The organism is Yersinia artesiana, assembly GCF_902726545.1.
Classification (GTDB): domain Bacteria; phylum Pseudomonadota; class Gammaproteobacteria; order Enterobacterales; family Enterobacteriaceae; genus Yersinia; species Yersinia artesiana.
Genome location: NZ_CACVAD010000037.1, coordinates 1 through 46428 on the forward strand (window position 1 = coordinate 1; position 46428 = coordinate 46428).

Genomic DNA, 46428 nt, shown 5'->3' on the forward strand with positions numbered 1-46428 from the left:
CTTTTAGTATAAGGAAATTTAAAACGAAAATAGTTTATTTAAAACAAATAAGAGGATTAAAATAAACATGGAAAAATAAAGAAGAAATAACTAATGTACAATAAAAAAACCCTGACACCAGCGATACCAGTATCAGGGCTTATTTGCGTTCTATCGTTTACAACTTAAGGTAGGATTGAAGGCTGATCTGCGCCCTCTTTCTCTACTTTCTGCTGCAACATATGCTCACGTTTCATACCCAGTTTCAACGCCAGCGCGGACGCAACGTAGATGGATGAAACAGTACCGATGGAAACACCGATCAGCATCGTCAATGAGAAGCCTTGCAGCATCGCACCACCGAAGATAAACAGCATCAATACCACCATCAGCGTGGTTGCTGAGGTCATGATAGTACGGCTTAAGGTCTGAGTCAGGGACACGTTCATGATTTCGTAAGGTGTCCCGCGGCGAATCTTGCGGAAGTTCTCACGAATACGGTCTGATACCACAATACTGTCGTTAAGTGAGTAACCAATAACCGACATCAATGAAGCGATGATGGTCAGGTCAATCTCGATATGGAATAACGACAAGATCCCCATGGTAATAACCACGTCATGCGCCAGAGCAATAACCGCCCCCAGAGCCAGACGCCATTCAAAACGGAAACCGACATAAACCAGAATACACAGTAACGCGACTATCAACGCCATCCCGCCAGCCTGGGCTAAATCGCTGCCCACACTTGGCCCGACGAACTCGATACGTTTTACCGATGCATTCTTATCAACCGACTCATTAATAACAGAGATGACTTTGTTGCCCAATTCCTGCCCGGCAGTTCCGGTGGCGGGTGGCATACGTACCATCACATCACGGGTGCTACCAAAGTTTTGCAGAATTGGCGATTCAAAGCCCGCTGCTTCCAATGTGTCACGCAGTTGGTCCAAATCCGCAGGTTTTTCCAGGGAAATTTCAATCACCGTACCACCGGTGAAATCCAGCCCCCAGTTAAACCCTTTAGTGGACATCACCACGATGGATGCCACTAACAACAGCAATGAGACGCCGAAAGCAACATAATCCCAGCGCATAAAGTCATAGACTTTACGGCCATAGTTCAGTTGTTCAACAGTATAATCCTGTGCCACAACGTACTCCTCAAATAGACAGCTTGTTAATGCGCTTGCCGCCGTAAAGCAGGTTGACGATGGCACGAGTACCGACGATTGCGGTGAACATTGACGTTACAACACCGATTGCCGTTGTAATGGCAAAGCCTTTAATCGAACCGGTACCCACAGCATAAAGAATAATCGCTGTGATAAGTGTCGTTACGTTCGCATCGACGATACTTGAGAAGGCACCTTTGTACCCTTCATGAATCGCTTGCTGAATCGTCCGCCCGTTTCTGTACTCTTCTTTTATTCGCTCGTTAATCAGAACGTTAGCATCAACGGCTACCGCCAGGGTCAACACTATCCCGGCAATACCCGGCATGGTTAATGTCGCCCCCGGTAACAGAGACATCACGCCCACAATCAACACCAGGTTCGCCAACAGCGCAGTACTGGCAATCACACCAAATTTACGGTAGTAAACCACCATAAACAGGATAGAAACCGCCAAGCCCCACAAGCAAGCTTCCAAACCTTGAGTAATATTTTGAGAACCCAAAGTTGGCCCGATAGTGCGTTCTTCTACAATCTGGATGGGTGCAATCAATGCACCAGCGCGCAGCAATAGAGAAAGCTGACGAGCTTCAGCCGGATTATCAATGCCGGTAATGCGGAAGCTGTTACCCAAACGAGACTGGATGGTCGCGACGTTGATAACCTCTTCCTGCTTAACCAGAATCGCACGGCCATTAGCATCTTTTTTACCGCTGTCTTTATATTCTACAAACAAAGTCGCCATCGGCTTGCCGATATTGTCTTTGGTAAAATTAGACATAGCAGAACCACCCGCGCTATCGAGCGAGATATTAACCTGAGCCTGGTTATATTCGTCGGTGCTGGAAGTGGAGTCGGTAATATGGTCACCGGTCAGGATAACGCGCTTGTACAAGACAACCGGGCGGCCTTCACGCGTATTTTTGACTTCAGAATCGCCCGGTACACGACCGGAAGCAGCAACGGAGGCATCAACATTGCTGTTGACCAAACGGAATTCCAGCGTTGCCGTTGCACCAAGAATCTCTTTGGCACGTGCAGTATCCTGAATACCCGGTAACTCAACGACAATACGATCTGAACCCTGGCGCTGAACCAACGGCTCGGCTACACCTAATTGGTTAACCCGGTTACGCAGAATAGTAATGTTTTGCTGAACGGCGTATTCGCGCGCTTCCCGCAGACGGTCATCACTCATCACAGCTTTTAAGGTATTGCTGCCATTGGAGCCAATCACCAGATCACGATGGCGAGGAGAAAGGTAGCTGATAGCGTCATCGCGAGTTTTATCGTCGCGGAAACGCACTTCAACACCATAATTATCCAGTTTACGCACTGTCGCATACGGGATATTTTTCTCACGCAAATCACTGCGCAGAGTATCCATCGTTTGCTCTTGTAACTTGCCAAGCGCAGTGTCCATATCCACTTCCATCAAGAAGTGCACACCACCACGCAGGTCAAGACCAAGTTTCATCGGCTCTGCACCCAATTTTGCAAGCCACGAAGGGGTTGCAGGAGCCAGGTTCAGTGCGATTACGTATTTGTCCCCCATCGCAGCCATTAGTGCTTCACGAGCGCGCAGCTGGACGTCAGGATCTCTAAAGCGAGCCAGGATTGCACCATTTTCCAGTGCAATAGACTTGCTCGCTATGTTGTCTTTTTCTAAAACGTCACGGACTTGGACCAGCGTTGTTTCACTGGCGGCGATTCCTCGCGCACCAGTGATTTGAACAGCCGGATCCTCACCATAAAGGTTGGGAAGTGCGTATAGCAGACCGACGAAGATCACCACGATCAACATCAGATACTTCCACAAAGGATAACGGTTTAACACGGCAATTCCCTTCGGGAAAATCGAAAATTACAGAGCTTTCATTGTACCTTTCGGTAAAACGGCAGCAACGAAGTCACGTTTGATCATCACTTCAGTGGTGTCGTTCAGTGCGATAACGATATAACCTGTTTCCGCAACTTTAGTAACACGACCAAGTAAGCCACCAGTGGTCAACACTTCATCACCTTTACCAATAGAATCCATCAGTTTTTTGTGTTCTTTAGCACGTTTTTGCTGTGGACGCAGGATCATGAAGTAAAAAATCAGACCAAATACCACCAGCATAATCACCAGGGAGTACGGGCTGCTCTGAGCCGGAGCCCCGGCGGATGCGACAGCATCGGAAATGAAAAGACTCATTAAAATTCCCTCATTGTTATCAATATCAGTAGTGTGAAATCAGTGTGTTAAAATCAGCAACCGCAAAATCCTAACCGTTCAGTCCATAATTGCAAAGGCAATAATTTTAAAATCAATCGCTTAATTGTGGAGATAGTGGTGGAACAGGCTTTCCTATCCGACCATAGAAATCTTCAACGAAGCTCTCTAATTTACCCTCTTCAATAGCCTGACGTAAACCCGCCATTAAGCGTTGATAGTAACGCAGGTTATGAATGGTATTCAGGCGCGCACCCAGTATTTCGTTGCAACGATCGAGATGATGCAAGTAGGCACGGCTATAATTGCGACAAGTGTAGCAATCACAGTGTTCGTCGAGCGTTGCAGTATCACTTTTATGCTTGGCATTACGGATTTTCACCACGCCATCGGTAACAAACAAATGGCCGTTACGGGCATTACGCGTTGGCATAACACAGTCAAACATGTCGATACCGCGGCGGACACCTTCGACCAAATCCTCAGGTTTCCCCACGCCCATCAAATAGCGTGGTTTATCTGCTGGAATCTGTGGGCAGACATGTTCCAGAATACGGTGCATATCTTCTTTTGGCTCACCTACCGCCAGGCCGCCCACAGCGTAACCATCAAAACCGATATCTACCAGCCCTTTTACCGATACATCACGTAAATCTTCGTAAACGCCCCCCTGAATGATACCGAACAAGGCATTTTTATTGTTCAGTTCATCAAAGCGGTCACGACTACGTTTGGCCCAACGCAATGACATTTCCATCGAACGCTTCGCATAATCCCAATCAGCTGGGTAGGGAGTACATTCGTCGAAAATCATCACGATGTCAGAGCCGAGATCATACTGGATTTCCATCGACTTTTCTGGGCTGAGAAACACTTTATCGCCGTTGATTGGGTTTTGGAACGTCACCCCTTCTTCTTTGATTTTGCGCATCGCGCCAAGACTGAATACCTGAAAACCGCCGGAGTCAGTCAGGATTGGGCCGTGCCATTGCATAAAATCATGCAAGTCGCCGTGCAGCTTCATAATTTCCTGACCAGGGCGTAACCACAGATGGAAAGTGTTACCCAGCAGAATCTGCGCGCCGGTTTCTTTCACTTCTTCCGGCGTCATCCCCTTTACCGTACCGTAGGTGCCAACCGGCATAAATGCCGGGGTCTCTACGACACCGCGTTCAAATACCAGACGACCACGACGCGCGCGGCCATCAGTTTTTTGTAATTCGTACTTCACATAACCTCCAGCATCAGAGAAACAGTCTGGTGCGTGATTAAAAGGAGCGCATGATAGCAACTGACTCACCCGCGACACAAGCCAGACGGCTTAAGTAGCACTTATCGTTATATGCATTGTTCTATAATTTTGTATGCCACTTTATCGATAATACTTTGTCGTCTTGGTCGATGACATTAGCAGCACGACATAAGTCGATATTTCCATAAAAAGTTATGCCTGAACTATACTTTTCATGAATCTGTGACACCGCAGATATCAGCCTGTCCACTACCCTATTTTCATTATTATCCTTGCTGATAATACGGGGCATAAAATGACAAAAAAACCGAATATCCTATTAGTCCACGGCGCATGGGGCGACGGCTCTCACTGGCGTCATGTTATTCCTACGCTGCACAACAAAGATTATCCCGTCTACGCGGTACAAAACCCACTGACATCGTTGGCGGATGACGTGGAGCGTACAAGAAAGCTGGCGGCATCATTGGAAGGGCCAACCATTTTGGTTGGTCATTCCTATGGTGGTATGGTGATTTCCCAACTTGGTGACTTGCCTCATGTGGTTGGGCTGGTCTTTGTTGCTGCGTTTGCGCCGGATAAAGGCGAAAGCCTTGGCAGTATTTTCCAACTACGCGCCCCTCCTTCAGGAGCGGCCAATCTTGTTCCCGATCCGGATGGTTTTCTTTGGATTAAGCGGGAGAAATTCCACGAAAGTTTCTGTCACGATTTAGACAAAAACGAAGCCATCATTATGACTGCCGCGCAAAAACCAACCTCAGGCCGTTGCTTTGAAGACACCTCGGCAGAACCGGCGTGGAAAACCATACCTAGTTGGTATCAGATTTCCAATCAGGACCATATGATACCGCCAGAAACCCAGCAATGGTTTACAGAACGGATGAAACCGAAGAAAACCATTCGTCTGGACTCCAGCCACGCCTCTCTGGCTTCCCATCCCAATGAAATCATAGCGTTGATTGAAGAGGCGGCCAAAGGCCATTAATCAACGTTTATCCCGGAGACAGATACTGTCTCCGGCTGTTTCAGGGGGATCACCTAGAAAAATGAGCCGGCATAAAGAGAACATGCTCTACTGATTATCCGCTCCATCCAGGGATATCATTTCTGTGCTTGCCTGCGGATTACGGCTGATAAACATGGCATCACCGTAACTGAAAAAGCGATATTGCTCGGCAACCGCCTGCTGGTATGCATTCATGGTATTTTTATAACCAGCAAAAGCAGAAACCAACATTATCAATGTTGATTCAGGCAAATGGAAATTGGTTATTAATGCATCAACAACCTGATAGTGATAACCCGGATAAATAAAGATTCGGGTATCACCAAAGAAAGGAGCAATCAGGCCATTATCGCTCGCTTTGGCGGCACTTTCCAATGAACGTACTGAGGTCGTGCCCACCGCAACGACCCGATTACCACGGGCCTTACAGGCCAGAACTGCATCAACCACTTCTTGCGGCACTTCTGCGTACTCAGAATGCATGATGTGATCTTCAATTGTTTCGACTCGCACCGGCTGGAACGTTCCTGCGCCGACATGCAAGGTAACAAAAGCCATCTCAATGCCTTTTTCTCGCAATGCCGCCAGCATCGGCTCATCGAAATGTAAACCTGCGGTCGGCGCTGCCACTGCCCCCAGGCGTTGGCTGTATACCGTTTGGTATAGCTCGCGATCGGCATCTTCATCAGGTCGGTCTATATAAGGAGGCAAAGGCATATGGCCGACCGCATCCAAAATAGTGAAAACATCCCGCTCATCGTCAAAACGCAACTCAAATAGTGTGTCATGGCGTGCCAGCATAGTGGCACAAATGCTCTCATCGTCACCTAGCAGCAGCTCAGTACCGGGTTTAGGCGCTTTTGACGCTTTGACATGAGCCAGAACACGGTGATCATCCAAAACGCGCTCCACTAACACTTCAAGCTTGCCACCGCTGGCTTTGCGACCAAATAAACGCGCCGGAATAACCCGCGTATTATTGAATACCAGCAGATCACCGGGCACCAGTTTATCCAGCAAATCAGTGAAAATGCCGTGCGTTAGTGTTCCCGTTGGGCCATCCAGAGACAATAAGCGGCAACCGCTACGCTGGGGCTGAGGGTAATGGGCAATAAGTGATTCTGGCAGCTCAAAAGAAAAATCGGCAACGCGCATGGCTTTCCACTTTATATCAGAACAGACCCGGCCCACAGATATCAGGGGCAGGTTCACAAAAATAGGCGGCTAGTCTAGAACCCTGAAGGGCTGGCTGCAAGAAATAAGGAGAATTAGCGGCTATTTGCATTATACTCAACGCATGAATTTTCTTGCTCACCTCCATCTTGCAACACTGGCTGACAGCTCTTTATTGGGCAATTTGTTGGCCGACTTTGTACGCGGTAATCCGCAAGGGGAATACTCCCCTGAGATAGTCGCTGGCATCATGATGCATCGTCGCGTTGATGTGATGACTGATACATTGCCATTAGTGAAAGAGGCCCGTGGCTATTTCAGTGCAGACTATCGCCGCGTTGCACCTATTACTCTGGATGTATTATGGGATCATTTTCTGGCCCGCAATTGGGATAAACTGATGCCAGACTGCTCGCTGCCCGATTTTATCGCGCATGCGCAATGCCAAATCTTGCCGCATTTACCCCTGACACCGGCTCGCTTTCAGAATCTCAATGCCTATCTGTGGCCAGAGCGTTGGCTGGAACGCTACGCTGAACTACCCTTTATAGCTGATGTGTTACAAGGCATGGCTAACCGACGGCCAAAGCTGGCAGCACTTGCGGGGTCATTTCACGATATAGAGCAACACTATCAGCCATTAGAACAGTTGTTTTGGGATTTTTATCCTGCAATGATGTTACAGGCACAAGATAAACAAATTTAGATTAAAACATTCTTTATTGTATGGTTATTGATTCTAAGTCACTTGCGCTTTCTGTAAGAATGGGTATCTTAGCAAGACTAAGAAACTAAAATCGTTGTAACAATAGGTAAAAGCTATCACAACAATTGGTATTTATCCCTTTATTCATCGCGCTTAAATACCTATGCTGTGCCGATACTTTTAAGACAACTGGTTAATCCATCCCTAATTAACAGGAGTAATTTATGGTTCTGGTAACTCGTCAAGCCCCTGATTTTACAGCAGCTGCTGTTCTTGGTAGCGGCGAAATCGTTGAAAACTTCAACCTGAAAAAACACCTGAACGGCCGCCCTGCTGTCCTGTTCTTCTGGCCAATGGACTTCACTTTCGTTTGTCCTTCAGAGTTGATCGCTTTCGACCACCGTTACGAAGAATTCCAGAAACGTGGCGTTGAAGTTGTTGGTGTTTCTTTTGACTCCGAGTTCGTACACAACGCATGGCGTAAAACCCCGGTCGATAAAGGCGGTATTGGTGAAGTTAAATACCCAATGGTTGCTGATATCAAACGTGAAATTCAGAAAGCCTACGGTATTGAGCACCCAGATGCTGGCGTTGCACTGCGCGGTTCTTTCCTGATCGACAAAAACGGTGTTGTTCGTCACCAAGTGGTTAACGACCTGCCACTGGGCCGTAACGTTGACGAAATGCTGCGTATGGTTGATGCACTGCAATTCCACGAAGAACACGGCGAAGTTTGCCCTGCTCAGTGGGAGAAAGGTAAAGCAGGTATGGGCGCATCTCCAGACGGCGTAGCTAAATATCTGTCTGAAAACGCCTCTAAACTGTAATAACAGTTTATGCCACCCCTAATTTATTCGGGGGTATCAAGCCAGTCAGTTCACACTGACTGGCTTTTTTATTTTGTAAAATTTGCAAATGGGTGCTTGAAAACTGCTACCTGACAACGAAAGACGGGGATTGCTCCCCGCCCGATTGCCTTACCGTTCAGATTCGTAAGCTAAAATGGCCGCAACCTCTTTGTTTCCATCTTTTAAGCGTAATTCACACAGTGACTTATGCGTAATCAATGTAAATGCCAGCACTGTTATGCAAACAATTAACAGGCATAAAACAAGCGTATTCTTTGGCATATTCAGCCTCCTTGCCTTGCCTTTCGGCGGGTAAAAGGCTACCGTAATGTTGCTAGGCATTAGGGAGCCTCGTATTGATTAACTTCAGTACGGGGCTTTTTCCTATCTGCTTTATGACAACAACTGTTTTTACAAAAGCACTTACAGCACTGATTCAAACAATGCCCAAAGCAGACAGCTTCAAGCACCCGCCGCAGAGTCTATATAATAATCTTTTCGATTCCCAGCTTATGCAATTTAGGAATATTTACTTATTTTCAATAAGTTATTTCTATTTATCTTTACTCCACTCAAACAAAACACACCTCCCTGCCTGGTAATAACTGACTCATTTCCCTTGCGCTGCTAATTAATTAGCAGTCATAAACATTAATTCTGCTATTAATTATTACTGGCGTGTGTTTTTCACACTCCATAAGCAGCGATTATCAGCTGCCAGACAAAAATGACCGGGTCATCCCTGGCGGGCAGGAAATAACAGGAGTCAGAATGCATTTGCAAAAATGGAACAAACCCTTAGCTGTATTGGCTTTGCTCATCAGTGGTACGGTGCATGCGGCCTCAACACCTGCGGTGGAAGCAAAAAATGGCATGGTAGTAACATCCCAATATCTGGCTTCACAGGTTGGGACTGACATTCTAAAAATGGGGGGGAACGCGGTTGATGCAGCGGTAGCCGTGGGCTATGCGCAAGCAGTAGTGAATCCGTGCTGTGGCAATATTGGCGGTGGTGGCTTTATGACCATTCACCTTGCAGATGGAACGGACACATTTATAAATTTCCGTGAAACCGCTCCTGCCGCGGCCAGTGCCGATATGTATCTGGATAACGAGGGTAAAGTCACCAAAGACGCCAGTTTGTATGGTTATCTGGCTGCTGGTGTTCCCGGTACTGTATTGGGAATGGATAGTGCACAAAAGAAATACGGCAAATTAACCCGCCAGCAAGTCATGGCTCCGGCGATCAAACTGGCACGGGAAGGCTTTGTATTGACCCGCGCTGATACGGATATTCTTGATACAACCGTTAAACGCTTCCGCCAAGATCCTGAATCAGCTCGTATTTTCCTACGTAAAAATGGTGAAGCTCTGCAACCAGGTGACCGTCTGATTCAAGCTGATCTGGCTGATACTCTGACTGCTATCTCAGAGAAAGGGCCGGATGCTTTCTATCAAGGGAAGATACCGCAAGCAGTTGAAGCGGCAGCTAAAAAAGGCGGAGGTATTTTGACCGCTGCCGATTTTGCCAATTATAAAATCACGGAAACCGCCCCGATTACCTGTAGCTATCGTGGCTATAAATTCGTCTCCTCTCCGCCACCTAGCTCCGGCGGCGTAACCTTATGTGAGACGTTGAATGTCCTTGAGGGATATGACCTGAAGAGCATGGGCTTTAACTCTGCCGCTTATATTCATACACTGACAGAAGCGATGCGCCATGCTTATATGGATCGCAATACTTTCCTCGGCGATCCTGAATTTGTTAAAAATCCGATTGACCGCCTGCTGAGTAAAAGTTATGCCGCAGATATTCGCAAGCAAATTGTCGCCAACAAGGCCACGCCGTCGGTAGAAGTTCAGCCGGGTATGCAGCCGCATGAGAAACCTGAAACAACTCACTATTCTATCGTCGATCATGATGGCAACGCCGTTTCTACCACCTATACGGTGAATGGTCGCTTTGGTGCAGTCGTCATTGCACCTGGTACCGGCTTTTTCCTGAATGATGAAATGGATGATTTTACCGTCAAAGTCGGTGAGCAAAACCTGTATGGTTTGGTACAGGGAGCAACCAATTCCATCGCCCCCGGTAAGCGCCCACTATCGTCTATGAGCCCTACACTGGTGACCAAAGACGGTAAGACATTTATGGTATTAGGCTCACCCGGCGGTTCACGGATCATCACCATTACCTTGCAAACCGCATTGAATGTAATTGACCACGGTATGGCACCGCAAGAGGCCGTAGATGCGCCCCGCATCCATCATCAGTGGCTACCCGATGAAGTTTACTACGAGCAACGTGGGGTATCCGCAGACAGTCTTAATCTGCTGAAAACAATGGGATATAAAATGGTTGAGCAGAATCCTTGGGGAGCAGCCGAGTTAATTTTGGTCGGATTAGCGGGTGTTGAGGGTGTCAGCCCTGCCAATTCGGGCAATGATTCTGCCGTCTCAGGGAAAGTGAGAGAGGGTTACTTGTATGGAGCTAATGATGTTCGCCGCCCAGCAGGGGCCGCCATCGGTTACTGATAGTAATGGCTTACTAATGTAACTCATCCCCCATCAATATATCGATGGGGGTATTCATCTGTTTAGATTACCAGGGTAGTGAATGTCCTTGATAATCAATAAAGCCATGACCACCTTTGCCGGAAGCGTGCTCAATTTGATCCACCACCCCTTTCACACTGGTCGCTATTGTCAGTGGTGCGGCATCCCCGCCCATATCTGTTTTTACCCAACCCGGGTGAATAGATAACACCGTCAACGAGGGGTCCGCTACTTCGGCGACTAAATTGCGCGTCATCATATTCAATGCAGCTTTACTGGCTGAATACAAAGGCTTATGGCCTGAAGCATTATGTCCAAGACTCCCCAGTTGTGAGGACATAAAGGCTAATACACTATGAGTAGGATTGCGCTGTGCCAGCAAAAGCTGGGCAATTCGGATCGGGGAAATCGCATTGGTTTGGAACAATTCGAGGATCTCTTCCGGTTTGGCATCAAGCGCAGATTGATGTTCTGGCCCGGAGATACCGGCATTAATAAAAATCAGGTCAAACGTTTGACCCTGCACCTGTGGTAAGAATGCTTTAATACTGTCGGGTTGGTTAATATCCAATGTTAGCCAATGGGCCGCATGTGCAGCAGTATCTTTTGCTACACCGCGTGTGGTCGCGGTGACTGACCAGCCACGGCGGTTAAGCTCATCAACCAACCCCAGCCCCAATCCCCGAGAGGCGCCGATTATCAATGCCTGTCTTTTAGCTGTGCTCATCATATTTTCCCTTCGGTGAATTTACCTGACAACTATCTATACCCGTTATAGACATAGTATTTCAACCAAAGAAAAAGCGGCATTTCGCCGCTTTAATCTATAACACTGAATAACTAACTCTTAAGTTAGCACTCACTATGGCTAATAACTAAGATTGACCACGCCACAAAGTGATACTCTCGCCAGACAATTGCAGATTGACCCCAGAGTCAGTGAGATCCAGTTCTGATATCCCTTCTAAACGCTGCCACTGAGCAATATTCAGTAAAGGAGATACGGGTAAGAAGATATCACTCGCGCGATTGCGCTGGATGGCTACCATCACCCGCTCGCGCTGATAGCTGCGAATAAAGACCAGAGAATCGCCATCGGCATGGATAACCTGGCATCCACCGCGGCGCAGAGCCAAACTGTTGTGCCGCAAAGCTGCCATTCGCTGACACAATGTCAGCAAGTCGTCATCCCACAATGCTTCGTCCCACGGGAAAGGTTTGCGGCAGAAGGGATCATTGCCGCCATCGAGGCCAATTTCATCGCCATAAAATAAGCAGGGCACGCCAATCCAGCTAAATAGCCATATCAACGCCATTTGCATGCGCGTTTTATCGCCATTCAGCAAAGTGATAAAACGGGCAGTATCATGGCTATCCAATTGATTAAACATACGCAGTTGGTGCCCATGAGGTAATCCGGCACGATATTCATCCATCCAATAGGCACAATCCTCCGCGCTGAGTTTTATTGGATGATAGGCGACATCACAACCCGCCAGGAAGCTGCGTACCGGCAAAGCGAACCCCATATAATTCATGGCCGCATCTTCTACTCCGGCATGGAGCCAGTTTCGCGCATCGCCAAAATGCTCGCCCAAAATATAGGCCTGAGGATTTTCGTCTTTCGCCGCCTGATAAATCCCCGCCAGATGATGAAAATTCCCTTTTGCACCGCCTTCTTCACCCAACATATGCACCACATCCAGCCGCCAGCCATCAATACTGTAAGGCGGTTTTAACCAATGGCGCACCACACTGTCTTCGGCGCGATAAATTTGGTTAACCACATCTTCACTCGCGAAGTTGAGTTTCGGCAAGCTGGCATTGCCCTTCCAATCCAGCGCCCGACCATCGGGGAAGAAATTAAACCACCCCCGATAGGGTGAATCAGGGTGGTGACAAGCACCGTTTTCCCCCTGTTGATGACGGTCAAACCAATGATGGGAATCACCGGTGTGGTTAAACACACCATCGAGCACCAATTTCATGCCAACATCACGGGTAGCGCCGCGTAATTGCAAGAAAGCACTTTCGCCACCAAAGTAAGGATCAACCTGATAATAATCTTCTGTATCGTATTTATGCACACTGGGTGCGGTGAAAATCGGGTTAAGATAAAGCGCAGTCACACCCAACTTTTGTAGATAGGGGAGTTTTTGGCAAATACCGGCCAAATCGCCGCCATAGAATGTCGAGGCAGCATTCACATCATCCAATGGTTGTTGCCATTCACGACGCGATACCGCATGCCCCGCAGCGTGATGGAGATAACTGCCATTCTGCACCCCATGTTCACTTTGGCTACTGGCAAAACGGTCGGGGAAAATTTGATAAAAAATTTGATCGGCAACCCAGTCAGGGCCACTGTCTGGCAACTCAATAGCAAACTGAGCCAATTGCGCCGGAGGAACTACCGAAAAACCTAATGGCCCGAACCACAGTTGATCATCATTCCACAGTAACTTGAAGCAATAACGCCGTACTGGTTGACCTTCATGTAATGGCAATGTTGCGCGATAACGCCAGAAACCATCGTGCAGTTCACCCTTCATGGTGAGCAGCCACTCTTCATTATCCGGCTCACAGCGTAAGAAAACTTGTGCAGGTAAATTATCCCCCTGCAACCACTCTCCATGTAACCACAGTGTAATATGTAACGCATCGCCCCGTAGACGGACAAAAGGCGCGACCGGTAGATGCCAACCACTCAGCATAAAACTCTCCTGCTTTAACCAAAACGATTGCTGTTAAGGCTATCTGGTGCAGACATTAACGCCGCGACACATTCACCTGTATAAATAAGTCGATAGAAACAATGCCATGTTGCAGAGGAATACCCCTCATCTGTCAGCATAAATATTGAGGATGAGGTCGGGGGCGGAGAGAACTATTGAATGGCTAAATAAAGAGACAAAAAAACCGGGAGATCTCCCGGCCAGACTGCTGACAAAGCCAAATGAAGGGGAAGCGTGCCGTTGGGGTCGCTCTTAGTTTCAAATACAAGCGCGTAAGCGACCGAAGTGCCCCGAGGTGCGGTAAACCCTTCACTCACTAAGTTATCAACAGCTTTGTCATTACGCTCAAGCCGGGATATCTCCCGGCTTTATATTCAAAATTACTCTGCGATTTTCAGCTCATTCGCTTTCTTCTTCTGATGATTTACCTTGAAGTAATATCCCACCAGCAATAAAGCTATCCACACTAACCCGACATACAGAGAGACACGAGTCGTTGGGAACCAGCCAATCAGCCCAATGATAAACACCAGGAAAATGATCGCCAGCACGGAAGTAAAGGTGCCGCCACGCAGCGGGAAATCGAGCGCTTTCACTTGATCTTTACTTAACGAGCGGCGGAAACCAATTTGGGAGAATAGGATCATAATCCACACCCAGACGGTCGCAAAGGTCGCGAGTGAAGCGATAACCAGGAACACATTTTCCGGCATAATGTAGTTCAGATAAACCGCCGTCAGCATGGCTCCCATCATCACCAACACCGTCACCCACGGCACACCGCGTTTAGAAATCGCGGCAAAGGCTTTGGGGGCATGGCCCTGCTCCGCCATCCCGTTGAGCATACGGCCGACACCGAACACATCACTGTTAATGGCTGATAATGATGCGGTGATAACCACAAAGTTCAGAATCCCCGCAGCAACAGTAATTCCCATATGCTGGAAGGTCAGCACAAACGGGCTACCGTTAGTGCCCACTTGGTTCCATGGGTAAATAGACATGATGACAAACAGGGTACCGACGTAGAACATCAGGATACGCCATGGCACTGAGTTGATGGCTTTCGGAATAGACTTTTTCGGATCTTCTGCTTCACCGGCAGTAATCCCGATAATCTCAATCCCACCATAAGCAAACATCACCAGTTGCAATGACAGAATCATGCCAACAAAACCGTTACTGAAGAAGCCGCCGTTAGTCCATAAATTATGAATACCAGTCGGCTGCCCACCATTGCCGATACCCCAGACAATGATACCAATACCGGCCAAAATCATAACGATGATGGTGGCAACTTTGAAGAATGAGAACCAGAACTCCAGCTCACCGAACACCTTAACGCTCATCATATTGACGGCACCAATGATGAGGACAACACTCAGCACCCATATCCAATGCGGCACATCCGGGAACCAGACCCCCATATAGATACCGAACGCGGTCACATCGGCAATCGCAACAATCAGAATCTCAAAGCAATAAGTCCAACCGGTGATATAGCCCGCCATTGGCCCAAGATAATCTTGCGCATAACGAGAAAAAGAGCTGGCCTGTGGGTTATTGACGGACATTTCACCCAGAGCGCGCATGATGATAAATGCCACCACACCACCAATCAGGTACGCCAATAATACGCTTGGCCCCGCCATTCTTATTGCATCAGCCGAACCATAGAATAAGCCGGTACCTATTGCTGACCCCAATGCCATAAAGCGGATATGGCGTGTTGTTAGGCCGCGTTTCAGCTTATTTTTGACTGGTAATTCCATGAACTTTATCCCGTCTTTTTTCAGCAAAAAGCCACGGGGATGAGCCGTGGCTAAAAATACTCGATGACTGTGCAGTTATTGCTTGGCGGCAACAACCTGACGACAGCACAGGCGATCGTACAACCCTACGACGACGAATACCAGCAGGGATGGTGATAACCATGCCAGACCTTGCTCAGCTAATGGCAAATGCTGAGTCCATTCCGGCAGATATTCTGCAAAGGTCGAGGCCTTTACCGCATCGAGGATACCGAATAACAAACTGACCAACATGACCGGAGCCACGATACGTGGAGCATGGTGCCACCAGCGCAAAGTGAAACTCATCAGCACCAACACAATGCATGGCGGGTAAATTGCCGTCAGCACCGGAATGGAAATCTGAATCAGATGGCTCAGTCCTAAATTCGATACCATCATTGAGAAGATACCGAGGATAAATACCAATGTACGGTATGACAGCGGCAAATACTGGGCAAAGAATTCAGCGCAGGCACAAGTCAGGCCCACCGCGGTCACCATACAGGCGATGAAAATCAACGCCGCCAGGAACACGCTGCCTAAACCACCGAAGGTGTGCTGAACATAGGCATGCAATACCACGGCACCATTTTGTGCATCGGGCACCAAACCACCGCTACTTGAACCCAACTTAAACAAGCTCAGATAAACCAGCGTCAGACCGATACCGGCAATCAAGCCGGCCCAAATGGTATAGCGCGTCAGCAATCCAGCAGAAACCACACCACGTGAACGCGCTGCATTGACGATGACGATACCGAACACCAAAGCACCTAAGGTATCCATGGTCAAATAGCCATTGACGAAACCAGAAGAAAACGCGGCATTCTGATATGCATCAGTGGCCGGAATCAGCGGGCCAGCAGGCCAAATCAACGCTGCGATACCTAAAATAGCCAGTGCTAAAATTTTCAGTGGCGCGAGAATATGCCCGACCGTATCCAGCAAACGCCCCGGATACAGGGAAATCCCGATCACCAGTGCAAAGTAGACCACACTGTAAATAAACAGTGGCAGCGGGCCATCCCCCGTTAAAGGCGCAATACCGACTTCAAAGGAAACTGTCGCAGTACGCGGGGTGGCAAATAGAGGGCCAACGGCCAGATAACAAACAGTTGCCAGTACCAGGCCGGCACCGCGACCAATTGGGGTACTCAGGGCATCAATACCACCGCCCACGCGAGCCAGCGCGATAACAGTAATGACCGGTAATCCAACGGCGGTAATCAGGAAGCCCAAAGCGGCCCACCACACATGTTCACCCGATTGTAAACCAACCATCGGTGGGAAGATGATATTGCCGGCCCCAACGAATAAGGCAAAGGTCATAAAGCCCAATGCCATAATATCTTTAGACGATAAACGATGACTCATAGTGATGTGCGTTGCCTAGTTAAATGATCAAAAGAAAAAGTCCTAAGTTGTGGTCTTTCCGACGTGATCGAAACGATACAAAGCTCTGATAAACGCAAACTCCGGCGGTTAATAAGCAATCTATTTCGTCAGTATGCAGTGTTTTTGAAGTTATTTGCAGGTGGAATAGGCCAACAACGGCGGTAAGTAGACCGTTTATAGCGGAGAAAGGCAAGTCGGGATCACAAAAGCAGAGTCTTCATCCATACAATATTTAAAAAGCAGTTAATCATGCCAGATTTTGAGAAATACACATCATATGATTTGTATCATTTATATCCAATCATTAACAATTTACAGCTAATACTCTCTAACAATCCAGCCACATTAATAGGCAAAACCCAACTCTTGCCGAGTGCGATTCAGGATCTCTGGGGGCAAGGGCAAATAGCCGTCATGAGTCACGCGCTGTTGCCCTTCTGGTGATAAAACGCGTTCAAGAAAGGCCGCAGTCAACGGCTCTAGCGGCTGGCCCGGCGCTTTATTGATATCAATATCATGGTAGCGAGCCAGGGGGTAGCGGCCATCTTTAACATTCTCAGCCGTTGGCATCACATAATCCTGTCCGTTCGTCGACAAGGACAATGGCTTAACACCACTGTTTCGAAAACCAATACTGGCGTAACCCATACCATTCAGTGAACCGGCCACAGCTTGCACCACGGAAGCAGACCCAGGCAATTCATTGATATTATTTGAAAAATCGCCACCACACAGTACTAGTTGTTTGAAAAAGCCATAGGTGCCGGAGGCAGAATTTCGGCTATAACGTTGTATCGAGCGTTCAGCCCAGCGCCCTTTTAGCCCAAGTTCGCCAAAACGTTGGATGCGATGGGATTCCCCACAACGGCGGTTTTGTGAAAAGACAGCATCAAGCTGAGATAAGGTGAGTTTATCCAGTGGATTATCCTGATGGACAAAAACCACCAATGCATCCACTGCGACAGGGACAGCAAGTGGTGGATAGCCATAGCGCTCAGTAAATGCCGTGATTTCAGCCGCTTTCATTGGCCGGCTCATTGGGCCGAGTTGAGCGGCCCCCGCCGCCAGTGCTGCTGGGGCAGTTGAGGAACCTGCCGCCTGTATTTGCAAATTAACGCCGGGGTAATGATGATTGAAATCATCAGCCCATAAAGACATCAAGTTAGCTAAAGTGTCAGAACCGACACTGGAAAGATTACCAGACAGAGTATCTGGCTTTGGCACATCAACCACTGTGCCCGACGATACCGCGACAGGGAGCGCCAGGGTGCCGCAGCTAAACCCTAGCAGAGCATGCAACAGCACCAGTTTTCCCCATCTCATCAGTTTGATATCCATACAGTCTTAGGATTTGACTGCATTCTCGGTTAAAACCGTCGGAACAATCAACCGATTCGGCAAGGTAAAGATAAATCTCGTCCCCAGACCGATTTCACTCATCACATCCAAACGTGCATCGTGATGGCTCAAAGCATGTTTCACTATTGCCAACCCCAAACCACTACCACCAGTTTGTCTTGAGCGGGCTTTATCCACCCGATAGAAGCGCTCAGTCAGGCGCGGCACATGTTCAGGGCCAATACCCGGGCCATTGTCACTCACCTGAAATTGCGCCCCTTGTGGGGTTCGCTGCCAGCACACCTCAATTTTGGTGCCATCAGGGGTGTGATTGACCGCATTGTAAACCAGATTGGAAACCGCACTGCGCAGTTGATCTTCGTTACCGAATACCTTCAGTTGATCATTAATGCGGAAGGTGATCTCATGACGCCCATTACTCAGCGCTTGCACTTCGTGTTGCAGCATTTTCAGCATGCGCGGAATATCGACCTGCTCATTCATATCCACATTAGGTGCAGCTTCAATTCGCGATAACGTCAATAATTGTTTTACCAGCCCATCCATGCGCTTGGTCTGTTCTTGCATCGTCCCCAGCGCTTTATCTCGTAATGGCCCGACCAACTCTTGGTCGTGCATCATTTCCAGATATCCCTGCAACACCGTCAAGGGAGTGCGCAGCTCGTGGCTCACATTGGCAAAGAAATTACGCCGCGCCCCTTCCAACTGGCGCATTTGAGTAACATCACGAGCCACCATAAGCAATTGCCCTTCTGAATAAGGCATCACGCGGAACTCAACGTAATAACCATTATTGAGTTGCAGGGTCAACGGGCGGGAGAACTCTTGCTGTTGCAAATACTGACTGAATTCGGGATAACGCAGCAAGTTGAGAATATGTTGACCATTATCCTCCGGCCAACGGAAGCCGAGCAATTGCTGAGCCAACCCATTACACCAAAAAATATTGCCATCAATGGTCGTCATAACCACCGCATCGGGTAAAGACTCAGCACCACTGCGGAAGCGTTTGATAAGTAAAGCCAACTCACGACGCCGACGGCGATTTCGCAGTTGCATCTGGTACAAGCCGTAAAATAACGGCTCCCAACTCCAACGCCCTGAAGGTGGTGTCATGCTGCGGTCTAACCACAGCCAGTGAGATAATTTGAGTTGGTTATAGAAATTCCACACCAGCGCCGCAATAACCGAGACTAATAATAGCCAGGGAAGGTACCCGATAAAGGCACCTAACAGTAATGCGGGCAGACAAAAAAGAGCCAGCTCTAAAGCCAGCGTTTTCCATGATAAACGTTCTAACACAACGAATTCTCCGGCACTGAAAACTCAGTAGCGCGTTGAGAAACGGTATCCGGTTCCCCGGACAGTTTGTACCATTCGGTCATGGCCATCAATTTCCAGCGCCTTACGTAGTCGACGGATATGCACGTCAACGGTGCGATCTTCTACATAAACGTTAGTGCCCCAAACATAATTAAGCAACTGTTCACGGCTGTAAACGCGCTCCGGATGAGTCATGAAAAAGTGCAATAATTTAAATTCGGTCGGCCCCATATCCAACGCTTGTTCATTCGCCATAACCCGATGCGAGGAGGGATCAAGGCTCAACCCTTGCATTTCAATCACTTCTTCAACCGCCATTGGCGATATCCGGCGCATAACCGCTTTGATACGCGCCACCAGCTCTTTGGGTGAAAAAGGCTTGGTAATATAGTCATCCGCACCCACTTCCAAACCACGCACTCTGTCTTCTTCTTCGCCACGCGCTGTCAGCATCATCACCGGAATATCTCGGGTCAGCGCTTCACGTTTCATATGTTTAATAAACTGAATACCCGAGCCGCCAGGTAACATCCAGTCCAACAACACTAAATCAGGGTAAGGCTCGGACAAACGAGTTACTGCACTGTCGTAATCCTCGGCTTCTAACGGTTGGTAGCCATTCTGTTCCAACACAAAACACACCATCTCGCGGATGGGTGCTTCATCTTCAACTACCAGTATGCGTCTTGCCATCATCAACCCTGCCAGTAAGTTAGTGGTCACTATTTGATTTCGGAAGCCATTATGCGTCAGTTTTGTGACATTTTTATGAAAAACATCACCCTCTTGCAAGCAATAAGCATAGTGATAAATTTCATGATAAATGCAAAATGCAGCACTCAAGTTTGCGAAGCGTCTCGGAGATTTTCTTCACAACCTTTTTTTAGCCGCGACATCCAGCAGGCAGCGTTTATAATCAGCGCCATTATCTTTAAAGGCAACCTGCCCAAGCGGGAGACTTATGCGCATTATTCATACCTCTGACTGGCATTTGGGCCAGCATTTCTTTACCAAAAGCCGTGCGGCTGAACATCAAGCATTCCTGCACTGGCTCATAGAACAGATCAAAGAAAATCAGGTAGATGCGCTGATTGTGGCAGGTGATATTTTTGATACCGGCTCCCCCCCCAGCTATGCACGTGAGCTGTATAACCGCTTCGTGGTTGAACTGCAACCGACGAACTGCCAGTTGGTTGTTCTGGGGGGCAACCATGATTCAGTATCAACGCTGAATGAATCTCGCGGCTTGCTTTCTTATTTGAATACCACGGTCATTTCCTGTGCCAGCAGCAATCTGGAGCAACAGGTTGTTATGTTAAAAGATCGCCAAAATCAACCTGCAGCGCTGCTGTGCGCGATTCCCTTTTTACGTCCACGGGATTTAGTGACCAGTCAGGCGGGTGAATCCGGAGGTCAGAAGCAACTGGCGTTGCAAGAAGCGATTGCTGCTCACTATCAGGCGCTCTATCAGCGAGCCGTCGAGCTGCGTGCCGAGTTAGGCCTGCCCTTGCCGATTATTGCTACCGGGCATTTAACTACGGTGGGTGTCACTACCTCGGACTCGGTTCGTGATATTTACATCGGCACATTGGATGCTTTCCCAGCCCAGGCTTTCCCCCCGGCAGATTATATTGCTCTGGGCCATATTCACCGTGCCCAGCAAGTAGCAAAAACCGAACATATCCGTTATAGCGGCTCGCCAATTGCACTGAGTTTTGATGAGTTGAGCAAAGAGAAAAGTGTTTATCTGGTGGAGTTTGTCCAACAAGCACTCGCCTCAGTGACCCCGCTCTTCATCCCACAATTTCAGCCAATGCAATTAATCAAAGGCGACTTAGCGCAAATAGAGCAACAGTTGGCTAAATTTGCCGACCACCAGGGGTTACCGGTGTGGCTGGATATCGAAGTTGCCACACAAGATTATCTCACTGATATTCAAAGGCGAATTCAGGCACTAGCCGCAGAACTCCCCGTTGAGGTGGTGCTCTTACGCCGCAGCAAAGAGCAGCGTAATAACAGTATTGAGCGGCAGGAAAAAGAAACACTCAATGAACTGAGTGTCACTGATGTATTTGAACGCCGGCTGGCGCTAGAGACGGATTTAGCCGAACCACGTCAAGAGCGCATGCGACAGATGTTTAATCTGGTAGTTGAAGATATCACGCAAGGTAAAGATGCCGCCGAGGAGCAATCTGCATGAGAATTTTAAGTCTACGGCTGAAAAACATTAATTCTCTACAGGGTGAATGGAAGATAGATTTCACCGCCGAACCGTTTGCCAGCAACGGGTTATTCGCGATAACCGGCCCGACCGGGGCAGGGAAAACCACCCTGCTCGATGCCATTTGTCTCGCGTTATACCACCAAACCCCGCGGTTGAATGTCACTCCCAGCCACAACGAACTGATGACTCGCCACACGGCGGAGTCACTGGCTGAAGTCGAGTTTGAGGTAAAAGGAGCGCGTTACCGTGCTTTCTGGAGCCAGCGGCGCGCTAAAAATAGCCCGGAAGGAAATCTGCAAGCACCTAAAGTTGAGCTGGCGCTATGCGAAAACGGCAAGATCCTGGCCGATAAAGTGCGCGATAAGCTTGATATGGTTGCGGCAATCACCGGGCTGGATTTTGGCCGTTTTACCAAATCCATGATGCTGTCACAGGGGCAATTTGCTGCTTTTCTCAATGCTGATGCCAATGACCGCGCGGAATTATTGGAAGAATTAACTGGCACTGACATCTATGGCCGGCTGTCTGAACATGTATTTGAGCAACATAAGCAAGCCAAGATCGCACTTGATGCATTGCATCAACGCGCCAGCGGTATTGAGCTGCTAAATGAAGAGCAGCGTGCAGCTCTGGTACAACAATTAGATGAGCTCAGTGTACAAGAAAAGCAACTTGCCTCAGAACAACGGGTCAATCAAAACCAAATAAACTGGCTCATCGGTTGGCAGCAACAGCAAAAAAATGTGTTGGAATATCAACAGCAGCAGAAAATCATTGAGCAAGAATATCTGCAAGCACAGCCCGAGCTGCAACGCTTGGCCCGTAGTGAACCAGCAGAAAAGTTACGCCCCCTATTACGTGAGTGTTCCCGTAGCCTACAGGATTTGCAGCAGATACAACTGCGTATCACCACACTGACGCAGCAGCAACAGCAACTTCAGACACAACTGACGCCACTAGCTCAGGCGCTGGAGCAAGCCAATCTTGCCCGCCAGCAACACGCTGCTAATCAGCATGAGCAAGAAACACTGATCGAGCAAAAAGTTGTTCCGCTAGATAACCTTATTGCTCAGCAGCAGCACTCATTAATGCTACTTGGTACGCAACTGGAACAGTTACGCACCAAAGAACAGCAAAGTAAACAACAGCTTGAACTGAATGAACAACAGTTCAAGCAAGCTCGCCAGCGCCTGCAACAACTGACTGAGTACACCCAGCAGTATGCCCACCATCAACACTGGGAAAAAAACCTGCCTTTGTGGCGTGAACAGTTCCGTCAGCTACAAATACAGCAACAACAATCAGTTGAAAGCGAACAGCAGTTGCAGCAGCAGGCCACGTTACTGGCAACTTTACAACAGCAAATTGACACGCTGAATGAACAAGATAAACAGCAACAAGCGGCATTAATACAAGCCCACTCGCAGACCGGTAGTATTCAGCAACAATTGTCAGCACTTGAGCAACAACAACCCTCCGCGCAGTTACGCCAACAACTCATCGAACTACAGCAACAACGGCCTGTGCGCCAGCAGTTAGCGGCATTATCGCCATTGGCGCAGCAAGTTCAGGCGTTGCATGATAAACAGCAACAGCAGTTTGTTAGCCAGCAGCAACAGCTAAAACTGCTTGAGCAGCAATTGGCCGAAAAACGTCAGTTATATAAACAACAAAAACAGCATCTAACTGATCTGGAAACTTTGCTTGAGCGCGAAAAGCAAATCGTCCGGTTAGAATCGGAAAGAGCCAAACTACAGCCCGGAAAGGCATGCCCATTATGTGGTGCATTGGATCACCCGGCTATTACCGAGTATCAAGCCGTAAAACCCTCAGAAACGGCGGTGCGAGTAGAAGAACTGCGACTTCAGGTTGAGCAACTTTTCACTGCGGGAACTGAATTACGCACTCAGGTCGCAAGCATGCAGCAGCAACAGTTGCGTCTGGAGCAAGAGTTACAGCACAGCCAGCAACAACTGACAGATTATCACCAGCAATGGCATGTACTAACACAACCACTGGCGCTAACATTTGCGTTGAATGAACCTGTGGCCTTAATAACCTGGTTGGAACAACAAGAACAATCAGAGCAAGCCTGTCAGCTAAAACTGGCAGAATATGAAAAGCTTAATCAGCAATATCAACAAGCCAAAGATATTCTGACTCAAGCAGAACAACAGCAGCAAAAACATCAGCAGCAATTGGCCTTAATCAGCCAGCGGCAACAAGATGCCGGGCAAGCGCACCAAAAGTTACTTGCACAGCATCAGCATCAACTGGTTGAATTGGCAAAAACACGTCAAGACTTTAGCCATGCTCTGGCTGAGCTATCGCTATCAATGCCGGAGGCAGACCAACAACAGCGCTGGCTGGCACTGCGGGAAGAGGAAAATCAGCGCTGGCACCAGTATCAGCAGGAACAACAACAGTTGGCGCTGGGGCAAAAAGCACTGGAAACACAGATTGAAAATGAATGTCGCCACTTGCAAGAATGCATTGATCAGCTATCTATACTCACACAGCAACATCAGCAGGCCGAAACACTGTTGCAGCAACAAAAGCAACAACGCCAGGCGCTGTTTGGTGACCGCAGTGTGGTTGAAGCCCGCCAGTTATTACGCCAACAACAGCAACACGCAGAGCTGGCTCAACAAAACGCAGCGCAAGCCCTGCAACAGGCGCAATCTCAACTTAACTTGCTCTCCGGCGAGCTGGCGGGGTTAGAACAGCAGTGCAATCAAAATCAACAACGAGCCACCGCTGCCCAAGCTGAATTACAACAAGCACTGGCAAGCAGTGAATTTGATGATGAGGCTGCATTAACCGCCGCACTCTTGAGTGAGGAAGAAAGGCAGCGTTTGCAGCAATTGCAACAGCAACTGAGTGAGCGCCAGCAACAGGCCAATATCCGTCACCAACAAGCCAGTGAAGCATTGGCTCAACTGATACAATCTTGCCCTGATGGTGTCGATCAAGCATCTGAATTGGCAGTATTACAGCGGCAATCAGAACAATTATTGGCCCAACTGAAGGCCAATACCTTACGGCAAGGCGAATTACGCAATCAGCTAGAAAGCGACATAGTTCGCCGTCGCAACCAACATGCACTGTTTGAGCAAATTGAACTTAGCCAGCAACAATATGATGATTGGAGCTATCTCAATCACTTAATTGGATCGAAAGAAGGTGATAAATTCCGCAAGTTTGCACAAGGTCTGACACTCGACCATTTAGTCTATCTGGCAAACAACCAACTCAGCCGTCTACATGGGCGCTATCAGTTACAGCGTAAAACCAATGACGCGCTAGAACTGCAAGTGGTGGATACCTGGCAAGCGGATGCTATCCGTGACACTCGCACCTTGTCAGGGGGAGAAAGCTTCCTGGTCAGCTTAGCGCTGGCTTTGGCGCTATCAGATCTCGTCAGCCATAAAACCAGTATTGATTCGCTGTTCCTCGATGAAGGTTTTGGCACATTGGATGCGGAGACACTGGATACTGCACTGGATGCCCTTGATAGCCTGAATGCATCGGGTAAAACTATTGGCGTTATCAGTCATGTCGAGGCGATGAAAGAGAGAATCCCCGTGCAAATTAAAGTGAAAAAAGTCAACGGATTGGGCGTTAGCCGTTTAGATAACATCTTCCGGGTCAATCAAGACTAAGCATTTAGCGTTACAGCCAGGCAGCAAGTGAGCAAATCCCGATGAACTTATTTATATCAGGTCAATGACAAGTCAGTGATTCGGGTGCGCGAGTGTAGCTAACAACGCTGTGGCATCAAGGACGAAGGGCAGGCCACAACCAAGCGGCTCCTCGCACCCCACTAGAATCCCCATGCACAGCTTTGCGAATCGGGGTTTCACACTCACCGCCAAATACCCAGGGGCTAATTAACGCAGGCAATGTTTTATACAGACGATCGACATTACTCATCCCGCCACCTAATACCACAACATCAGGGTCAAACAGGTTGATAACATGGGCTAATGACTTGGCCAAGCGGCACTCATAGTTGACCATTACCTGCTCAGCCAGCACATTACCTTGTTCAACTAACGCCATAATTTCATGCCCCTTCAGCGGCTGACCGCTCAAGCGAAAATAATCCGTAGCAAAGCCTGTTCCGGAGACAAAGGTCTCAATACAGCCTGATTTCCCGCAATAACAAGCCACTTCCTGCTGATACTTGTGCTCCTCATCATCCTGCCACGGTAATGGGTTATGCCCCCACTCGCCGGCGATACCATTACCACCAGCATGCACACGCCCATCAATGGCGATACCGGAACCACAACCCGTACCAATAATGGCCGCAAACACCAGATGCTTTCCAGCGCCTGCTCCATCCGTTGCCTCAGAGACAGCAAGGCAATTAGCGTCATTCGCCAGACGCACCGGCCGAGAGAGTAGCGTTGACAAGTCTTTATCCAGCGCTTGTCCATTCAGCCAGACTGAATTGGCATTTTTTACCTTCCCGGTGAAAGGAGAGAGTGTGCCTGGGATACCCACGCCAACACTGCCCTGCTCCCCAGTAGCCTCTTCTGCGTCGGCAACTAATGCCGCAATCGCCTGCAAGGTTTTTTGATAATCATGACGCGGGGTGTCGACCCTTTTACGAAAAAGCTCCTGCCCATCATTCGCTAAAGCAATAACTTCTATTTTGGTGCCACCCAAATCTATACCAATGCGCATAGCGCCTTACCTCATCAACAGGATTATGTAGTGATAATAAAAACGGCTTCTTTTAGTTTGGACAATACCTTGCTACGACACAATCTCTGTCACGCGTAATTTTGTGTTTTGCCGTATTTGAATCCTGTGAGATATGAATCAGCTTCAGTGAGTTACCCAACAGCACTGTTATTTTCTTATTCTTTTACTAGGGGCCAACGCCTCAATTCGTTATCATGCCGCCCTGCGTTTGATTAACTCGCGCGCTCCAGGCGCGCCCGAGCCAGGGATAACACTATGCTGTGGTTTAAGAATTTAATGGTTTACCGTTTGAGCCGGGAAGTTTCGCTGTCTGCGGATGAAATGGAGAAACAGTTAAGCGCCTTCAGTTTCACACCGTGCGGCAGCCAGGATATGGCAAAAACTGGTTGGGTATCACCGATGGGTTCACACAGCGATGCCTTAACTCATACGGTTAATGGTCAAATCGTCATTTGTGCGCGTAAAGAAGAGAAAATCTTACCATCGCCAGTCATTAAGCAAGAGTTGCAAGCCAAAATTGAGCGGTTAGAAGGTGAACAACATCGCAAGCTGAAGAAAACGGAAAAAGACTCATTAAAAGATGAGGTCTTGCACAGTTTATTACCACGTGCATTCAGTCGCTTTAACCAAACCTTCCTATGGATTGATACCGTCAATGACCTGATTATGGTCGATGCCGCCAGTGCCAAACGCGCTGAAGATACCCTGGCATTACTGCGTAAAAGCCTGGGTTCTTTGCCGGTCGTCCCACTGACGTTAGAAAATCCTATTGAGCTGACCTTAACTGAGTGGGTTCGCAGCAAAGAATTACCGTCTGGCTTTGCATTGATGGATGAAGCTGAACTGAAAGCTATTCTGGAAGATGGTGGCGTGATCCGCTGTAAAAAACAGGATCTGTTCAGTGATGAAATCGCGGTGCATATAGAAGCGGGTAAATTGGTCACTAAGTTGGCGCTGGATTGGCAAGAGCGTGTTCAGCTCGTTCTGTCCGATGACGGCTCGCTAAAACGCCTCAAATTCTCTGACACTCTGCGTGAACAGAACGAAGATATTGATCGGGAAGATTATGCGCAGCGTTTTGATGCTGATTTTATTCTGATGACCAGCGAGTTGGCTGCTCTGATTAAAAACCTGATTGAAGCCTTGGGTGGCGAAGCCCAGCACTAATATCGCCGTAGCTTTAAGCACCCGAAGTAAGCCCTCTCTGTGTTTGAGAGGGCAAATTCAAAAATCAATTAGCTCAAATATTTACACAAATACGAAGATGCTTCAGCAACTTGCAGATTAAATTCACTTTCCCCAGGGATATAGAAAGTTTCACCTGGTTTGAACACTTCCCAGCCAGATGAGCCAGGAATCAGTACTTTTAAACTACCGGTGATCACCGTCATCTCTTCCGGTTTAGCGGTACTAAAGGTGTACTCGCCCTTTTCCATCACCCCAACGCTAGCCTGTCCAATGCTGTCACTGTCAAAACCAATAGATTTCACTTTCCCGGTAAAATACTCATTAAATTTCAGCATAGTTTTGCACCCGCGTCTTAATCAAAATTGAGCTTTCATATTAGAGGCACTATAAATGTTCTGTCACTGATTATTATGGCGAAATGGGATCATAACCGGATTCACTGTGGCGGTTGCAGAGAAAGCATACGATTTAGCCACCAGCAAACACCTTCACAGCATAGGGTGAAGGTTCACAGTACGAAAACGAGGGGGATATTAAAGATTGCGCAGAATGTACAGTGCCAGCGAGGTTTCAAACACCACAATCAATATTGACCAGAATGCTGGCATAAAATTGGTGTGTTGATGGATAAAGCATTTGAAGGTTTTCATCGGCCCGCCTTGGTGGCCTTGCCATAAGAGGCATTAATTAACGCAAGTAATTTACGTTAAAATGATTACGTAAGTGATAATTGTACGCTTCGTATAATTAACAGGCAATCAGATAGGCGAGCGATTCATTCTTTAAATAACGTATCTTGCAAATCAGACCGACTGGCTATTTCACCTTCTCATCAGCCAGTATGTGCAAAATCTGCTCAACAACCTCTTCTGGCGGTTGAGTAGCATCCAGCACATGATGCGCAACCTCCAGATATAGCGGCTCCCGACTAGCCAGTACATCCAGCATTTCTTCAACAATCGGTTTGCCGGTCAAACTTGGCCGCTGAGCATCTTCTGGATCTTCCGCCAATCGTTCTGCCAACACATGAGCCGATGCACGCAAATAAATAACCACCCCATGTTGGCGCATAAATGTACGGTTATCATGGGATAACACTGCGCCACCGCCGGTCGCAACCACGGTTTTAGGCGCAGTTACGGTCTGTAGGGCCATACTTTCTCGCAGACGGAAACCATCCCACCCCTCGCGGGCAACAATTTCGGCTACACTCGACTGCAAAGTTTGCTGCATAAACAAATCGGTATCAATAAAGCGATATCCCAACGCCTGTGCCAACGCTTTCCCTATTGTTGTCTTACCTGCACCGCGCGCGCCGACCATAAAGATAGTCTGTGTCATTACTTGAAAGTCCTTTCGCATCCGCTTTTGAGGATAAATTCTCAATATCAAAAAACCGGCCACTACTATTGGCCAGCCAAACTGGATTAACACTCAGCCCAACGCTGTTGGTGCAAATCATACCTATAATTGAGGGTAGTGCAAACTTTACAATATTGTAAAACTAACGATACAGCTAATAGATAGCCTATTGCACTATCACCTGATATGCATTAATTCGCACATCGGGTGATAACCGGAATTAGAAATCAACGCTGGCACGCAAAACAAACTGCCGAGGCTCACCGACAGCAACACGCAAATTACCGCCACTGGATGGGTAATAGGTTTTATCAAAGAAGTTTTTCACATTGAGTTGCCATTTCACCCGATAATTATTTATCGGCAATGAATAGGAAATAAAGGCATCAGCCACCGTGTAATCATCTAAGGTAAAACTGTTGGCCGCATCACCGGCTCGCCGCCCAACATAGCGTGCGCCGGCACCAATTCGTAAGTCATCTCCGCCCTGCCAACCGGTCGATCCCAATGCTTGCGTCAGAAATATAGAGGCACTATTACGGGCCACATTAGTCATCTGATTGCCTTTATTATCAGGATCTTCTGTAACTCTGGCATCAGTATAAGCATAAGTGGCAATCGCACTTAAATTATCGGTCAATTGCCCTGCGACATCTAACTCAACCCCCTGCGAACGCACCTGACCCGCAGTCCGAGTCACAGTTTCTCCATTAACTAACTCATTGACCATGACATTACGTTTTGCAATATCAAACAGTGCCAAAGTCCCCGTCACCCCATTGACTAATTCCACTTTGCTGCCGATCTCCCAAGACTTTCCTTGTTCCGGCGGCAGCGAATCAATCTGGGTGGCAATAGATGAATTAGGTTTGAAAGACTCACTGTAACTGCCATATAAAGAGACTTCTGGCGTCAGCTTATAAACCACTCCGGTGCGGGGAACTAATTTGCTATCAGAGCTATCAGTATTGGTAATGAATGGCCGGCCTTTACCCGCAAAAACATCAAAACGATCGTAACGTAAACCTGCCAGTACAATCCATTTATCGGTTAACTCAATGGAATCTTGCATAAACCAGCCATAGCTTTTCAGGTTTTCACGCTGGTCACTGTCTTTAGCGCTAACAGCCGTTGAAGGTGGCATCAAACCGTATACGGGATCATAGATATTAAAGTTTGAGTCCTTTTTACCGCGAATCATATCACCACGATATGTGCGGTTATCTTCATAATCAAAACCAAACAGCATCTGATGACCCATGCCGCCCAAGTCGAGGTCACCATTGAGCGTCATCTGCACGACCTGAGCGCGGCTAACCGCACTGGCAGTGGCGTCGGCCTGACGACTCAATACGCCAGTAATGGGATCTAGCAATAATGCACGGGCCTGGTTATCACTATAACGATTGCGGTTATAGGCGTAAGTCAGGGAACTTTTCCAATTATCATTCAGCACCTGATCAATTTGCAGCGTGATATTGTCCTGATCGCCACGAGTGGCGTTATAGGTTTCATCAAAGCGGCGGTCACGCGGAGTATCTACCGGTTTCCCGGTGCGGCTATCAATAATGGTGCCGCGATCAAAGGGGGTGAGATATTCCATATGCTCATAAGCCACACGCACTGTAGTTGTGTCACCAAACCACATAACCGATGGCGCAACGACTGTTTGACGATTACGCCCAAAGTTGCGCCAATAATCCGTTTCGTCGTGATCGACAATCATTCGATACGCGAAACCAGATTGCCCCAATGGGCCAGTGACATCCAACTGCCCGCCGCCGCCTTTAAAACTGCTGCCCCACCCTTCGATATGTGTTTGCTGCACTAACTGTGGTTTCTTGGTAATCATATTGATCACCCCACCCGGCTCCCCCATGCCATATAACATTGAGGCCGGGCCTTTCAGCACTTCGACCCGCTCCGTGGTGGGGGTGAAATTACGTGCCTGGGCTGAGCGCACCCCATCGCGTAAGATGGAGCCATCACGGTTATCACCAAACCCACGTTTGATCAGTGCATCTTGCGTTCCACCCAATGTATTCGATTGAGTAATACCGCTGACGTTATACAGCGCCTCATCAATGTTTCTTGCTGCCTGATCACGCAATACTTGCCGTGGAACCACATTAACCGCCTGCGGCACATTCAGCAGATTGGTTTCAGTGCGCGTCCCGGTAACACTGCTGGTTGGCTGATAGCTTTGTGTGTCAGCTTCACGCTGCTGCCCAATCACCACTATTTTGGTTTTTTCTTCGCTATTCTTAGTTGCTGCTTGAGAATCAGCAGCTTGGGCCATTGGCCCCATGACAAGCAGCGGCAGGCTGCACCAGTACCGATGCTGGCGCTTAATTATTTTCATTTTCTAACTGACTCCAATAAATCCCTGAGAAAGGTAACGGCAAAAATTGTTGATATAATTGTTGGAAAGTTTGTTGCGGGTTGATATCGGTAAAGAGGTCTGGATAGAAGGCCTTAGCAAACATTTCTACTGCCACAACGTGATAGGGGCTGAGGTAGAAATTGTGCCAGATACTGTAGGCCCGCCCCTGTGTTACCGCGTTAAGATGAGAGAGGATCGGTTGTTCTGATAGCACCTGTTGGAAGCTGTGCTGTGCCTGTTCAGCATTAACCAGCGGCCCTAATTGTAAACTTGAGAAGCGTTTTCCGGTCGGGCCTGCCATGCCTGTTGCAATATAAATATCGGGATTGGCTTGCAGCACATTTTCTGGATTCAGCTCACCATAAACAGTATTAATTCGAGAAATGGCAATATTGTCGCCGCCGGCAAAAGCAATCAAATCGCCAAGATTGCCTTTAGAGGCCGTGGTACAACAACTTTCACGTCGCCCAAGATGCAAATGCAACATGACCGTTGGTTTTCGCCCTTGATAATGGGCAAGACGTTGCTGGATAAGTTGCATATGCTGCTGATAGAAATTGATAAATTGTTCAGCACGGGCTTGGCGATTAAGCACTTCGCCTAAAAGTTTAATACTGGGAATCGTGTGTTTTAACAAATCGACCCGCAAATCTACATAGATAACCGGAATACCGGCTTTCGTCAGCCCCGCAAGCACCCCGTCATCGCCCTCAGCGCGGGCAAATCGCGGCAGAATAATCAGATCAGGTTGTAATTGAATTAAACGCTCAACATTTATCTGGCGAATATTTCCACTACCAATTATTGGAATCTTGGCGATTTCAGGGAATTTTTGGGTGTAAAGCTGCCAGCTTTGCGCATCAAAACGCTCAAGATCTGCGGGCCAACCAATAACACGCTGTGCAGGATTGCCGGGTTCTAATAACGCCAATGTATATAACATCCGGCTTTCACCCAGAATAATACGCTGCGGGTTATCCGGTACGGTGACCTGACGACCGAGAATATCGGTAACACTTTTTGCCTGGCTGGTGAGAGTGAAACTTAACAGGCAAAAAACCAATAGAATTTGAAAATAGCGCATGCACATCACATAATCTAAAAAAACAGGTGCGCATGGTAATCATTATCATTGATATTTTCAATTGTATTGGCTATGACGCAAGAATATGACAGGAATAATCAGGCTAAGCCTCTAACGAGGCTGACAAATATAGACTAAAGCAGGAGGGAAATTGCGGACCACCCGTATCTTTCTCCAGGTGAAATAGCGAGATAATAGAGGTTCGGAAAGATGGCTGTACTGGAATAACACCAAAACGCCCTTGTTGGCCCGCAAACGTTGCTGGGCCTGCTGTAATATCTTGATACTTATCTTGGTTGGGATTGATAATAGTGGCAAACAGCAAAATACCGCATCGTAATCTTGATCCAATTGTTCTGCGGAACGAAAAGCGACCTGCAAGCGCGGATCATTAATCTGATGCAATGAATGCACAAAGTGTGGCTGGATTTCGTAAGCCTGCAAACGCGAGCTTTCTGACATATGCGACAAAATACGCTTGGTCAGCACCCCATCAGCCGCCCCTAGCTCAGCAATATTAAGGTTTTTTTTCCAATCCACCTGATTCAACATTGCCTGACATAACCAAGGCGAGGAAGGGGCCAAGGTGCCAACAGTGCGTGGTGAGGCAATAAAACGCTGTAAATAAGAGAACTGACTTTTAAAATTACGCCGTACAGTGTTTAACATAGCCGTTCCTCGGGAAACCGGATGGTCTACAATAACACCTTATTTTCCTTAAGTTCTCATTAAGATTGCTCTAAGAGTTAACTATTTTTTGTCTATAAATAGAAGAAATCTGATGTTATGAATGCTCACAGCAATAAAAAAATCAAGCCCGATATAACAATAATTCGTAATTGTCATATCGGGCTTTTAATCAATACCAATACTGTATCTAACTATTTCGTTAACACTTATTGACGATAAAAGATTAACGGTAAATTTCAGCGCTGGCACTGTAATTACTCGAATCACCGGGGTTACTGATACCAATAATTCGGTAGTGACTGGCCCCATCAGCATCCGCTTTCGCCTTCAGTGCTGACTCGACATCCATCGGTGACCCACTGACATTAGAAAGAGAAATAACCCCGATACTTTGTAATTTAGTTGCTTGTTCTGAGCTGACTTCTTGCGCAGCCATAGTGGCGAATGATGCGGTAGCAATAAGTGCAGCTGCGATGACTGGTAGTAGTTTCATAATATGCTCCAACTGACGGGTTATATGTAATGTCTTTGTGAGGTTAATTATGAGTGAACCAATGCAAGGGGACGTAATGCTATGTAAAGAAGACTAATCATTGTGAGGAGAATAAGGAGGAAATAAAAATATCTATGTCGCAGGAGAATATGAATAAAAAAACAGGGACGCCAGTATAATATACCGCCGTCCAGTTATATATTTAGCTACGCTTTGCAACAATCATCATAATATCACTGGTGAAAGAACCATCAGTTTGAATCTCATAATGATTAATAACGCTATCAGATGCTGATTTCTGTAACTCACGAATGGCGGTAGCGAAATGTGCCGGTGTGCGCATTCGGGCAATCCAACTACTGAACTCCAAATATAACCTATCGGATGTCACTTCATTAATGATCAATCCAGCCTCGCTAAACAGCGCCAACCATTCGCCCGGCGCGTAATTACGAACATGCGAGGTATCACGTAAAACCTCCACAGTTTGCAGATAAATATCTAACACAGGATGACCGGGCGAAACCACATCCATAAATATCACCTTGCCACCGGGGCGTAATACTCGCTTAACTTCGCGCATAGCCTGGCCCACATCATGCCAGTGGTGAGCTGAATAGCGGCTGATGACAATATCAAAGCTCTGATCATCAAAGGGTAATGATTCAGCCAACCCTTGCTTTACTTCAATATTAGTCAGCTTTTTATCCGCAGCGGCCTGGCTGACAACATCCAGCATTTGAGCTGAAAGATCATAAGAAACCACTGTCTTTACCGCCACCGCCGCGGTAAAACTGGCGTGCCCTGCACCACAGCCGAGATCAAGCAAACAGGCATCAGCATGGGGTTGCAGTAGTGCCGCCAGGCGCTGTAAATCTTTACCTTGAGCATGAACTGTACTGGTTAAATAGGCATTTGCCTGATCACCAAACTGTCTTTCAACGGCATCTTTGTGGCTATTTTGCGTCGTCATTGCATCCCCATTTTATGATTTAACCATCTGATTTACTTTATCTATCTTATTACCTAAAAGGCGTTAAAATGTTTTTCGGAATTAAATCTACTCTATCCAAAACTGAACAATCACAATAGCGCTTTTTCATTAGGGAAAACATCATGGTAATACTTAGAGCAATGCGTACTGACGAACTCAGTGACTATCGGAATTTATTTATTACCGAATATGCACAGGATTTATCGTCCAACAGTGGTTATAGCAGCGAACAGGCCTTCGCTCATGCCAGCCATAGCTTTGATAGCTATCTACCAGAGGGTGTTAATAGCCCTGACGATCATTTGTATTGCATCGAAAATAAAAGCAATATCGGCCAAGATAGCCAACTGGTGGGCTATTTATGGTTCGGATTGGGTAAAAACGATAGCGCGGCCTTTATTAAAGATTTTTATGTGCTGCCACAGTGTCAGCGCAAAGGATATGGCTCGGCCTGTTTACAGGAATTGGAAAAATTGCTGGTGGCTCAAGATATATTTGAGATAAAGCTACGCGTCGCGGCGGATAACCCACAGGCAAAGAGACTCTATGAGCAAATGGATTTTTTGGTGACGGGCTTTAATATGTCCAAATCGCTACAACCAATGGACAAATCATAATAGGCATAAAGGCAATATTAAGGATGCGCTTGCAGGTCAGCAAACGAAAATAGATAAAAGGCTGAGAATCGGACGAACAGTTCATCAGGATTGTTGCCTGCTGTTCCTCTGATAAATCAGTCTAATCCAAGTGTGGACGTGAGATTAAACCATTTTATCATCACCCATCTGTTGCAGTTGATCTTTGTAAGACTTCACTTTCTGGCGTTTCTTCATCCAGATAGAAAATGACACAACAAAAATCCCACCCGCCAGGGTTAATACACCTAACTCATGTTGATAAAACAGCATAATAATGAAATAGACAGCAGATATAATTGCTACCCATTTAGCCGAATGACCAATAGAGCTTTTCTCATCGGTCAAACGGCGGATACTCTCTTCCTCACTGATCCCCATACTTAATCCTCCTTATTGTTCAGCTTATAATATTGGGGCAGTTGCATGATAATTCAACATATTTTTCAGTTTTTATTTTGTTAAGTCGAGATAGCGCTGATTGACTATCCCGACTCAGTTGATATTAGCTACAAAATGATACGTAAAACGTTCAGTCAAAAGGGGAGGAAGATTAAATACTATCCTGAAATTTTCGCGCCTTGGCTGTTTGCTGTTTTTCCAGTTCAAAAATAGCCCGTTGCAATCCTTTTTCCTGGATGGGGCTTAAACGAGGAAATTTAAAACTCAGGCGCTGCATGGTGAGGGTTTCGCCTTTGTTGTTCACCACTTGTTTATCGATAGCTCGGATAAACTGTAAATCCAATTTAAAAATACCAAAACCACATAAATCAACTGACACATCGCGCAGAATGCCACAATTCTGGACAGGGAACTCACTACCTTTCACGGCATACACCCCCATTCCCCCCAAAGAAACATCAGCCAGTGTGTATGAGAATTTACTGCCGTCGACAAATTTTCCGGTGCAATAATAAGCGGGCCATTGAGGTATGTTTACCCGAAAATATTCCCGACGTTGAATAAAGTAGAGGCTGTCAGGAATGGAGGTACTGAAAGCAGGTAAAGATAAATATTGTATTTCTTTCAGTGGATTGCAGGTAAATTCAATTTTTGCGCCTGTCGGCTCGGCAATAACTGTTAGTTGACTGGCAGCAAGTGCCGCAATGTTCTCATGAGCTACGCTGCCAAAATCAAAAATAAATTGATTCGTCTCAGGAACGACATCCAGAATACGACTAATAAATTGCCCGCGAGCATGAACTATCATCACTGCGGTATCATTCTTCTTTAAATCACGAAGAATTGCACAAATCGCTAATTTATTGGTTTTTACAAAATTATCTTTAGACGTTTCGCTCACCAGCCATCCCCATCTTTAATTTATTGCTCTGGCTACCCAGATTATTATTAAGAAGCATGTAAATATCCGACATCGTTATCGGCAGATTTTGGCGAAACTTTAGTTATTATTTTATACCCTAAATAATTCGAGTTGCAGGAAGGCGGCAAGCCTTTTTACCGATTGTTGCCAGTCAGGAATTCGCTTTGCAGCTTCATTGTGATCCGCGTACGTTATTGCTGCAACTATTGGCGGTATCGAATACCACGGATGGGGTGATTGTGGATTTCTCGGTAATTACCTTTAACCCGGTTGATTATAAAATCAGTTATTATCTTAAACGCCACCCGCTGGATTAAATTTAAAAATAAAGCGACATTGGCGGATGCCAAATATCGCTTTACTGAATAACGCCGATTCGTAATAAATTAGCTACGAACTAAATCATCGCCGTAACCAATCCACTTATAGGTTGTCAATGCATCCAACCCCATTGGGCCACGAGCATGGAGTTTTTGTGTGCTGACTGCCACTTCTGCGCCCAAGCCAAACTGCCCACCATCAGTGAAACGCGTGCTGGCATTGACATAAACGGCTGATGAATCAACCGCGCGAACAAAATGTTCAGCATTGCCAAGTGAGCGCGTCAAAATAGCATCAGAATGACTGGTGCCATGTTCACGGATATGGTCGATGGCAGCATTGATGTCAGCCACAATCTCCACATTGAGATCCAGAGATAGCCATTCATCATCATAATCAGCAGCTTCTACCGCCACGACCCTGGCTTGGCCTTCCGCCAAAAACGGCATAGCTTGCGGGCTGGCATGCAATGTCACACCAAAGGCATGCATTCTGTCACTCAATGCCGGTAGGAAACGCGCAGCAATGTCTTGGTGGACAAGCAAGGTTTCCAATGAGTTACATGCACTTGGCCGCTGAATTTTAGCGTTTTCAATCACTAACAAGGCTTTTTCAACATCCGCGCTTTCATCGACAAAAGTATGGCAAACACCGATGCCGCCGGTGATAACCGGAATGGTCGATTGCTCACGACATAATTTATGTAAGCCCGCTCCGCCGCGTGGGATCAACATGTCGATATAGTTGTCCATCCGCAGTAATTGAGTCACTAACTCACGATCCGGGCTTTCAATCGCCTGCACCGCCGCGGGTGGTAAACCACATTGCTCCAGCGCTTGCTGGATAACTTTTACTGTTGCCTGATTGGTGTGGTGCGTCTCTTTACCGCCGCGCAAAATAACCGCGTTGCCGGTTTTCAAGCATAAGCTGGCCACATCAATCGTCACATTAGGGCGTGCTTCATAAATGACACCAATCACTCCCAGCGGGACACGGCGGCGTTCAAGTTTCAAACCACTATCGAGTAAGCTACCGTCAATAACCCGGCCAACAGGGTCATTCAGGCGACATACCTGACGCACATCATTAGCAATGGCAGCTAAACGTGCAGGACTTAGTAGCAATCTGTCCAGCAGCGCCTCACTCATACCGCTGTCACGGGCAGCCGCCATATCTTGTTCGTTGGCCTGTAAAATGGCCTGACTTTCAGATTCCAGCAGATTTGCAATCACGGCCAAAGCTTGATTCTTCTTTGCCGTACTCAACATTGCCAATTGCCAGGAAGCCTGTTTAGCGGCTTTCCCCATCTGTTCCAGCATGCTCATGCTTGCTCCTTAGCTGACAATCATATCGTCACGATGAACAGCCACCGGGCCATATTCATACCCGAGGATTTCACTGATTTGTTGCGAATGGTGCCCCGCCAGCATGCGTAAGGCATCACTGTTATAGCGTGACACGCCGTGAGCCAAATCGCGCCCACTGAGATTACGAATACGAATAACTTCGCCGCGCGAGAAGTTCCCCACCACACTGCGAATGCCTTTTGGTAGCAACGAGCTGCCGCGCTCCATTATCGCGGTTACCGCGCCATCATCGACGGTAATTTCACCGGCTGGCGGTGCACCAAAGATCCAGCGTTTGCGGTTTTCCAGTGGTGTTTCCAGCGCGTGGAATCGAGTGCCAACTGGCGTTCCCCCAATCACGTCAGCAATAACACCCACCTGACTACCCGCAGCAATCACCACATCAATACCGGCACGACAAGCAACATCAGCCGCCTGCAATTTTGTCGCCATGCCACCGGTGCCAAGACCAGAGACACTATCGCCGGCAATCCCGCGCAAAGCATCATCAATACCATGCACTTCGCGAATTAATTCAGCTTGCGGATTATTACGTGGATCAGCAGTGTATAGCCCGGCCTGGTCTGTCAGTAGCAGCAATTTATCGGCACCAGCCAGAATCGCCGCCAATGCAGAGAGATTATCGTTATCGCCAACTTTGATTTCAGCAGTGGCAACAGCATCATTCTCATTGATAACCGGCACTATGCGGTTATCCAGCAAAGCATTCATGGTATCGCGAGCATTTAAAAACCGCTCACGATCTTCTAAATCAGCACGGGTCAGCAACATCTGGCCGATGTGAATGCCATAGATTGAGAACAGTTGTTCCCAAAGCTGAATGAGCCGGCTCTGCCCGACAGCGGCGAGTAATTGCTTTGAAGCAATAGTGGCGGGTAATTCGGGATAACCCAAGTGTTCACGCCCTGCTGCAATGGCACCAGAGGTGACAATAACAATACGATGACCTTTTGCGTGTTGCTGGGCGCACTGGCGCACCAGTTCAACAATATGGGCACGATTAAGACGACGGGAACCGCCAGTCAGGACACTCGTCCCCAATTTCACAACCAATGTCTGGCTGCCACTCATAATTTTTCTGCCGTTGGGATGTAAGAATAAAAGAAAGGGTATAGGAGTCTTTTTAACAGGTGGGAGACGTTATGCCAAGCACTTTGCGGATCAGCGTCTTAATTGGCATTGCAGGTTAGGTATAAGCCTGCAATGCCAGTTAAACAGGTCTATTTTTATGCCGACAACTTAACCGGCTGCTCGCTAAAGTCTTGTGCTGGCTCCAATCTCATTTCAATGGAAGTCAGCATCTCGGCGAGGCGTTTATGAAAACCACGTAATGTAGTTTCCAGTTTCTCTTGTACTTCAGGATCTTTAATCTTTTCCGCTTTCCAGTTGCCATCTTTATTAAACAGGCCGAGCTGGTAAACATAGGTGAAATGATCAGCCGCGGGTTCCAGCTCTATCCACCATCCCCAGAACTCACGCTTCTCTGGAGCAAGCTTCACATTGACGCACACAGCCAAACAATCAAAGAAAAACCGGTCGTTCTGGCACTGCCCTTCACGCAGGTATGGCCCTAAAGCTGCAAAACGTTTCATAAGCTTGCTTTTAGGATGAGCACTGGTTGACGTCATTCTTAAATCTCCTTATGTAGACTCACCTTTTTAGCAAACTGTTAAAAATTAGCAACTCATTAACGCATTTTATCTTCTAACCACTGGCTGGTTTGCAATAATGCGCGATGGAAATTGTCATACAGCGGTGTTGATGATATGGGTAATAATTTGCCATCGGCAGAAGAAGAACAAATGAGTTTAGCTTCCTCTTTCGGGCTGAAAGGGTCGTTTTCCCAGAAACCAGCCAACATAGGAGTTTGGCAACGCCGCCCTAATAACCCTTGGGTTTTTAAAGAATAGCGGTTCATTTCTGCTCTGAGTATTTCGTCTGCGGCATCCGCCATGCCCAAACGACTGGCCATCACATCCATATACATATCAGGTAATTTTCGCTGGCTATCCGCGTTGCACAAAAGATGATGCACAATTGGCCCGAGGCACGCCACTGCGCGCACACGCTGTGGTTCCAGATAACCCAAACGTACCGCCACGTTGGCACCGAAACGAAAACCAAAAACACTGACGCGCAGATGATCAACCCACGGAATATTGGGCAAAGCCTGCAACACTTGTTGATGCAGGAAGCTGGTGTCCTGAGTGAGTTTCCACTTTGATGAAGCTCCGACGGAGGGCAGATCGATGGTCAACATCGCTATCCCTTTGGGGGCCAGATAGTCGCGGAACAGGCGATGATAATCACTTTGCAAAGTATCCAGCCCACCGCACATCAGTACGGTTGGAAATGGTGCACTGCCGATAGTCGGCATATGCAGGAACCCGGTAAGCGTACCGCCATCAGAAATATCAAAGCTAAGTTCTTTCAAGGTGTAAGGCAGATGTTTAGCCGCTTCTTCATATGCGCGATTAGATAGCACCTCCACTTGCTCGGCCAACTCATCCCCTTTCAGGTGTGGATAACCGGCAATGCTGTATAAATTTGCCGCATTCAACCAATACTGGCCGGCATTCATTGGGTCAGCTTCTTCCATGGCTTTTTGTTGCCACTGCATCCCCTGATGGGCCCATTCATAAATCCAGTTGCCATTGCGGTAACCCACAACGGTATCGAGCAGTTCGTTATCGCTGTGTTCCGCTTTAGAGCAAGCAATGCGTGACAACACCTCTTCGATTTCAAGCGGATCGACACCACGCCAGGTCCAGATTAGGCGGTTGATCATGCGGTACCAATGATTGGTGGTGTCACCATCTAGCGCCGAATGAACATTCATTGCCTGATTGCAGTGGGCGTGCCGCACTAGCGTTGAGGTTTCAGGATGCTTAAATTTTGGTTTGAACAGAATTTCAGAAAGGTTGGCTTGTGCCATGATAACAATAGCCTCCATAAGCCGTGATTCAAGCCCTTTAGGGCTGGTCAGATGGGGTCAAGTGTACTCATACTGCGGGGAAAATGAAACGCCCGGTAGGCACCGGGCATTGAAAGCGAACTAAATTACTTACCGCTTAGTGGGGCAACGAAGGTTACCGCCATATCCCACGGTTGCTCAATCCATGTGTCCTGAGGAATATCAACCACATAGTCATCAACCAATGGACGACCCGCTGGCTTGGCAAAAATGGTGACAAAACGTGCTTTCGGATACATTTCACGGATAGCAACCGCCGTGCCGCCAGTATCAACTAAGTCATCAATCACAATAAAGCCTTCACCATCGCCTTCAGCACGTTTCAAGACTGTAAGCTCACGTTGGTTATCATGGTCATAGCTAGAGATGCAAACGGTGTCGACATAACGAATACCCAGCTCACGCGCCAAAATACCCGCTGGTACTAAGCCCCCACGGCTAACCGCGATGATGCCTTTCCATTGATCAGCAGGCATTAAACGACTTGCCAATTTGCGGGCGTGAATTTGCAACATATCCCAGGTAACAACGTATTTTTCGCTCATAAAGTGTAATCCCAGCCAATATAGAAGTGGCTTGCCATGGTTCAGAAGGGGAAAAAAGGTTGCGCGAGATTATAGAGAGCCAGCCGGATAAAAACCAGCAATTATCCGGCTAATTAATCAGGTTAGTTACAGTTATTGTGCGGCGATACGCGCGTAATACTAATGAAAGTGATATTCTCAAACTATCTCGCCATCTTAATGGCGGTGTATCACCACCCTTAAAATCTTTAGTCATCAACCCAATAGCATCTCTGACATCTCTACTGTGAGGTTGCCGATATGAGAATGCTGTTACAGGAGACTTACAGTGTCTGAACTGTCTCAACTTTCGCCTCAGCCGTTGTGGGATATTTTCGCAAAAATCTGCTCGATCCCTCATCCGTCTTACCATGAAGAAGCGCTAGCACAACATATTATGACCTGGGCCAAAGAAAAAGGTCTGCATGCCGAGCGTGATAAGGTCGGTAATATCCTGTTGCGTAAGCCTGCTACCAAGGGGATGGAGAACCGCAAGCCCGTTGCCCTGCAAGCCCATTTGGATATGGTTCCGCAGAAGAATAATGATACGGTGCATGACTTTACCAAAGATCCTATTCAGCCTTATATCGACGGTGAATGGGTTAAAGCCCGTGGCACCACATTAGGTGCAGATAATGGCATTGGTATGGCCTCCGCGCTGGCGGTACTGTCTGACGATAGCGTCGAGCATGGCCCGTTGGAAGTGCTGCTGACCATGACCGAAGAAGCCGGTATGGATGGCGCATTTGGTCTGCAACCTAACTGGTTACAAGCCGATATTTTAATTAATACCGACTCCGAGCAGGAAGGCGAAATCTATATGGGTTGCGCCGGTGGTATTGATTTTATTACCACTTTAGCGCTAAAGCGCGAAGCAATCCCCGCCGGTTATCAGACGCTGAAACTGACGATTAAGGGTTTGAAAGGTGGTCACTCAGGAGCTGATATCCATTTAGGACTAGGCAATGCCAATAAACTGCTGGCTCGTTTCCTGTTCGATCATGCCAAAGAGTTAGACCTGCGAGTACTGGATTTGAATGGCGGCACCCTGCGTAATGCCATCCCACGTGAAGGTTCTGCGACTCTGGCAATTGCCGCAGACAAAGTCGATCAGCTGAAAAGCCTGAGCCAAGAGTACCTGGCCACCTTAAAAAATGAGCTGGCCGCAGTTGAAAAAAATCTGACTGTGCTGCTTGAGCCAACATCTGTGGATGCTAAAGCGCTGACTAAAGAAACGCAGCAGCGCCTGATCGCTTTATTGAATGCCACACCAAACGGTGTCATTCGTATGAGTGATGCGGTGAAAGGCGTGGTTGAGACCTCACTGAATGTGGGTGTAGTGACCATGAATGAAAACGAAGCAGAAATCATTTGTCTGATTCGTTCCTTGATCGACAGCGGTAAAGATTACGTTGTCGGCATGCTGACGGCTATTGGTCAGTTGGCTGGCGCGGAAACTTCACCAAAAGGCGGCTACCCTGGCTGGCAGCCAGACCCAAGTTCACCGGTGATGGCGCTGGTGCGGGAAACCTACCAAAAGCTGTTTAACAAAACGCCTAATATCATGGTGATTCATGCAGGTCTGGAATGTGGTTTGTTCAAAAAACCTTATCCGGATATGGATATGGTCTCCATTGGGCCAACCATGACTGGGCCACATTCACCGGATGAACAAGTTCATATCGAAAGTGTGGGCCAATATTGGCAATTACTGACCGCACTGCTAAAAGCCATTCCAGAACGCGCATAAGCTGATTTAGCTAGCTTTTAGTACAATAATGGCGGGCCTAATGGTTCGCCTTTTTTATGTTATTTTCACTGTTATTCCCAACTCAGCAATAATTGCCGCTCAAGTTGTGGGTCGAGCAACGTGACGTGTAACCCGACCAGCCGAACCCCACGTCCCGCGCGCCGCTCATTCCATGCTTTTCGTGCCACTTGCAATAAATCGGCTTTATTCAACTGGGGCCAAACATGCTCTTGTGTCGTTTGCTGAAAATCATGAAACTTGAGTTTCACCCCTTGCCGGGCAATATGCAGATCTGGCCTGACTTTGCGAAGGCGAGTTTCCAGCTCAATATAAAGCTTTTCAATCAATGACTCACAGCTTTCCCAATTATGAATATCCTCAGCCAGTGTTCGCTCGACGCCTACCGACTTACGTAAGCGATCAGGAGAAACCTCACGTTCATCAATGCCGTGACTGCGCTCCCACAACACATGACCAAACTTGCCAAAGCGCTTTAATAATTCAGCCTGCGGATAGTTTTGCACATCACTACAGGTTATCAACCCCAGCTCTTGTAAACGTTTTGCCGTCACTTTGCCCACACCTGGGATTTTACTCAGCGGCAAGTCACGCAAGAAGGGCAGCACCTGCTCTGGCGTTATCACATACTGACCATTGGGTTTATTTAAATCAGACGCGATCTTGGCTAAAAACTTGATTGGGGCAATACCGGCAGAAGCCGTTAAATTAAGATCCATCGCAATGGCCTGGCGGATTTCTTGTGCAATTAATGTGGCGGAACCGCTGCACACCTGGCAATCAGAGACATCCAGATAGGCTTCATCCAGCGAAAGTGGCTCAATTAATGGGGTATAGCGCGCAAAAATCTCACGAATATGCTGCGAGGCTTCTTTATAGGCCGCCATTCGACCGGGGATCACTTTCAGTTGTGGGCAAAGTTTCAATGCCATGGCTGTGGGCATCGCGCTACGAACCCCATAACGGCGGGCGGGATAATTGGCGGTGCTAATCACACCGCGCCGATCACGGCTACCGCCAATCGCAATAGGAATATCACGCAAACTGGGATCGTCACGCATTTCGACTGCTGCGAAGAAGCAATCCATATCGACATGAATAATTTTTCGCATATTTATTCCCCCAATCAAACCACTGTATAAGGATACAGTTAAATTGGAGAAATTCAAGATTATCCTAGATCCTGACCGCGCAGACAGAGCAATAGCTTGCGTGCCTTTAGCCTAATGGTTCATCACATTTTCCTCAGAGCACGAGTGAAATGTGTCAACGCTATTTAGAACCGGTCAATAATGAGTAAAAAAGCTGCACATGGCAGCTCTTTTAAAATTGAAATCACGATGGTGCGTGTTGTTACTTAACAATAGAACTTTTCAGTGATTTATCCTGCTGATGGCGCTCTAAAGCCAATTCAATCAGTGTTGTTATCAATTCCGTCGAGCCAACGCCGGTGGCGCGCCACAATTTAGGATACATGCTGATATTAGTAAACCCAGGCAGCGTGTTTATTTCATTGATAATAATGGTGTTATCAGGTGTTAAAAAGACATCGACCCGTGCCATACCGCAGCAGTCAAGCGCACGAAATGCCGCTAAAGCAACCGCACGAATATTGTCACTGGTAGCACAGTCTATTGGTGCAGGAATAATGACCTGAGCACCGGTTTCATTAATATATTTTGTGTCATAGGAATAGAACTCGTCGCTGATAACAACTTCACCACATAAACTGGCTTGCGGATTATCATTGCCCATAACTGCACATTCGATTTCGCGTCCAACAATAGCCGATTCCACCAACACTTTATGGTCAAAATCAAAAGCTAACTCTACCGCTTGCTGGTATTCAGTGGCATTCCGCACTTTACTCACACCAACCGATGAACCTTGATTTGCGGGTTTTATAAATAAAGGTAAACCGAGTTTTGCCGTAATTTGCTCAAAACGGTAGTTATCTTTATTTGCCCTGGTCAGGGTAATAAATGGCGCGATATTCAGCCCGGCATCACGGAGTAACCGCTTGGTAATATCTTTATCCATACTGACCGCCGAACCTACAACACCTGATCCGACAAAGGGAATATTGGCCATGCGCAGCAGGCCCTGCAAAGAACCATCCTCCCCTAGTGTCCCATGGACAATAGGGAAAATGACATCTAATTGAGTTAATGCAGAGGCATTATCCGCGGTGATAAGTTGCTGATGATCCTGACCGGGAATCAAAGCCACATTTCGGTTTGAATGATTCAGAGAAATCAATGTTGGGTTTTCTGCATTTAATAAGTAACTGGATGCATCATTAATATGCCATTTCCCTTGTTTATCAATACCTAACAGCGTCACATCAAATTTTTCTTTATCAATCGCATCTACGATATTTTTTGCTGACTGTAATGACACTTCATGTTCAGCCGATTTACCGCCAAAAATCACACCAACTCGCAATTTCGACACATCACATTCCTTCTTAAGACCTGGTACTCAGGGCGCGACCACCCAATAAAATTACCAGTAACATTAATACAACCTTTGCATGCTTCACTAATGTTTTTTAAGATTCCTACAGAATTTTCTGATTCAGGTGGATGAATCATTTTTGTCTTAGAGAAAGATAAACTCCATATACGTCTTTCAATAACATAAAACGTTAATTCACCATTGCTAATATTCATGATTATCCTAATCAATATGGCGACTAATTTTATCAAAAACAGAATTGAATTCTGTTATTGGTATTTTTATCATTTTTGTCATTTATTTTTAATAAAAAATCATTAAATTCTACCAAGTCGAAAAATATTGATTGTATGATTAACGTCACCCTGCAAAA

General features: G+C 47.3%; 39 protein-coding genes and 1 pseudogene. 10 read left to right on the forward strand and 30 right to left on the reverse strand.

The annotated features are described in order from the left end of the window. Positions 1-164: 164 nt before the first annotated feature. From secF to tgt, 4 genes are all read right to left on the reverse strand, one after another. On the reverse strand, positions 165-1133 hold the full coding sequence (gene secF, locus HU019_RS13440; RefSeq protein WP_013649437.1) for a protein translocase subunit SecF: 969 nt from the start codon (positions 1131-1133) through the stop codon (positions 165-167). A gap of 10 nt (positions 1134-1143) precedes the next feature. After that, a complete protein-coding gene (gene secD / locus HU019_RS13445) occupies positions 1144-2991 on the reverse strand; it encodes a protein translocase subunit SecD (protein WP_174849407.1) in 1848 nt (615 codons plus the stop codon). Positions 2992-3018: 27 nt separating this feature from the next. Further along, positions 3019-3351: a preprotein translocase subunit YajC gene (gene yajC / locus HU019_RS13450; RefSeq protein ID WP_005166605.1), complete on the reverse strand. Its 333-nt coding sequence runs from the start codon at positions 3349-3351 to the stop codon at positions 3019-3021. 112 nt (positions 3352-3463) lie between these two features. After that, positions 3464-4600, reverse strand: a complete 1137-nt coding sequence (gene tgt, locus HU019_RS13455) for a tRNA guanosine(34) transglycosylase Tgt (RefSeq protein ID WP_005166606.1) — start codon at positions 4598-4600, stop codon at positions 3464-3466. 316 nt (positions 4601-4916) lie between these two features. Here tgt and HU019_RS13460 point away from each other — a divergent pair, with 316 nt between their 5' ends. Further along, the gene (locus tag HU019_RS13460; protein WP_174849408.1) at positions 4917-5606 is read left to right on the forward strand and encodes an alpha/beta hydrolase; all 690 of its coding nucleotides are present in this window, start codon (positions 4917-4919) and stop codon (positions 5604-5606) included. An 87-nt stretch (positions 5607-5693) separates the two neighbouring features. On the opposite strand, the gene queA is transcribed toward HU019_RS13460, so the two are convergent. Then, positions 5694-6782, reverse strand: coding sequence for a tRNA preQ1(34) S-adenosylmethionine ribosyltransferase-isomerase QueA (queA, locus tag HU019_RS13465; RefSeq protein ID WP_174849409.1), 1089 nt, complete (start codon positions 6780-6782; stop codon positions 5694-5696). A gap of 142 nt (positions 6783-6924) precedes the next feature. Between queA and HU019_RS13470 the strand changes: the two genes are divergently transcribed. Together HU019_RS13470 and HU019_RS13475 are read left to right on the forward strand one after the other, a co-directional pair. Beyond that, a complete protein-coding gene (locus tag HU019_RS13470; RefSeq protein WP_174849449.1) occupies positions 6925-7506 on the forward strand; it encodes an acyl carrier protein phosphodiesterase in 582 nt (193 codons plus the stop codon). A 224-nt stretch (positions 7507-7730) separates the two neighbouring features. After that, complete coding sequence (locus HU019_RS13475; RefSeq protein WP_174849410.1) at positions 7731-8333, forward strand: peroxiredoxin C; 603 nt, start codon at positions 7731-7733, stop codon at positions 8331-8333. 150 nt (positions 8334-8483) lie between these two features. On the opposite strand, the gene HU019_RS13480 is transcribed toward HU019_RS13475, so the two are convergent. Next, the gene (locus HU019_RS13480) at positions 8484-8636 is read right to left on the reverse strand and encodes a type I toxin-antitoxin system Hok family toxin (protein ID WP_174849411.1); all 153 of its coding nucleotides are present in this window, start codon (positions 8634-8636) and stop codon (positions 8484-8486) included. A gap of 489 nt (positions 8637-9125) precedes the next feature. Here HU019_RS13480 and ggt point away from each other — a divergent pair, with 489 nt between their 5' ends. Next, on the forward strand, positions 9126-10889 hold the full coding sequence (gene ggt / locus HU019_RS13485; protein ID WP_174849412.1) for a gamma-glutamyltransferase: 1764 nt from the start codon (positions 9126-9128) through the stop codon (positions 10887-10889). A 67-nt stretch (positions 10890-10956) separates the two neighbouring features. On the opposite strand, the gene HU019_RS13490 is transcribed toward ggt, so the two are convergent. The 7 genes from HU019_RS13490 to phoB all read right to left on the reverse strand — a co-directional run bounded on the left by HU019_RS13490 (position 10957) and on the right by phoB (position 20208). Next, entirely contained in the window at positions 10957-11637 is a 681-nt protein-coding gene (locus HU019_RS13490) for an SDR family oxidoreductase (RefSeq protein ID WP_174849450.1), read from the reverse strand. Between the two features lie 148 nt (positions 11638-11785). Further along, the gene (gene malZ, locus HU019_RS13495) at positions 11786-13624 is read right to left on the reverse strand and encodes a maltodextrin glucosidase (RefSeq protein WP_174849413.1); all 1839 of its coding nucleotides are present in this window, start codon (positions 13622-13624) and stop codon (positions 11786-11788) included. Between the two features lie 401 nt (positions 13625-14025). Beyond that, on the reverse strand, positions 14026-15417 hold the full coding sequence (gene proY / locus HU019_RS13500; protein ID WP_050077314.1) for a proline-specific permease ProY: 1392 nt from the start codon (positions 15415-15417) through the stop codon (positions 14026-14028). 75 nt (positions 15418-15492) lie between these two features. Continuing rightward, positions 15493-16812 (reverse strand): branched-chain amino acid transport system II carrier protein, encoded by a 1320-nt coding sequence (gene brnQ / locus HU019_RS13505; RefSeq protein ID WP_174849414.1) that lies wholly within the window; start codon positions 16810-16812, stop codon positions 15493-15495. Between the two features lie 366 nt (positions 16813-17178). Continuing rightward, positions 17179-18156 (reverse strand): PstS family phosphate ABC transporter substrate-binding protein, encoded by a 978-nt coding sequence (locus tag HU019_RS13510; RefSeq protein WP_174850495.1) that lies wholly within the window; start codon positions 18154-18156, stop codon positions 17179-17181. 21 nt (positions 18157-18177) lie between these two features. Continuing rightward, positions 18178-19494, reverse strand: a complete 1317-nt coding sequence (gene phoR / locus HU019_RS13515; protein ID WP_174849416.1) for a phosphate regulon sensor histidine kinase PhoR — start codon at positions 19492-19494, stop codon at positions 18178-18180. Positions 19495-19518: 24 nt separating this feature from the next. Continuing rightward, complete coding sequence (gene phoB / locus HU019_RS13520; protein WP_026018045.1) at positions 19519-20208, reverse strand: phosphate response regulator transcription factor PhoB; 690 nt, start codon at positions 20206-20208, stop codon at positions 19519-19521. 268 nt (positions 20209-20476) lie between these two features. Between phoB and sbcD the strand changes: the two genes are divergently transcribed. Both sbcD and HU019_RS13530 read left to right on the forward strand, forming a co-directional pair. Continuing rightward, positions 20477-21715, forward strand: a complete 1239-nt coding sequence (sbcD, locus tag HU019_RS13525) for an exonuclease subunit SbcD (RefSeq protein WP_174849417.1) — start codon at positions 20477-20479, stop codon at positions 21713-21715. Next, positions 21712-25401: an AAA family ATPase gene (locus tag HU019_RS13530; protein WP_174849418.1), complete on the forward strand. Its 3690-nt coding sequence runs from the start codon at positions 21712-21714 to the stop codon at positions 25399-25401. The genes sbcD and HU019_RS13530 overlap by 4 nt, the downstream gene beginning before the upstream one ends. Positions 25402-25516: 115 nt before the next feature. Here HU019_RS13530 and mak read toward each other — a convergent pair whose 3' ends face one another. Next, positions 25517-26431 carry a fructokinase gene (gene mak, locus HU019_RS13535; RefSeq protein WP_174849419.1) on the reverse strand — a complete coding sequence of 305 codons (915 nt, stop codon included), beginning with the start codon at positions 26429-26431 and terminating at the stop codon, positions 25517-25519. A 276-nt stretch (positions 26432-26707) separates the two neighbouring features. On the opposite strand from mak, the gene rdgC reads away from it, so the two are divergent. Further along, the gene (gene rdgC / locus HU019_RS13540; protein ID WP_174849420.1) at positions 26708-27619 is read left to right on the forward strand and encodes a recombination-associated protein RdgC; all 912 of its coding nucleotides are present in this window, start codon (positions 26708-26710) and stop codon (positions 27617-27619) included. Positions 27620-27687: 68 nt separating this feature from the next. Here rdgC and ppnP read toward each other — a convergent pair whose 3' ends face one another. The 7 genes from ppnP to HU019_RS13575 all read right to left on the reverse strand — a co-directional run bounded on the left by ppnP (position 27688) and on the right by HU019_RS13575 (position 34625). Continuing rightward, on the reverse strand, positions 27688-27975 hold the full coding sequence (gene ppnP, locus HU019_RS13545; RefSeq protein WP_025377381.1) for a pyrimidine/purine nucleoside phosphorylase: 288 nt from the start codon (positions 27973-27975) through the stop codon (positions 27688-27690). A gap of 481 nt (positions 27976-28456) precedes the next feature. Next, positions 28457-28981 carry a shikimate kinase AroL gene (aroL, locus tag HU019_RS13550; RefSeq protein WP_174849421.1) on the reverse strand — a complete coding sequence of 175 codons (525 nt, stop codon included), beginning with the start codon at positions 28979-28981 and terminating at the stop codon, positions 28457-28459. A gap of 241 nt (positions 28982-29222) precedes the next feature. Beyond that, positions 29223-31364: a TonB-dependent siderophore receptor gene (locus HU019_RS13555; protein WP_174849422.1), complete on the reverse strand. Its 2142-nt coding sequence runs from the start codon at positions 31362-31364 to the stop codon at positions 29223-29225. Beyond that, a complete protein-coding gene (locus HU019_RS13560; RefSeq protein WP_174849423.1) occupies positions 31351-32469 on the reverse strand; it encodes an ABC transporter substrate-binding protein in 1119 nt (372 codons plus the stop codon). Before HU019_RS13560 ends, HU019_RS13555 begins: the two co-directional genes overlap by 14 nt. A gap of 111 nt (positions 32470-32580) precedes the next feature. Beyond that, the gene (locus tag HU019_RS13565; RefSeq protein ID WP_174849424.1) at positions 32581-33138 is read right to left on the reverse strand and encodes a class I SAM-dependent methyltransferase; all 558 of its coding nucleotides are present in this window, start codon (positions 33136-33138) and stop codon (positions 32581-32583) included. 244 nt (positions 33139-33382) lie between these two features. Beyond that, positions 33383-33652: a YdgH/BhsA/McbA-like domain containing protein gene (locus HU019_RS13570; protein WP_174849425.1), complete on the reverse strand. Its 270-nt coding sequence runs from the start codon at positions 33650-33652 to the stop codon at positions 33383-33385. A 202-nt stretch (positions 33653-33854) separates the two neighbouring features. Continuing rightward, the gene (locus HU019_RS13575) at positions 33855-34625 is read right to left on the reverse strand and encodes a class I SAM-dependent methyltransferase (RefSeq protein ID WP_174849426.1); all 771 of its coding nucleotides are present in this window, start codon (positions 34623-34625) and stop codon (positions 33855-33857) included. Positions 34626-34768: 143 nt separating this feature from the next. Between HU019_RS13575 and HU019_RS13580 the strand changes: the two genes are divergently transcribed. Continuing rightward, on the forward strand, positions 34769-35263 hold the full coding sequence (locus HU019_RS13580; protein ID WP_174849427.1) for a GNAT family N-acetyltransferase: 495 nt from the start codon (positions 34769-34771) through the stop codon (positions 35261-35263). Positions 35264-35407: 144 nt separating this feature from the next. Here the strand turns inward: HU019_RS13580 and HU019_RS13585 are convergent, their stop codons facing one another. Further along, positions 35408-35662: an ABC transporter ATP-binding protein gene (locus HU019_RS13585; protein ID WP_174849428.1), complete on the reverse strand. Its 255-nt coding sequence runs from the start codon at positions 35660-35662 to the stop codon at positions 35408-35410. 172 nt (positions 35663-35834) lie between these two features. Then, positions 35835-36584 (reverse strand): flagellar brake protein, encoded by a 750-nt coding sequence (locus tag HU019_RS13590; RefSeq protein ID WP_174849429.1) that lies wholly within the window; start codon positions 36582-36584, stop codon positions 35835-35837. A 128-nt stretch (positions 36585-36712) separates the two neighbouring features. Between HU019_RS13590 and HU019_RS13595 the strand changes: the two are divergent. Continuing rightward, positions 36713-36922 (forward strand): annotated as a pseudogene (locus HU019_RS13595) (GntR family transcriptional regulator); the annotation flags it as partial. Positions 36923-36991: 69 nt separating this feature from the next. Here HU019_RS13595 and proA read toward each other — a convergent pair. From proA to gpt, 5 genes are all read right to left on the reverse strand, one after another. After that, positions 36992-38245 (reverse strand): glutamate-5-semialdehyde dehydrogenase, encoded by a 1254-nt coding sequence (proA, locus tag HU019_RS13600; RefSeq protein ID WP_174849451.1) that lies wholly within the window; start codon positions 38243-38245, stop codon positions 36992-36994. 15 nt (positions 38246-38260) lie between these two features. Then, on the reverse strand, positions 38261-39364 hold the full coding sequence (gene proB, locus HU019_RS13605) for a glutamate 5-kinase (RefSeq protein ID WP_174849430.1): 1104 nt from the start codon (positions 39362-39364) through the stop codon (positions 38261-38263). A 155-nt stretch (positions 39365-39519) separates the two neighbouring features. Further along, positions 39520-39921 (reverse strand): sigma factor-binding protein Crl, encoded by a 402-nt coding sequence (crl, locus tag HU019_RS13610; protein ID WP_019081349.1) that lies wholly within the window; start codon positions 39919-39921, stop codon positions 39520-39522. A gap of 59 nt (positions 39922-39980) precedes the next feature. Then, complete coding sequence (gene frsA, locus HU019_RS13615; protein ID WP_174849431.1) at positions 39981-41228, reverse strand: esterase FrsA; 1248 nt, start codon at positions 41226-41228, stop codon at positions 39981-39983. A 125-nt stretch (positions 41229-41353) separates the two neighbouring features. After that, complete coding sequence (gpt, locus tag HU019_RS13620; RefSeq protein WP_174849432.1) at positions 41354-41812, reverse strand: xanthine phosphoribosyltransferase; 459 nt, start codon at positions 41810-41812, stop codon at positions 41354-41356. Positions 41813-42119: 307 nt separating this feature from the next. Here gpt and pepD point away from each other — a divergent pair, with 307 nt between their 5' ends. Then, positions 42120-43580, forward strand: coding sequence for a beta-Ala-His dipeptidase (gene pepD, locus HU019_RS13625; protein WP_174849433.1), 1461 nt, complete (start codon positions 42120-42122; stop codon positions 43578-43580). A gap of 71 nt (positions 43581-43651) precedes the next feature. Here the strand turns inward: pepD and dinB are convergent, their stop codons facing one another. Beyond that, entirely contained in the window at positions 43652-44710 is a 1059-nt protein-coding gene (gene dinB, locus HU019_RS13630; protein ID WP_174849434.1) for a DNA polymerase IV, read from the reverse strand. A gap of 241 nt (positions 44711-44951) precedes the next feature. Beyond that, the gene (gene ddlA / locus HU019_RS13635) at positions 44952-46052 is read right to left on the reverse strand and encodes a D-alanine--D-alanine ligase (protein WP_174849435.1); all 1101 of its coding nucleotides are present in this window, start codon (positions 46050-46052) and stop codon (positions 44952-44954) included. Between the last annotated feature and the right edge of the window lie 376 nt (positions 46053-46428).

Excerpts from the sequence above, each read along its gene's own strand:
- yajC (WP_005166605.1), bottom strand. The coding sequence starts at position 3,351 with ATGAGTCTTTTCATTTCCGATGCTGTCGCATCCGCCGGGGCTCCGGCT.
- HU019_RS13460 (WP_174849408.1), top strand. The coding sequence starts at position 4,917 with ATGACAAAAAAACCGAATATCCTATTAGTCCACGGCGCATGGGGCGAC.
- queA (WP_174849409.1), bottom strand. The coding sequence starts at position 6,782 with ATGCGCGTTGCCGATTTTTCTTTTGAGCTGCCAGAATCACTTATTGCC.
- HU019_RS13470 (WP_174849449.1), top strand. The coding sequence starts at position 6,925 with ATGAATTTTCTTGCTCACCTCCATCTTGCAACACTGGCTGACAGCTCT.
- HU019_RS13475 (WP_174849410.1), top strand. The coding sequence starts at position 7,731 with ATGGTTCTGGTAACTCGTCAAGCCCCTGATTTTACAGCAGCTGCTGTT.
- HU019_RS13480 (WP_174849411.1), bottom strand. The coding sequence starts at position 8,636 with ATGCCAAAGAATACGCTTGTTTTATGCCTGTTAATTGTTTGCATAACA.
- ggt (WP_174849412.1), top strand. The coding sequence starts at position 9,126 with ATGCATTTGCAAAAATGGAACAAACCCTTAGCTGTATTGGCTTTGCTC.
- HU019_RS13490 (WP_174849450.1), bottom strand. The coding sequence starts at position 11,637 with ATGAGCACAGCTAAAAGACAGGCATTGATAATCGGCGCCTCTCGGGGA.
- malZ (WP_174849413.1), bottom strand. The coding sequence starts at position 13,624 with ATGCTGAGTGGTTGGCATCTACCGGTCGCGCCTTTTGTCCGTCTACGG.
- proY (WP_050077314.1), bottom strand. The coding sequence starts at position 15,417 with ATGGAATTACCAGTCAAAAATAAGCTGAAACGCGGCCTAACAACACGC.
- brnQ (WP_174849414.1), bottom strand. The coding sequence starts at position 16,812 with ATGAGTCATCGTTTATCGTCTAAAGATATTATGGCATTGGGCTTTATG.
- HU019_RS13510 (WP_174850495.1), bottom strand. The coding sequence starts at position 18,156 with ATGAGATGGGGAAAACTGGTGCTGTTGCATGCTCTGCTAGGGTTTAGC.
- phoB (WP_026018045.1), bottom strand. The coding sequence starts at position 20,208 with ATGGCAAGACGCATACTGGTAGTTGAAGATGAAGCACCCATCCGCGAG.
- sbcD (WP_174849417.1), top strand. The coding sequence starts at position 20,477 with ATGCGCATTATTCATACCTCTGACTGGCATTTGGGCCAGCATTTCTTT.
- HU019_RS13530 (WP_174849418.1), top strand. The coding sequence starts at position 21,712 with ATGAGAATTTTAAGTCTACGGCTGAAAAACATTAATTCTCTACAGGGT.
- mak (WP_174849419.1), bottom strand. The coding sequence starts at position 26,431 with ATGCGCATTGGTATAGATTTGGGTGGCACCAAAATAGAAGTTATTGCT.
- rdgC (WP_174849420.1), top strand. The coding sequence starts at position 26,708 with ATGCTGTGGTTTAAGAATTTAATGGTTTACCGTTTGAGCCGGGAAGTT.
- ppnP (WP_025377381.1), bottom strand. The coding sequence starts at position 27,975 with ATGCTGAAATTTAATGAGTATTTTACCGGGAAAGTGAAATCTATTGGT.
- aroL (WP_174849421.1), bottom strand. The coding sequence starts at position 28,981 with ATGACACAGACTATCTTTATGGTCGGCGCGCGCGGTGCAGGTAAGACA.
- HU019_RS13555 (WP_174849422.1), bottom strand. The coding sequence starts at position 31,364 with ATGAAAATAATTAAGCGCCAGCATCGGTACTGGTGCAGCCTGCCGCTG.
- HU019_RS13560 (WP_174849423.1), bottom strand. The coding sequence starts at position 32,469 with ATGCGCTATTTTCAAATTCTATTGGTTTTTTGCCTGTTAAGTTTCACT.
- HU019_RS13565 (WP_174849424.1), bottom strand. The coding sequence starts at position 33,138 with ATGTTAAACACTGTACGGCGTAATTTTAAAAGTCAGTTCTCTTATTTA.
- HU019_RS13570 (WP_174849425.1), bottom strand. The coding sequence starts at position 33,652 with ATGAAACTACTACCAGTCATCGCAGCTGCACTTATTGCTACCGCATCA.
- HU019_RS13575 (WP_174849426.1), bottom strand. The coding sequence starts at position 34,625 with ATGACGACGCAAAATAGCCACAAAGATGCCGTTGAAAGACAGTTTGGT.
- HU019_RS13580 (WP_174849427.1), top strand. The coding sequence starts at position 34,769 with ATGGTAATACTTAGAGCAATGCGTACTGACGAACTCAGTGACTATCGG.
- HU019_RS13585 (WP_174849428.1), bottom strand. The coding sequence starts at position 35,662 with ATGGGGATCAGTGAGGAAGAGAGTATCCGCCGTTTGACCGATGAGAAA.
- proA (WP_174849451.1), bottom strand. The coding sequence starts at position 38,245 with ATGCTGGAACAGATGGGGAAAGCCGCTAAACAGGCTTCCTGGCAATTG.
- proB (WP_174849430.1), bottom strand. The coding sequence starts at position 39,364 with ATGAGTGGCAGCCAGACATTGGTTGTGAAATTGGGGACGAGTGTCCTG.
- crl (WP_019081349.1), bottom strand. The coding sequence starts at position 39,921 with ATGACGTCAACCAGTGCTCATCCTAAAAGCAAGCTTATGAAACGTTTT.
- frsA (WP_174849431.1), bottom strand. The coding sequence starts at position 41,228 with ATGGCACAAGCCAACCTTTCTGAAATTCTGTTCAAACCAAAATTTAAG.
- gpt (WP_174849432.1), bottom strand. The coding sequence starts at position 41,812 with ATGAGCGAAAAATACGTTGTTACCTGGGATATGTTGCAAATTCACGCC.
- dinB (WP_174849434.1), bottom strand. The coding sequence starts at position 44,710 with ATGCGAAAAATTATTCATGTCGATATGGATTGCTTCTTCGCAGCAGTC.